We start from the raw sequence: 55,844 nt of genomic DNA, 5'->3' as shown, positions 1-55,844 counted from the left end.
GGAGGCACCACGGGGTAGGGAGCCGCCTATGAAGACGCTCGGCCACTGGCTCACCTCCCCGCGGCGGCGCTCGGCCGTCGCCGCGGTCGCGGGCGCCCTGCCCGTCCTGGCCTTTCCCGCCCCGTCCCTGTGGTGGTGGGCCTACGCCGCCCTGGTCCCCTGGATCCTGCTGATCCGCGCCGCGCCGACCGGCAAACGGGCGGCGTACGACGGCTGGTGGGGCGGGGCCGGCTTCATGCTGGCGATGCACCACTGGCTGCTGCCGAACCTGCACGTGTTCACGTTCGTCATCGCCGCGCTGCTGGGTGCGCTGTGGGCGCCGTGGGGCTGGCTGGTGCGCCGGCTGCTGGGCGGCCTGCCCTCCCGGGGCCGGGTCGCGGCCGCGCTGGTGGTGTTGCCGTCGGGCTGGCTGGCGGTGGAGCTGGTGCGCTCCTGGCAGGGCCTCGGCGGCCCGTGGGGCGTGCTCGGCGCGAGCCAGTGGCAGGTCGGCCCGGCGCTGCGGCTGGCCTCGGTGGGCGGGGTGTGGCTGATCAGCTTCCTGGTGGTGGCCGTCAATGCCGTACTCGCCGTGCTCGTGGCCCTTCCGCGGGCCCGTGTCCCCGCCGTGGCCGGGCTGCTCGCCACCGCCGCCCTGACGTCGGCGGCATGGGTGTGGTCACCGCGCCCGGAGACCGACGGACGGGTCCGGATCGCCGTCGTGCAACCCGGCGTGATCGAGGGAGAGGACAGCGGCGGCCGCCGCTTCGCCCGCGAGGAACAGCTCACCCGGCGGCTCGCCGGGCAGGACGTGGACCTGATCGTCTGGGGCGAGAGCAGTGTCGGCTTCGACCTCACCGCCCGGCCCGACCTGGCGAAGCGGCTCGCGGCGCTGGCGCGCGGGACGGGCGCCGACGTCCTGGTCAACGTCGACGCCCGGCGCTCGGACAAGCCCGGCATCTACAAGAGTTCGATCCTGGTCGGCCCCGACGGCCTGACGGGCGACCGCTACGACAAGATGCGGCTGGTGCCGTTCGGCGAGTACATCCCGGCCCGTTCCCTGCTCGGCTGGGCGACCTCGGTCGGCGAGGCGGCGGCCGAGGACCGCAGGCGCGGCTCCGCACAGAAGGTGATGGACGTGGGGAACGGGCTGCGCATCGGCCCCATGGTGTGCTTCGAGACGGCCTTCCCGGACATGACCCGTCACCTGACCAGGGACGGGGCCGACGTCCTGGTCGGCCAGTCGTCGACGTCGTCGTTCCAGCAGAGCTGGGCGCCTGAGCAGCACGCCTCGCTCGCCGCGCTGCGCGCCGCCGAGACCGGCCGCCCGATGGTGCACGCGACCCTGACCGGCGTCTCGGCGGTCTACGGGCCCGGCGGGCAGCGGATCGGCCCGTGGCTCGGCACCGACGCGAGCACCACGCACGTGTTCGAGGTCCCGCTCGCGCACGGCACCACGCCGTACGTCCGCTTCGGCGACTGGACGCCGCACGCGGCGCTGCTGGTCCTCGCCGCCTGGGCCGTCGCCGAGGCCGTACGGACACTGCGGCTCAAGCGGCCCGCTCCTGAACCGCTCGTACCACCCGCTCGCACAGCTCATGGGTCGCCAGCGCGTCCCGGGCGCTGAGCACCCTGCCCGCCCGCACCGCGTCCAGGAAGGCCAGGACCGCCTGCTCGATGCCGCGCTGCCGGGCCACCGGCACCCAGTCCCCGCGCCGCCGCACGGTCGGCTGCCCCTTGTGGTCGATCACCTCGGCGAGGTTGACCACCTGCCGCTTGGTGTCCTGCCCGGACACCTCGAGGATCTCCTCGGCGGAGCCGCTGAGCCGGTTCATCACCCCGAGCGCGGTGAAGTCCGCCCCGGCGAGCTGGAGCACCACGTGATGCAGCAGGCCGCCCTCGGTCCGGGCCCGCACGGTGACGTCGTCGATCGGCCCGGGCACCAGGAAGCGCAGCGTGTCGACGACGTGGATGAAGTCGTCGAGGATCATCGTGCGGGGCTCCTCCGGCAGCCCGATCCGGTTCTTCTGCATCAGGATCAGCTCGCGCGGATGGTCGGCGCACTGGACGTACCCGGGGGCGTGGCGCCGGTTGAAGCCGACGGCGAGGCTCACGCCCCGCTGCTCGGCGAGCTCCACCAGCCGCTCGGAGTCGGCGAGTGCGTAGGCGAGCGGCTTGTCGACGTACGTCGGCACGCCCGCCTGAAGCAGCCGGGTCACGATCTGCGGGTGCGCGGTCGTCGGCGCGTGCACGAAGGCCGCGTCGAGGTCCTGCGCGAGCAGGGCGTCCAGCGTGGTGTGCCGCCGGTCGTCCGCCAGGTGCAGGCTGTCGGCGACCTGGGTGAGTGTGGCCGGGGTGCGGGTGTGCAGGTGCAGTTCCACCCCGGGCTGGAAGGCGAGGACCGGGAGGTAGGCCTTCCGCGCGATGTCGCCGAGTCCGATGCAGCCGACCTTCACGGGGTTTTCTCCTCTACGGATTTGCCTGCCGGGGTGTGCCGGGAAGCATACGGCGGCTGCGGCGGCCGCCAGTCGGCGATCCCGTCGAAGCTCCGCAGGAACAGCGCGGGCCCGGCCTTCGACAGGGCGGCGAGCACGGCGTCGCGTACGACGGTTCCCGCCCGGCCGGTCATGAGGTTGAGCCGGGCGACCTTCACGGACTGGCGGGCCACGGCGGTCGTCCGGGGCAGCCGGGCGGCGGTGTAGGCGGGGAGGTCGTCGCAGTGGTGGGCGAGGACGATCGCGTCCTCGACGGCCTGGTTGCCGCCCTGCCCCAGGGTCGGCGGCATGGCGTGCGCGGCGTCGCCGAGCAGGGCGACCCTGCCGTGGTGGAAGGCGGGCAGGGGCGTGGCGATGTGGTGGACGTCGTGCCGCAGGACGTCGCCGGGGCGCGCGGCGGCCAGGACGGCGGGGATCGGTGCGTGCCAGTCCCCGAAGCGGCGCAGCAGCTCGGCCCGTTCGTCGTCGGGCGCGCGCTCGCCGGCGGGCCCGACGGCGGCGGCGTACGCGTAGACCCGGCCGTCCCCGAGCGGGTGTGTGCCCCAGATGCGGCCCTGCCCCCACGTCTCGTGGGACGCGAACGTGACGCCGGGCAGCGGAAGCACCACCCGCCATGTGGTGAAGCCCGCGTAGACGGCTCCGGGGTGGTCCGGGAACAGCACCGGGCGTACGGCGGAGTGGATGCCGTCGGCGGCCACCACCAGGTCGGCCTCCCACGCGTCGTCGCGGGTGGTCACGCGGGCGGGCCGGCGGGCGTCGCCGGGGTCGTCGAGCCTCGCGTCGGCGGCGGTGCGGACCGTGCCCGCGGGGAGCCGGTCGGCCAGGATGCGGATGAGCGTGGCCCGGTGGAGCAGGACGAGGGGCCCGCCGAAGCGTTCGGCGGCTGCGGCGGCGTTGGAGCGGGAGAGCCAGCGTCCGCCCGGGGTGCGCAGTCCGCCGTCGCCCTGCCAGGCGGCGAGCTGCCGGATCTCGTCGCCGAGGCCGATGACGTCCAGCGCCCGCAGGGAGTTGGGCGCGAGGGCGATACCGGCGCCGACCGGCTCCAGTGAGCGGGCCCGTTCCAGCACGGTGACCTGGCAGCCGCGCTGGTGCAGGGCGACCGCCGCGGTCAGGCCTCCGATCCCGCCGCCGACCACGACCACCCGCCTGGACTGTGCCATGACTCCCCCTCCATGTCGACTACGCCTGTAGTGCTTCTCGACCCTACTACAGCTGTAGTCCGGAGGATAGGTTGGACGCCATGTCCGTACGCACCTCAGGCGCCTCCCGCGCCGACCTCGTCGCCGACACCGCCCTAGCCCTGCTCGCCGAGCGCGGGATGCGCGGGCTCACCCACCGGGCGGTGGACGAGGCGGCGGGGCTGCCGCAGGGCTCCACCTCCAACCTGGCGCGGACCCGGCAGGCACTGCTGGAGCTGGCGGTGCGGCGGCTGGCCGACCGGGAGGCGCGGGTTCTCGCGCTGCACGAGATGCCGGACCCGCGGGCCGGGCTCGGGCCCCTCGTGGACGCGCTGGCCCTGGCGACGCACCGGGCCCTGACCCGCCACCGGGACCTGACGCTGGCCCGCTACGAGTTGGCCCTGGAGGCGACGCGCCGCCCGGAGCTGCGGGCCTACTTCGACGCGGCGGGCGCCCGCTTCCGCGAGCAGTTGGCCGGGCTGGTCACCGCGATGGGCTCCACCGCCCCCGACCGGCACGTGCTGTCCCTGGTGGCCTGGGCGGACGGGCTGATGTTCTCCTGCGTGGCCGGGGGGTTCAGCACACGGACGCCGGGCCTGGAGGACATCCGGGCGAGTCTGCGGGAGCTGCTGGAGGGGATGCGCGGCCGGGGAAAAACTCCTGGTGCCGCCGGGATCACGGGGAAAGGATGACGGTATGACGATCGAACGCCGTAGGCCCGACCCGACCGCCGACGAACGCACCATGCTGGAGGGGTGGCTGGAGTTCCACCGGCAGACCTTGGCGTGGAAGTGCGAGGGGCTGAGCGACGAGCAGCTCAGGACCGCCTCCGCGGAGCCCTCCGACCTGTCCCTGATGGGGCTCGTCCGGCACATGGCGGACGTGGAACGCAGCTGGTTCCGCCGGGTGCTCGCGGGCGAGGACGCACCGCCGCTCTTCTACGGTGAGGAGGACCTGGACGGCGAGTTCCACCTCACCGGGAAGGACACCTGGCAGGAGGCGCACACCACCTGGCAGGCCGAGATCGAGGCCGCCCGGAGCATCGCGGCCCGCTTCGGCCTGGACGACATCTCGAAGGGCCGGCACCGGCACACCGGCGAGCGCTACAACCTGCGCTGGATCTACACCCACATGATCGAGGAGTACGCCCGGCACAACGGCCACGCCGACCTGATCCGCGAGCGCATCGACGGCGCCACCGGCGAGTGACGTCAGCCCCGGCCCCGTCAGGCCCCTCGTACGGGGCCGGAGATCACCCGTGCGGGGCATTCCGCGCCCGTCCGCCGCGCTGCCCGGACCGGGAGCCAGCAGAGTGGCGCGGGTGCATCGAACGACGACCACAGCAACACTCCTCGTGACCGTGGCGGTCTCGGCCCTCGCGGGCTGTACGACGGTGCCGCGTCCCGCCGCTCCCGGCCCGTCGGCGGCGCCGTCCCAGCCGCCCGCCCCGCGCACGGACGGCCGGCGGGAGACGCGCGTCGTGCAGGCCCCGGCCCGGGAGGCCCTGGCACGCATCGGCCCGCCCCGGCCCTCCGAGCCGACCGCGCCCACCCCCGGCCGCACCCCTCGGGCGGAGCCCGCACCGACGTGGCACCGGCCGTCGCAACACCAGGGCCGCGGCCCCCGGACAGCACACCCGACACCCCGCACACCCGACGCCGGGCGCACGCACCCGAGGCAGCCGCGGGCCCAGATCCCCGCCGTCCCGGAACCGGTACGCCGCGATGTCCAGCGCCACCTCCCCGAGCACGCGGACGTGTGCGCCCTGGGCAGGAAGTACGGAGGGTGGCGCCCCGACAGCCCCGAAGCGAGGATCTGCCGGCAGACGTACGGCCGGTGAGCGCAGCACACTGCGGTGACGAGGTCTGACGGAGGCCTGTTGCGGGCGGGGCGGGCGTCGAACGCGGCCCGCCCCCGCCCGGCCTCCCTACGGCCGTTGCCTCGGTGGCCCCCACGTGCCTCTGCCCCTGTACTCGCCCCCGCCCCCGCCCGCGTCCAACCGCCGCTCCAGCTCCTGGATCGCGGCCCGTACGCCCTGCCCGTACCGGTCGTCGGGCAGTGCGCCGGCCGTCGCGCGGGCCCGGCGCACATGGGCGCGGGCGGCGTCGCGGCGGCCGAGTCCGGCGTAGTCCGCCGCCAGGTTCAGGTGCAGGGACGGGTACAGCGCGCGCACGGCGGGCGAGGCCCCGACCCGCGGCCGGTCGCCGCCGGCCTCCTCCGCGGCCGCCAACGCCCGCAGGTCCCACGCCAGTGCGTCGCCCGGGTCGTCCTGTGTGCCGGCCAGGTAGTGGGCCAGCGTGCACCGGTGCAGGGGATCGCCGTGCTCACCGATCTCCGCCCACAGGTCCAGGAAGCGGCGCCGGGCCTCCTCCCGGTCCCCGGCGTGATGCAGCAGCACGACCTGCCCGATCCGCGTCAGCACGGCATCCGGCGCCGCCTGCTCCTGTCGCTCCGCCACCGCACCCTCCGTACCCTCCGTGCACCGCACGCGCGCGGACCGTCGGTCCCGACGCTAACGGCAGGCACCGGCCAACCGGCTCAGGCGGCGCCGGGCCGGGCCGGTGCAACGCGGTGCGGGATCGGCCCGGCGGTGGTTCAGCCCAGGTTCGGGATGGTCCAGTCGATCGGCGTGTGCCCCTGCCGGGCCACCGCCTCGTTGATCTGCGTGAACGGCCGGGAGCCGAAGAACTTCTTCGCCGACAGCGGCGAGGGGTGCGCGCCCTTGACGACCGCGTGCCGTGTCTCGTCGATCAGCGGCAGCTTCTTCTGCGCGTAGTTGCCCCACAGCACGAACACCGCCGGGTCGGGCCGCTCGGCCACCGCGCGGATCACCGCGTCGGTGAACTTCTCCCAGCCCCGGCCCTTGTGCGAGTTCGCCTCGCCGCCCCGGACCGTGAGCACCGCGTTGAGCAGCAGCACGCCCTGCCGGGCCCACGGCATCAGATAACCGTTGTCGGGGATGGGCGTGCCCAGCTCCTCGTGCATCTCCTTGTAGATGTTCCGCAGGGACGGCGGGATCTTCACCCCGGGCCGCACCGAGAAGCACAGGCCGTGGCCCTGACCCTCGCCGTGGTAGGGGTCCTGGCCGAGAATCAGGACCTTGACCTGCTCGTACGGCGTCGCCTCCAGGGCCGCGAAGACCTCCTCGCGCGGCGGGTAGACGGGACCCTTCGCCCGCTCCTCCTCGACGAACTCGGTCAGCTCCTTGAAGTAGGGCTGCTGCAGCTCGTCGCCCAGAACCCCGCGCCAGGACTCGGGCAGCATGGCGATGTCGGTCACGTCAACGTCCTCACGTGTGTGGTCACTTCCGGGCCACAGAACCTACAGGCGACCACTGACAACCGGCCCGGCGGCCGGTGCCGCCCGGCCTACCAGCTGGTCTTCCGGGACAGCTGCCACATCATCATGATGGTCGAGGGGTCCAGCGCCTGCTCCGCGCCCGAGATGTCCCGGCTGGCGGCCACGTACTGCCGGCCCTGCCACAGGGGCAGCAGCCGTGCGTCGTCCACCAGGATCCGCTGGGCCTGCTCGAACTCCTTCACCACGTTCCCGCGGTCGCTCTCACGGCGCGAGCGGGGCAGCAGGTCGCCGGTGATCTGCGGTGCCGGGTAGGGCGTGCCGAGGGCGTTCTGCTCGCCGACGAACGGGGCGATGAAGTTGTCGGCGTCGGGGAAGTCCGGGAACCAGCCGCGGCCGAACACCGGGTACTCGCCCTTCTGGTAGCCGGCCACGTACGTCTTCCAGGGGCGGCTCTTGAGGGTCACGCGGAACAGGCCCGACTGCTCGAGCTGGCGCTTCAGCTCCTGGAACTCCAGGGCGGTCTCCGAGCCGTAGCGGTCGGTGGTGTACCAGAGGGTGAGCGGGACGCGCTGGGTGATGCCGGCGTCGGCGAGGATCTTGCGGGCCTTGGAGACGCTGGGGTTGCCGTAGTCGTCGAAGAAGCCCGTGGTGTGTCCCGTCAGGCCCTTGGGGACCATCGAGTACAGCGGGTCCACGGTGTCCTTGTAGACCTTGTGGGCGATCGCCGCGCGGTCGACGACCTGGGCGATGGCCTGGCGCACCGCCTTCTTGCCCGCCCACGGGTCCTTCGGGTTGAACACCAGGTAGTTGATGTCGGTGCCGGTGCCCTCGACGAGCTGGATCTCCTCGTCCTTGGACCGCTTGCCCTGGAGGCCGATGACGTCCTCCGCGGCCAGACCGCGGTAGGTCAGGTCGATCTCCTTGTCCCGCAGGGCCCTGACCATCGCGGCGGAGTCGTGGAAGTAGCGGACGGTCACCGCGGTGTTCTTGAGCTCCGCGTCGCCCTTGTAGCGGTCGTTCTTGACGAGTTCGGCCTTCTCGCCTTCCTCGTACGACTTCAGCGTGTACGGGCCCGAGCCGACGATGCCGTCGCCCTCGCGGACCGCGTCCGCCGGGTAGGAGCCCGGGTTCACGATCGACATGGCGGGCGTGGCGAGCACGAAGGGGAAGGTGGCGTCCGGCTTGTTCAGGCGGAAGACGACCTCGTGCTCGCTGGGTGCCTGGACCCGTTCGAGGCTGCCCAGGAGACCGGCCGGACCGCCGTTGACGTTGATCTTCCGGATCCGGTCGATGGAGTACTTGACCGCCTGCGCGTCGAGCTTGTCGCCGTTGGAGAACGTCAGGCCCTCGCGCAGCTCACAGCGGTAGACCTGGTTCGAGCTGTCGGAGAAGCCGCACTGCTCGGCGGCGTCGGGCTGGGGCGTGGTCGCCCCGACCGGGTAGCTCAGCAGCGTCTGGTAGATGTTGCGGAACAACTCCCAGGAGCTGTCCCAGGAGGCGGCAGGATCCAGCGTGCTCGGGGCACTGGTGGTGCCCAGGACGATCGGCCCCTCGTCGTCCGAGGCGTCGGACGACAGGACGCCGCACCCGGCGACCAGGGACGATATGGACGCGATGGCCGCCACCCGCCGCAGGCATCGGTTCCGGTTGAACACGCGCACGCTCCTCGATCTGCCATACCAAGGGTCGGCAGACCATACCGCAGCGTCCCGCCCTACGGTCCTCCCCGTACGTTTCTTGAGACCGGGCACACGCTGACGACGTTGTCAGCCCTTCCCGAGCGCCCTCGCGCGGCGCCCGCGCGGCGGACACCCGACACACACGGCCCGGGCTCGCCCACGCCCGTCACGACCGCCACCGAGTACGTCGCCCCCCGCCGCACGGCGGCTTCCAGGCAGACAAGGCGGCACCACGTCCGTCCCACCCGGCCCGGGCCAGCCCCCCGACTGCCGGGCCGCAGCCGGGCCGCGCCCGTACCGCGGACGATCCGGCCGGCAGGCCCGCCCGCCGTCACCGCCGCAACCGAGGAGAAGCCGGCCCAGCAGGCCGGACGGCAGCACCCGAACCCGGCGCCCGGCCCGTACGGCGGTAGCCGGACAGGCGAGGCAGCACCACCGGTCGTCAGGCCCGGGCCCACACGCCGCACACGCCCGGCCCAGCCGCCCCCGCGTCACCCCCGGGACGCCTCGCGCCCCACCATCCCCGCCGGCGGCGCGCACCCGACACACGCGGACCAGGCCCGCCCCAACTGCCGGGCCGGAGCCGGGCCGCCCCGTACTGCGGACGATCCGGCCGGCAGGCCCGCCCGCCGCGAACGCCACCGAGTACGTCGTGGACCACCGCGCTGGGCGACAGCACCCGAACCCGGCGCCCGGCCCGTACGGCGGTAGCCGGACAGGCGAGGCGGCGCCACCGGTCGTCGCGCCCGGCCCAGCCGCGCCGCACACGCCGTCCGGGACACCCCCGCGCGTCAGCCCACGCCGGCGTTGAGGAAGATGCCCCCGTCGACCACCAGCGTCTGCCCGGTGACCCAGTCGGACTGCTCCGACGTGAGGAACGCGGCGGCGCCGCCGATGTCGGCGGGTACGCCGAGGCGGCCCAGGGGGTAGGCCGCGGCGGCCTCCGCCTCCCGGCCCTCGTACAGGGCCTGGGCGAACTTGGTCTTCACCACCGCCGGCGCGATCGCGTTGACCCGCACCCTGGGCGCGAACTCGTGGGCGAGCTGCACCGTGAGGTTGATCATCGCGGCCTTGCTGATGCCGTACGCGCCGATGAACGGCGAGGCCGACAGCCCTGCCACGGAGGCGATGTTGACGATCGCGCCGCCGTGGTCCTTCTGCCAGGCGTGCCAGGTCTTCTGGGCGAAGCCGAGGGCCGAGACCACGTTGGTCTCGAACACCTTGCGCGCCACGTCCAGGTCGAGGTCCGCGATCGGCCCGAACACCGGGTTCGTGCCCGCGTTGTTGACCAGGAAGTCGACGCGGCCGAAGGCCTCCATCGTGCGTTCGACGGCGAGGGCCTGATGCGCCTCGTCGTGGGCCTTGCCCGCGACGTAGACGGCCCGGTCGGCGCCGAGCCTCTCGACGGCCTCCTTCAGGGCGTCCTCGCCCCGGCCGGTGAGGCACACCCGGTCGCCCCGCGCCACGAGGGCCTCGGCGACGCCGTAGCCGATGCCGCGGCTGGCGCCGGTGATCAGGGCGACCTTGCCCGACAGCTCGGGTCGTGCGCTGGAAGTCATGTCCGTGCCCCCTAGTCGAGCGGTCCGCCGGCGACGTACAGCACCTGGCCGGAGACGAACCCGGCCGCGTCACCCGTGAAGAAGGCGATGGCGTTCGCGATGTCGTCCGGCTCCCCCACGCGCTGCACCGGGATCTGCGTCGCGGCCGCGGCCTTGAAGTCCTCGAAGCCCATGCCGACGCGCTCGGCGGTGGCCTTGGTCATCTCGGTGACGATGAAGCCGGGCGCCACCGCGTTGGCGGTGATGCCGAACTTGCCGAGTTCCTTGGCGAGGGTCTTGGTGAAGCCCTGCAGGCCCGCCTTGGCGGCCGAGTAGTTGGCCTGGCCGCGGTTGCCCAGCGCGGAGGACGAGGACAGGTTGACGATCCGCCCGAAGCCCGCGTCGACCATGTGCTTCTGGCAGGCCCGCGACATCAGGAAGGCGCCGCGCAGGTGCACGTTCATGACGGTGTCCCAGTCGGAGACGCTCATCTTGAACAGCAGGTTGTCGCGCAGCACGCCCGCGTTGTTCACGAGGATGGTGGGCGCGCCGAGCTCCTCGGCGATGCGCGCGACGGCCGCCTCGACCTGCGCCTCGTCGGAGACGTCGCAGCCGACCGCGATGGCCCGGCCACCGGCGGAGGTGATCTTCTCGACGGTGTCCTTGCAGGCGGTCTCGTCGAGGTCGATCACCGCGACGGCCCGGCCCTCGGCGGCCAGGCGTACGGCGGTGGCGGCGCCGATGCCGCGCGCGGCACCGGTGACGACGGCGACCCGCTGCTCAGTGGTGGACATGGCTGCTTCTCCTCGCCCTTGGGATGCGGCTCCACGGCCCGCTCATCGGTGAGCGACCGCTTAGTACCTTCAGCAGACGTGACGCTAGAAGCCCTGGCACGCGGTGTCAACGGCCCACCGTGGTGTGTGATCCATTCCCCGCGCGACCGGTCCTCGAGCATGCCGCCTCCGCCGGCCGCCGTCCCGCTCCGGCGCCTGCGTACGGCACCCGATCGGCCTACGGCCGCGCGCCGCCGCGGCGCGCGGCCCCTAGCGTCGAAGCGCGGGCCATCGAGGGCCGGCACGTCCGGGAAGGAGGCGCTCCATGCGCTGTCGCACCGCTGCCGCCGGAACGCTGTTCGCGATCGCCGCTGCCGTGCCGTTGGCCGCCCCCGCTCACGCCCAGGACCTCGACTGCCGCGACTTCACCTTCCAGGAGGACGCGCAGGCCGTCTTCGACGCGGACCGCTCGGACCCCAACCGGCTCGACGAGGACCAGGGCCCCGACGACGGCGTCGCCTGCGAGGCACTGCCGCGTCGCGGCGGCGACATCTCCTTCACCATGCGTCCCACCCGCACCCCGACGCCGACCACCGCGCCTACCGCGACGCCCACCACCGCCCCCACCGCCACGCGCACCACCACCCCTGCCGTCACCGTCACGCCGGCCCGGGGCGTACGGGGCGGGCTCGGCGGCGCGTCGGCCACCGGGCCGGCCGACTGGGACATCGCCATCGGCCTGGCCTTCGTCACGGGCGCCGTCCTGACGACCGGCTACCTGGTGAAACGCCGCGGGCGCCGCAGGAGCTGACGTACCGCCGCCGCGGGGCGCCTCACCGCACCAGCAGGTCCACCAGCCGCTCCAGCTCGGCCGCCGGGTCGGCGGTGAGACCGGTGTGCACGGGTCCGGGCTGGACGACGGTGGAGCGGGGCGCGATCAGCCAGCGGAAGCGCCGCCCGGCGTCGTCCCGCGCGGCCTGCCCGGCCGCGTCCCCGCCCTGGCACACCCCTTCGACGGCGCGCAGCGCGGCCCGTACCCCGGCCACGTCCGCGTCCGGGTCGAGGGCGAGCAGCCGGCCTTCGTCGAGATGGGTGCGCGCGCCGACGTAGGCCTGGGCACGGCAGTACACGAGCACCCCGGCGTTGATGCACTCGCCCCGCTCGATGCGAGGGACGACCCGCAGCAGCGCGTACTCGAAGAGGTCGCGGCCGCCGCCCTGCCCGGCCCTGATGATGTGGCGCTCGGTCACCTGACCCCCTGGATGCGTTCGTGGATGACGGCGGCGCGGGCCAGCAGGGGGCGCGCGTAGGCCCGCCGGAGGTCGTCCGGCGTGGCGAAGCCGGGTTCGCCGGTGAGCCAGGCGTCGGGTACCGCGGCGGTGACCTCGGCCAGCAGTTCCTCGGTGACCAGCGGTGCGAGAGCCTCCGCGGCCGCGGCGACGTCCGGTGCGAACGGCTGGAGGGCGTGGTCGGAGGCGTCGTACGGGCGCGCGGCGGAGGCCGGGGCGCCCGGCCAGTTGTGGTGCCAGATCATGGTGGCCCCGTGGTCGATCAGCCACACCTCGCCCCGCCGCACCAGCAGGTTGGGGTTGCGCCAGGAGCGGTCGACGTTGTTCACCAGGGCGTCGAACCAGACGATCCGCCCGGCCTCCTCGGGCCCCACCTCGAAGGCGAGGGGATCGAAGCCGAGCGCCCCGGAGAGGAAGTCCATGCCGAGGTTGGTGCCGCCGCTGGACTTCAGCAGCTCCTGCACCTCCTGGTCGGGCTCGCCCAGCCCCAGCACCGGGTCCAGCTCGATCGTGACCAGCCTCGGCACCCGCAGGCCCAGCCGGCGGGCCAGTTCCCCGCAGACGACCTCGGCGACGAGCGTCTTGCGGCCCTGCCCGGCGCCGCTGAACTTCAGGACGTACGTGCCGTACGTTCCGCCGTCGTCGGCCTCGACGAGTCCCGGCAGCGAGCCGCCCTCGCGCAGCGGCGCGATGTAGCGGGTCGCGATGACTTCCTTGAGCATCGCCCCAGGTTACTGACGTGGGCGGAGGTGCCGGAGGCGGCCCCGCGGGCGGTGCGCGGCGCCGACAGCGAACCGACAGCTGTGTTTTACCCGCCTCTCACCGCGCAGGGGCGAGGATTTCGGGACCGTCTGAACAGGCGGCTCGCCGGGACCGTACCTCCCGGCAGATCACGTCACCTCCCGAAGGGAACGTCAGCATGACCAGCGCATCGATCCAGCCCGAGTCCGGACCGGCCCGTCGCACCGTCATGGCGGCAGCCGGAGCGGCGGGGCTCGCCATCGCGCTGACCGCGTGCGGCGGCTCGGACGACAACGCGGGTTCGTCCGCCTCCGCCGGCTCCTCCGGCAGCCCGCAGGGCGGCGGCAGCACGGGCGGCGACGCGGCGGGCGGCGGCGCCGCGTCCGGTGCGGCGCTGGCGAAGACGGCCGACATCCCCGAGGGCGGCGGGAAGGTGTTCGCCGACCAGAAGGTGGTCGTCACCCAGCCGACGGCCGGTGAGTTCAAGGCCTTCTCGGCCATCTGCACCCACCAGGGCTGCCCGGTGAAGAGCATCGAGAACGGCGTCATCAACTGCCCTTGTCACAACAGCAACTTCTCCATCACGGACGGCAGTGTGAAGAGCGGTCCGGCGACCAAGCCGCTGCCCGCCCGGCAGATCACCGTCAGCGGGGACTCGATCACGCTCGCCTGAGCGCACGGCGCCGTCCCCGGACGGGCGCCGGTGCGGGTGCCGGACAGTTCTGACAGCAGGTCAGGGGTCTTTCCTCTGGCGCGAGGTGGGAGCACGCATGACCGTGGCAGAGGGGGACCGTATGACCGTCACGTCGCAGCGCCGTGGCCGGCGGATCATGATGACACCGGGTGAGCTGGACGCGTTCCTCACCGCCCAGCGCACCTGCCGGGTCGCCACGGTGTCCGGGGACGGCGCGCCGCACGTGAGCGCGCTGTGGTTCGCCTGGGACGGCACCTCGATGTGGCTGTACTCCGTGGTGCGCAGCAAGCGGTGGGCCGACCTGCGGCGCGATCCGCGCGTGGCGATCGTGGTGGACAGCGGCGAGGAGTACGACCAGTTGCGCGGGGTCGAGCTGTCCGGCCGGGCGGAGTTCGTCGGGGAGATCCCCCGGACCGGCGAACTGAGGGCCGAACTGGACGTCCCCGAGATGCTGTTCGCCCGTAAGTACTTCGGCCTGGAGGAGCTGCCGCACGACGGCCGGCACGCCTGGCTGCGGCTCACCCCGGAGAAGATCGTCTCCTGGGACTTCCGCAAGCTGGGGTCCGCCTAGCGCCCTGCCCCAGGCGCCTGGTCCCCTGCCCCGGGCGCCTGGGCGCGGGGCGGGGCGGGTGCGCCGATCTGCTCGCCGGCCTCGCGCAGCGCCCGCACCGCCGCGCGGATCGAGGGACGGCGGTCGGCGTCCGCGCGCCACACGACGTACACGTGCCGCCGCACCCGCTGCTTGAGCGGGACGGTCACGACCCCGGCCGGCACGGGATGGCGGCCGAGCAGCGGGGCGATGCACACGCCGAGGCCCGCGGCGACCAGGTTGAGCTGGGTGTGGGTCTCAGCGGCGCGGTGGCCGACGTTCGGCTCGATGCCCTTGGAGCGCAGGGTGAACATCAGCCACTCGTGGCAGAACTCCCCCTCCCCCCAGGTGATCCACTCGTCGTCGGCGAACTCGGCGAGGTCGACCTCGTCGCGCCCGGCGAGCCGGTGCCCGGCCGGCATGGCCACATCGGCGGGGTCGTCCAGGACGGCCGCCTTGACCAGGCCGTCGGGCAGCGGCATCGGCTTGTTGTACCAGTCGAGTACGACCGCCAGGTCGAGGTCGCCGCGCACCACCGCGGCGATGCCGCGCTCCGGTTCCAGCTCGCAGGAGCGCACGCGCAGCCCGGGATGCCGCTCGCGCAGGGTGGACAGGACGGTGGGGAACAGTCCGCGCGCCGCGGTCGGGAAGGCCGACATCCGCAGCTCTCCGACGACCTGCCCGCGCTGCGCCTCCAGGTCGGACTGGGCGAGCTCGACCTGGGACAGGATGCGTGCGGCGTGCTCGGAGAGCAGTTTCCCGGCGTCCGTGAGCCGCACACCCCGGCCGTTCTTGGCGAGGAGCTGCTGGCCGACCTCCCGTTCCAGCTTCGACATCTGCTGCGAGACCGCCGAGGTCGTGATGTGCAGCGCCTCGGCCGCCCCGCTGACCGAGCCGTGCCGGGCGAGGGCGTCGAGGGTGCGTAGGCGCTCCAGGTTCAACATGTAAGTGATGCTACGAGATGCCGCGTGCGAAATCTCGCTTGTACTAAGAGATCGTCTTGAGCATCGTGGGGTGCATGACCACGACCGCCCACGCCGCCGTCACCACTCCCACCCCCACCCCGGACCGCGCCCGCACCGCCGTCCGCCCCCGCCTGGACTGGCGCCTGCGCTTCGGTGTCCTGTCCCTGATCTGGGGGTTCAGCTTCCTGCTCATCAAGGTCGGCACCCAGGGATACGCGCCCTTCCAGGTCACGCTGGGCCGGCTGGTGTTCGGGACGGCGGTGCTCGCGGCCGCGATGGCGGTGAAGCGGGAGCGGCTGCCGCGCGGCGCACGCACCTGGGCGCACCTGACCGTCGCCGCGTTCCTGCTCAACGCCCTGCCGTTCTCGCTGTTCGCGTACGCCGAGCTGACCGTCCCCTCCACGCTGGCGGGCATCTGCAACGCGACCTCCCCGCTGTGGGGCATGGCGCTGTCGCTGGTGGCGCTGTCCGAGGACCGCCCGACCCGGCTGCGGGTCGCCGGGCTGGGCATCGGCTTTCTGGGGGTGCTGACGGTGCTGGGCGCCTGGCAGGGCTTCCACGGCCTGGACGCCACGGGCACGGCGATGGCCCTGCTGGCCTCGTTCAGCTACCCGGTCGGCTGGATCTACGTCCGCCGCACCCTGGCCGGCACCGGCCACTCGAACCTGTCGATGACGGGCGCGCAGCTGCTGATCGCCACGGCGCAACTGGCCGTCGTCACCCCGGTGTTCACCACGCTGCCGGCCTCGTTCCCCGTCCTGCCGCTGCTGGCGGTCGCCGCGCTGGGCGCGCTGGGGACCGGCCTGGCCGTCCTCGTCCAGTACGGCCTGGTCGCCGAGGTCGGCCCGACCACGGCCCAGATGGTCACGTACTTCATCCCCGTCATCGCCACGGCCGCGGGCGTGGCGATCCTCGGCGAGTCGCTGACCTGGTCCACCCCGGTCGGCGCGGTGATCGTCCTGGCGGGCGCGGCCCTGACCCAGGCCAGGACGCGGCGCTGACCGCAGCCCCGGGCCCCGATGCGACACCCGGGCCGCTCCACGGGGTCACCCCAGCGGCGTCCCGACCCGCAGCCGGTTGCCGTCGGGGTCGCGGAGCTCGGTCTCCCGCGCCCAGGGCTTGTTCTCCACGGGCACCGCGAACTCGGCGGCCACGGCGTCCACATCGGCCACCCGCAGGTAGACCAGCGTGTCCGGCCGGGCGTCCCCGGTGTGCTCGGACAGGAACAGCCGTACCCGCCCGCGTGCCACCTCCACGAAGGCCGGCAGCCCCGGCTCGAAGCGGTGTTCCCACTGCTGGACGAAGCCCAGCCTCCCGTACCACCGCACGGCCACGGCGGCGTCGGCCACCCGCAGCAGCGGGATCGCTTCCTCAACCATGGCGGAATGCTCCCCGCACCGCCCCCTCCTCAGACATAGGCCCGCGCCGGCGCCGGCCCGACCGCCGCGGCGATGGCGTCCGCCAAGGGACCGATCTCGTCCTGCGTCAGCGACGAGACGGTGACCCGGATGCCCGGGGGCGCGCTCATCCGGAAGCGGGCCCCGGGCGCGACGGCCCAGCCGGCGTGCAGCAGCCGGGCGACCGCGCCCGTCTCGTCCGGCACGGGCACCCACACGTTCATGCCGCTGCGCCCGTGCGCCGCGATCCCGCGCCGCGCGAGCGCGCCGATCAGCGCCTCCCGGCGCCGCCCGTACGCGGCCGCCACCGCCCGGCCGTCCACAGCGTGGTCGGCCCACAGCCGTACCACGGCCCGCTGGGTCAGCCGGCTCACCCAGCCGGGCCCGAGGCGCTGCCGGCCGCGGACCCGGTCGACGGTGACGGCGTCCCCGGTGAGCACGGCGAGCCGCAGGTCCGGGCCGTAGGCCTTGGCCACCGAGCGGACGAACGCCCAGTGGCGGGTGGCTCCGGCGAGGGGGTGCAGGGGCAGCTCGACGATGCCGTGGCCGTGGTCGTCCTCGATGAGGAGGGTCCCGGGGTACTCCGCGAGCACGGACCGCAGCGCCCGCGCGCGCGGGGCGCTCAGCACCGCGCCGGTGGGGTTCTGCGCCCGGTCCGTGACGATCAGGGCGCGGGCGCCCCGCGCCAGGGCCTCGCGCACCTCACCGGCGAGCGGACCCTCGTCGTCGACGCCCACCGGGACGGTGCGCAGTCCGAGCGCCGGGACGAGGTCGAAGGTCCTGCCCCAGCCGGGGTCCTCCACGGCGACGGTGTCTCCGGGTTTCAGGTGAGCCGCGAGCACCCGCTCGACACCGTCCAGCGCCCCCGAGACCACCGCGAGTGGTCCGTCCGGTACGCCGTCGGCCTCCAGCCCGGCCCGGGCCATCCGGGCGAGCTCCGGCTCCACGGGGGTGTCCCCGTACAGCACCGGGTCGCGGTCGCCCGCTTCGGCCGCGGCGGCGAAGGCGGGGGCCAGCGGCGGCAGCAGGGCGGGGTCGGGATTGCCGTGGGAGACGTCCCGCACGCCCTCGGGCACGTCCACGCGGATGTGGTCCCGCCCGGTCGTGGCCGGCGCGGGCCGCACCCGGCTCCCTCGCCGCCCCGCCGTCTCGATGACCCCGCGCTCGCGCAGCGTCCGGTACGCGGCCGCGACGGTGTTCGGGTTCACACCGAGCCGTGCCGCCAACTCCCGCATGGGAGGCAGCAGTTGGCCCGGCTTGAGTGCGCCTGCACCCACCGCCCGCTCGATGCTCGCGGAAATGTCCGCTGCGCGCCGCCCCTGGATCGGATACTCTCCTAGCACAAACCCAATTATGCACTAGTGCAATGGAGAGCGCCATGCAGGGGACCACGCAGCCGCCGTCACAGCCCGCCACCGCCTACGCCCCGACGGACCGCACCGTCCCCACGCGCTCCCCCCACCGCGCCTCGTACGACAAGGAACTGGTGCACGCGATACTCGACGAGGGCTACGTCTGCCACCTCGGCTTCGTCCGCGACGGCGCGCCCGTGGTGCTGCCCACCCTGTACGGGCGGGTCGGCGAGCGGCTCTACGTGCACGGCTCGACCGGCTCGCGCCCGCTGCGCGCGGCGGGCCAGGCCGATCCGGGCCTGCCGGTCTGCCTCACGGTCACCCACGTCGACGCGCTGGTCCTGGCCCGCTCCGCCTTCCACCACTCCATCAACTACCGCTCCGTGGTGGTGCACGGCATCGCCCGCCAGGTCACCGACGAGCAGGAGAAGCGGCAGGCCCTGGACGCCCTGGTCGACCACGTCGTCCCCGGCCGCGCCGCCGACTCCCGCCCGGCCGACAAGAAGGAGCTCGCCGCCACCGCCGTGCTCCGTCTCGACCTGGAGGAGGTCTCCGCCAAGGTCCGCACCGGCGGCGTCAACGACGAACCCGAGGACCTGGCCCTGCCCCACTGGGCCGGACTCGTCCCGCTGCAGAGGGTCTACGGCACCCCGGTCCCCGACCCCGCCCTGGCGCCCGGTACGGAGGTACCCGGCTACCTGGCGGCCCTGTGATGCTGGTCCACCCCTGGGACGCGCCCCGCGACGACACCGAGTGGCAACGGTGGCTGGCGACCCGCGACTTCGGGCAGCTGGCCGTCAACGGCCCGCCCGGCGAGCCGCCGTTCGTCCAGCCGCTGCACTTCGCCCACGACGCCGAACGCGGCGAGGTCATCACCCACCTGGCCCGCCCCAACCCGCTGTGGCCCGCCCTGGAGGCGGACCCGCAGGTGCTGCTGAGCGTGGTGGACGACTACGTGTACGTGCCGGGCCCCTGGCAGGCCCCGCCGGACGGCCCGCCCAAGCACGGCACCCCGACGAGCCTGTACGCGGCGGTGCAGCTGCGCTGCCGGGCCCATGTCGTGGACGACCCGGCCGAGAAGGCCGCGCTGCTGAACCGCCAGGTCGGCCACTTCCAGCCGGAGGGCGGCTCCGCCCGCGTCGCGGTGGGCGAGCAGCCGTACGGCAGGCTGCTGCCCGGCATCCGCGGGCTGCGGCTCGAAGTGACCGGCGTCCGGGCCAAGTTCAAGTACGCCGGCCGCAAGCCCGGCGCGGTCCAGGACCGGATCGCCGCCGGGCTGGCCGACCGGGGCGGCCCGCGCGACGCCGCGGCGCGGGAACACCTGCTGCGCCGCCGCGGGGCCTGACGGAGCGCCGGAGCACCGTCAGGCGAGCACCGGTTCCTCCGTGCCGCGCCGGGCACCGCGCGCCTCCGCCACCGCGAGTCCGGTGACCGAGCCGAGCATCAGCAGGGTGCCGGTCACGGTGGCCGCCGTCAGGTGCTCACCGAGCAGGACGACGGCGAGCACGGCCGCGCTCACCGGCTCCAGCAGCATGATCACGGACACGGTGGCGGACCGTACGACGGCCGCGCCCGCGAAGTACAGGCCGTACGCCAGCGCCGTGGGGATCGCGGCGACGTAGGCCAGCAGCCACAGGACCCGGACCGGTTCGGCGGTGTGCGGCAGCAGCCCCTCGGCCACGGCGAACGGCAGCAGGCACAGGCTGGTGACGGCGAACGCCCCGACGGTCGCCCCGGCGGCGTCCGTCCCGCCGCCCCGGCCCCAGCGGCGGGTGAGCAGGGTCATCAGGCTGTACCCGGCCGCCGACAGCAGCGCGAGGACGACTCCCCACGGCCGTACGGTCGCCTCGCCGCCGCCCAGGACGAGCACGGCGAGCCCGGCCAGCGCCCCGGCCACGGCGGCGGCCCCGCCGCGGCCGAGCCGCTCCCCGAGGGTGAGCCGGGCCCCCAGGGCGATGAGCACCGGACCGGCGCCCAGGGTGACGACCGTGGCCACGGCGAGGCCGGTGGCCTGCACCGCGGCGAAGTAGGCGGTCTGGAAGACGGCGAGGCCGAGACCGGTGACACCGGCCCGCACGGCCCGGCGGCGCCACGGTTCCCGCGCGCCGCTCCGGCCGCGCGGAGCCGTCAGGCGGGCGGCGAGCAGCAGCACCAGCCCGGCCGCGCAGCGCCAGAAGGACAGGGCGACGGGCCCCATGTCACTGGCCCGGTAGACCAGCGAGGCGGCCGCGCCCGCGGTGCCCCAGGCGGCACCGGCGACGATCAGATAGAGCAGGCCCCGCCCGACGGGCAGGCCCAAGGCAGCATGCGACACGTGATTCTCTCCGCAGACGCGCGACACCCACGGGTGTGTCCGGGGGTGCGCAGAAGTTCGGGAAGGAGCCCCGGCTCGGCGGGGTCCGTGGACTTCTTCTGCGGGCAGCACCGTTCGGCCCGGCGACGTGCCGGGCGGGGTGTCCGGAGGCCCGCCTCAGGCGGCCGGCGGCGGAAGAACGCGTGCGTCCGAATGCATGATCAGCACCCTATGCGGCCGTTTCGGGCGCGGGCAACTCCCTTTCCGGCCCGCCGCTCGCCACCGGCGTGCCGGAACCCTTGGCGGGCGCCGTGGACTGCGCGATGAACGCTCCGGCCAGGACGACCACACCGCCCGCGATCTGCGGCGCGGACAGGTGCTCGCCGAGCAGCACCCAGGCCAGGACGGTCGCGATGACCGCCTCCAGGCAGGCCACCACACCGGCGACCTGCGGCGAGAGCCGGCGCACCGAGAGCACGCCGGTGACGTACGCGAGGACCGTGGCCACCAGCACGATCCAGCCCAGCAGGAGGCCGGCGGCGACCGGTGTGCCGTCCAGAGAGGCGGTGTCCGCGAGCACGGACCACTCCATGGACCAGGGCCGGGCGACGACGGTCAGGACGGCGGCACCGGCCAGCAGGCCGTAGGCGATGACACCGAGCGGGTCGGGTGCCTCGTCCCCGCCGTCGCCGCCCCGGTCGGACAGGACGAAGTAGCCGACCTGGCAGCAGGCCGCGCCGAGCGCCAGCAGGAGCCCGAGGGCGTCGAAACCGAGGCCGGACCACACCTCGACCACGCAGGCGAGTCCGCCCACCGCGAGGACCACGCCGACGGCGGCGGCGCGGGTCACCGGCCGGCGCTGCACGAACCGCACCCAGCCGAGGACCAGCGCGGGCGCCAGGTACTCCACGAGCAGCGCGACACCGACCGGGATGCGGGAGATCGCGGCGAAGTAGCACGCCTGCACCCCGGCCACGGCCAGCAGCCCGAACCCGGCGAGCAGGCCGGGGCGGCGGCGCAGCAGCGCGCGGTGCCGTACGGCCCACGGCAGCATCACCAGCGCCGCGCCCGCCACCCGCAGCCACACCACGTCCAGCGGGTCCAGGCCCGCCTCGATCAGCGGCTTGGCCGCCACACCGGATCCGCCGAAGGCGACCGCGGAGGCGAGGGCGAGTCCGAGCCCCGCGCCCCTCGCGCGGCCGCTCCGGCCGCTGTCTGACGTACGCACCGGCACATGATGACAGGCGACGACAGGAGCGTCACCCTCTATGGCACCTGTCTCACGAGGTGAACAGCCCGGCTGGTCAGGACCGGCCGTCACCGCCCGCGACGCACTCCCGCGACCGGTCCGCGCACCGCTCGAGCACCGCGCGGGCGTCCACCCCGGCACGGCCGAGCACCTCGACGGCCCGGGCCTGCGGTTCGGCGACGATCGCGGCGAGCAGATCGACTCCCCGGGCCGGCCCGGGGCCCCGCCGCGCGGCACGCGCGCAGGCGTCCGCCATGCAGGCCGCGGCCAGCGGCGAGAGGCCGGCGCCCTCCGTCACGACGGGGACGGATCCGGAGTCCTCGACGCCGCTCTGCCAGCGCAGGCCGTAGCCGATGCTGCGCTGGACGAGGTAGCCCAGCAGCCGGGCGATCTGCGCGGCCTCGCCGAGTGCGGCACGCACCTCGGGGTCCGACTCCAGCAGCGAGTGCAGCAGATGGGCGGTGTCGATCTGCCGGTCGCCGTCCCGTACCGCCCTGCGCCGGGCACCGGCGACCACCGCCGCCAGCTCGGCGCTGAGCCGGGCGTCGTTCTGCGCGCGGCGGACGCCCTGTTCGCGGGCCGGCTGCCGGGGGACGTGGGGATGCACACCCCCTACCCCATCAGCCTCGCGGGCCCGGGTCATCGACGGTGCGGAGCATTTCCGCGTCCCACGGAGAGTGGACGCGGACGGCCCGGCCCTCCTCCTTACGGAGGAGAACCGGGCTCGCCGCCGCGGGTCAGTCCTCGTCGGCGAGGATCAGGTACAGCTTCTTGCGGGCCTCGTTGATGACGGCGAGCGCCTTCTCCCGCTGCTCCTTGCTGCCGGTCTTCCAGACCTGCCCGAAGGCCTCCATCAGCCCGAGCCCGGCTTGGCGGATCTCGCTCAGGGCCTCCCAGTCGACCCCCCGCGAGGCCTCCTCCCAGGGCGCCTCGGGGCCCTCCTCGGCCGCGGCGCGGCCGGCCTCGCTGAGCGAGAACAGCTTCTTGCCGCCCTCGGTCTCACTGGTGATCAGCCCCTCGTCCTCCAGCAGCTGGAGGGTCGGGTACACGGAGCCGGGGCTGGGCTTCCACGCCCCGCCGCTGCGCTCGGCGATCTCCTGGATCATCTCGTAGCCGTGCATGGGCCGGTCCTTGAGCAGGGCCAGGATCGAAGCCCGTACGTCCCCGCGCCGGGCCCTGCCCCTCGGCCCGCCCCGCCCCCGGCCGCCCCAGGGCCCCGGCCCGAAGCCGGGACCGAATCCGGGACCACCCGGCCCGAAGGGCCCGAAGGCCGCACGCAGCCCCTCAAAACCACCGCGCCCCTGCCAGGGGCCGCCCTGCCGATGTCCACGCTCGAATCCGTGGGGATGCATCGCCACCACTCTCCATTCCATCGTTGACCTTTCGCGATACGTCAACGATATATCGGAATCATCGCTATGGCAATCCCCGCTTCATGCGTCGCTGTTCGATCCGAACGTGGTGGGATCGGCTCGCAGCCGTTCACTCATGACCGCAACGTCTGACTCCGCCACCGCCTCTGGAGCTGGTGTACTCCACGTCCGCAACGGACTGATCACGCGAGTCCGCGACTACATGGACGGCTCACGAGTCGCCGGCGCCAGGGCCTGACTCAGCCCGTTGGACCCCTGCCCCGAGGTTTGTCTCAACGAACCAAGTCCCTAGGGTGGCCTGATGACATCGATCAAGCAGTTCCAGGTCACCTTCGACTGCGCCGAACCCGAGCGCCTGGCTCGTTTCTGGTGCGAGGTGCTGGGGTACGTCGTACCGCCGCCGCCGGAGGGATTCGCCACCTGGGACGACTTCCAGCGCGCGCAGCCGCCCGAGGAGCGGGATGCGTGGTTCGCCTGTGTCGATCCCTCAGGTGTCGGACCGCGCCTGTACTTCCAGCGCGTGCCCGAAGGCAAGGCCGCCAAGAACCGCGTGCACCTCGATGTGCGGGTCGGCACCGGGCTGCGGGGCCCGGAGCGCCTCGCCGCACTCGAGGCCGAATGCGCCCGGCTGGTCCCGCTCGGCGCGGTCCACGTGCAGACGCTGTACGACGGCGACGACGCGTGCATCCCGATGCTGGACATCGAGGGCAACGAGTTCTGTCTCGACTGAAGCCGGAGGCGACGGTGACAGCCCTGGCCGGCCGGGCCGGCCACGGCCCCCTACGGTCCTCCGCATGACCGAGCCCTCCTACCTCACCGCGGTCCGGGAGTCGTACGACACCGTCGCCGCCGAGTACCTGCGCCGCGTCACACGCCCGGCGGAGCTCGATCCACTGACGCGGGCGATGCTGGGCGCCTTCGCCGAGACCGTGCGGGCGGCCGGCCGGGGGCCGGTCGCCGACCTGGGCTGCGGGCCCGGACTGGTCACGGCGCACCTGGCGGAGCTGGGGGTGCCCGTGCTCGGCGTCGACGTGTCGCCGAAGATGATCGAGCTGGCCCGGTAGGCCTTTCCCCACCTGCGCTTCACCGTGGGGTCCATGACCGCCCTCGCCCTCCCCGACGACCGCCTCGGCGGCATCCTGGCCTACTACTCCACCCACCACACACCGCCCGAGCTGCTGCCCGCCGTGTACGCCGAGTTCCACCGCACCCTGGCCCCCGGCGGCCTGCTGATGCTGGCCGGCCACGTGGGGCAGGGCGAGCGGGTCCGCCCGGGCCAGGCGTACGGCGGCCATCCGGTGAGCTACGAGTCCCATCTGCTGCCGGTGGACCGGATCGCCGAGCTGCTCAGCCGCGCCGGACTCGTCGTCACCGCCCGCCTGGTGCAGGAGCCGGACCCGGGCGCGCGGCGCAGGTACGCCACCGTCCTGGCGTACAAACCCGGCAGCCCGTGACGGCGAGCGGGCCCTGCGCCCCCGGAGCGGGCGCAGGCCGAGGGACCGCGACGGCAGCCGCGAAACCAGTCCAGCAGGACCGTATTGGCCTTGGCCCACGCCTTCGCCGGGCCTCTACCGTCGGGCCATGCGGATTCGAATCGTCGACGCCTTCACCGACCGCCCCTTCGCCGGCAACCCGGCCGGCGTCCTGCTGCTGAACGACGCGGACGCCTTCCCGGACGACACCTGGCTGCAGAACGTGGCCCTGGAGGTGAACCACGCCGAGACCGCGTTCGCCCACCCCCTGCCCCAGGGCGGCGAGGCGGACTGGGCGCTGCGCTGGTTCACCCCCGCCACGGAGGTCGCGATGTGCGGCCACGCCACCCTCGCCACCGCCCACGTGCTGCACACCACCGGCGCCCACCGCGGCCCGGTGCGGTTCGCCACCCGCAGCGGCGTCCTCACCGCGACACCGGCCGAGGACGGCTCGTTCACGCTGGACTTCCCGACCGCCCCGCTCACCCCCGTCGCTCTCCCGGACGGGCTCGCCGAGGCCCTGGGCACCGAGCCGCGCGCCGTCTTCGACACCGGCCCGGCCATCGGCGATCTGCTCCTGGAGGTCACCGACGAGAAGACGGTGCACGGCCTGGCCCCCGACATCAGGGCCCTGGCCGCCCACTCGCGGCGCGGCGTCATCGCAACCGCCCGTGCCGAGGACCCGGCCCGGGGCTACGACTACGTCTCGCGCTGTTTCTTCCCGAACGTCGGCATCGACGAGGACCCGGTCACCGGCAGCGCCCACACCGCACTCGCCCCCTACTGGTCCGAACGCCTCGGCCGCCCGGACCTCACCGGCCTGCAGGCCTCCTCCCGCTCGGGACGGGTCCGCACCCGGCTGCGCGGCGACCGCACCCTGCTGGGCGGCCGGGCCGTGACCGTCATCGACGGCGAGCTGCTCGCCTGAGACACCGCAAGGGGGCGTACGGCACGGTCGTACGCCCCCTTCCGCGGCCCGTCACGCCGTCGGCAGCCAGCCCACCTTGCCCGCCAGCAGGGCGTATCCGACAAACGCCCCGATGTCGAGCAGCGCGTGGGCGACCACCAGGGGGCCGACCCGGCCCCAGCGCCGGTACAGGTACACGAACACCACGCCCATGACCATGTTCCCGACGAAGCCGCCGATGCCCTGGTAGAGGTGGTACGAGCCGCGCAGCACCGCACTGGCGACCAGCGCGGTGCCCGGCGTCCAGCCCAGCTGCCCGAGCCGGCGCAGCAGGTAGCCGACGACGATCACTTCCTCCAGGACCGCGTTCTGGATCGCCGACATGACCAGTACGGGGTACTTCCACCACACGCCGGGCAGCGCCTCGGGCACCACCGTGAGGTTGAAGCCGAGGCCGCGGGCGGCCAGGTAGAAGGCGATGCCGGTGCTGCCGATGACGGCCGCGATCGCCGCGCCGCGGGCCAGGTCCGGCCCGGGCCGGGCGCGGTCGAAGCCGAGGGTGCGCAGGCTCGCTCGCTCCCGCAGCAGGAAGTGCGCCACCAGCGCGACGGGCACCAGCGCCGTGGCGATGCCGAAGAGCTGCCAGGCGAGGTCCAGCCAGGGGCGGCCCGGCGCGGCGGAGGCGTTCATGGTGGCCGCCTGGTCCTTGAGACCGCCCGGCTTGGTGACCGACCCGATGAAGCTGATCAGGGCGGAGACACCGCTCGCGCCGAGCGACAGCCCGAGCACGAGCAGCGTCTCGTCGCGGAGCACGCGCCGCGAGAGCCGCTGCTGGGGGGAAGATTCGGGAACCGACTGCGCTCCCGGGCCCGTCTCCGCCTGCACACCTGCCTCCACTTCACCGACGCTGTCGGATCAGTATGGGGGCAGCGGGATACGGCCGGGGCGGCGCCCTCAGCTCAGCTCCACCGGCTCCGGCAGCCCCACGGGCCAGGTGTGCACCGGGTCGCCCTTCTGCATGAGCTCGCGGTAGCGCCGGGTGGTGGCGGCCAGGGCGTCCTGGCGTGAGAGTCCCTTCTCCGTGGCCTGGTGGAAGGTCGCCGCCTGCCAGGTGGCCCCGTTCACGCGGCGCCGGCAGCGCTCCTCGATCACGCCGAGGTACAGGTCCCGGTCGACGGGCTCCACGCCCCACGCGTCCAGGCCCGCCTCCGCGAGCGGCAGCAGCTCGTCGCGGACCAGGCTGACGGCGTCCACCTCGGTCGTGCCGCCGCGGCCTCGCTTGGGCCAGGTGAAGCGGGCGTCGATGCCGTGCTTGCACGCGGCGTCGAAGTTGGCGGCGGCCGCCTCGAACGGCATGCGGGTCCACACCGGCCGGGCGTCCTCGGCGAGGGCGCGCACGACGCCGTAGTAGAAGGCCGCGTTGGCGACGACGTCGATGACGGTCGGCCCGGCGGGCAGCACACGGTTCTCGACGCGCAGGTGCGGCACACCGTCCGCGATGTCGTAGACCGGGCGGTTCCAGCGGTAGACCGTGCCGTTGTGCAGGACGAGTTCGGCGAGCTTGGGGATGCCGCCCTGGTCCAGCACCTCGAGCGGGTCCTCGTCGTCGCAGATCGGCAGCAGGGCCGGGAAGTAGCGCAGGTTCTCCTCGAACAGGTCGTACGCGGAGCTGATCCACCGCTCGCCGAACCAGGTGCGCGGCCGCACCCCCTGTGCCTGGAGCTCGGGCGGGCGGGTGTCGGTGGACTGCTGGAACAGCGGGGGCCGGGACTCGCGCCACAGCTCGCGGCCGAACAGGAACGGCGAGTTGGCGCCGACGGCGATCTGCGCGGCGGCCACGGTCTGCGCCGCGTTCCACACGTCGGCGAAGCGGGCCGGGGTGACCTGCAGGTGCAGCTGCACGGAGGTGCAGGCGGCCTCGGGCGCGATCGACTTCGACGTGCAGCGCAGGTGCTCCACGCCGTCGATGTCGAGCGCGAAGTCCTCCCCGCGCGCGGCCACGATCTGGTCGTTGAGCAGGGTGTACCGGTCGACGTCGGAGAGGTTGGAGGAGACCAGGTCGTCGCGGTCCAGCGTCGGCAGAATGCCGATCATCACGATTCCCGCGTCGACCTCGGCGGCCTTCCGGTCGGCATAGGCGAGGGACGTGCGCAGTTCCTCCGCGAGCCGGTCGAATACCCGCCCGCCCAGCCGGTGGGGGGCTATGTTGACTTCCAGGTTGAACATGGCGAGTTCTGTTTGGAAATCCCGACTGGCGATGCGTTCCAGGACTTGCGCATTCAACATTTTCGGCATGCCGTCGGCGCCTGTGAGATTCAGCTCGATCTCCAGCCCCATGAGGTTCCTGGGGCGGTCGAACCGCTTCTGCGCCAGCAGCCGCTCCAGGCCCGTCAGGCACCGGCGGAGCTTGTCGCGGTAGAGCTGGCGATCGGACAGGTCGAAGTGACCTGCCACGACCTTCTCCCCCATCGCAGCGTCCCTCCTCGGTTGGGCGGGCCGGCGATCCGGCCGCCGGCGTCATGGTCAGGTGGGATGATGCCCAGCCGAAGCGATCGATAACGTCCTCGCGCGGTCCCGCCGCACGCTACGCTGGTCGATCGTGACCGGTGGCACATTCACCGGGCATGGCGCACAGCGCAGTTTCGGTCGCCCGAGCACTCGTGAAAAACGCCGACAAGAACCGGCCGACCGCTCCGCGGGCATTTCCCGAGGTCACCGCCGCGCACCCTGCCGGGAATGGGGATGTATCCCGCATATCACCGACCGAATGTACTCTTGTTCTACTCACCGGAAACGGCTAGACGAAACACAGTCTGAACACGTGTCGTATAAACTCCGCGAACAAGGCAGAAGGTTGGCGCCCCGGTCAGGATCCTGCCGGCGAGGTGTCGTGCGGCACATCTCACCCTCACCTCTCGTTCTCCGACCCCGGCCCCTGCCTCTCTGACCTCTTCGCGAGCAGACAGCGCCGTCCGCCACGCCCTCGCGCCACCGTGCCTTCGAATGAGAGGCGACCCACCATGCCGCTGCATGTCCCTCCGGCTCCCGCGCCCGCCCTGCGTTCCGTCCTGACCGCGCTCTCCTCGCCCACCGCGGTCCGCGAGGCCCGAACTCCCGCCCTGCTCGCCGCCCAGGGGCCCGCCACACCAGAGCTCCCGCTGCCCGTCCACGTCCTCGACCGGGTCACCCCCGAGGGCGTTCCCGCCACCCGTCTGACCGGCTGGCGCTTCCTGATCCGTTGCGGCGACCGCGCGGTGGCCGCGGCCGAGACGCGGCTGACCCCTGACGGGTGGGCCTTCTCCCACTTCTTCGAGGGCCCCTACATCGCCTCGACGGAGCGCGCGCTCCGGCAGGCCGAGTCGGTGGCGCAGCCGTACCAGCCGCGCCTGCTGTCGGTGCCCGGCCTGTACATGCTGACGCTGTGGCTGCACGGCGACTGCGCCGCGGACGCGGCCACCGGCCACCCCGCCGCCACCGATCTGCTGGTCCCGCTGGCACCCGCACCCCCCGGCATCGCGGCCCACCGGCCCCACCGGGTCGCGGACCTGCTCCCGGTGCTGACCCACCGCACGATCCCGCCCACCCCGCCGCTGCTCGGCTCTCCCGCCTGACCCACCGGCCGGCCAACCCCGCGTACCCCGTCGCCTGCCTTTTCCGGGCGGCGGGGTACGTCTTTGCATTCGAGCCGACAAGTGCTCGTACGAGCCCTGAAGTCGCTCTTACGAGCCGTAATTCGCTCGGACGAGCCGCCCAGGACCTGTGCCCCGGCCGGACTAGCCCCATCCGGCCCCCCGAACCCCCCGAAGGGACAGGGCAGTTGGGATGAACCAGCCGGGCGGGTGAGGCGTCATCAATCTGTGAAGAAGCGGTGCCGTGAAATGCCTGCGGAATGACGCCCGTGGGGCAACACTGGGTTCCGACCGACTTATCTTGACGGGGGGCGGCCATGAACGAGAATTCAAGCCGCGCAACAGACACGACAGTCACCTCACCCATCACGACAGAGCGAAAGATCCCACCCATGTGCCTGCACCAGCCACCGTGCCCCTCAGCCGACTCCGCCGACCGGGAGTCCGCCCGACTCGTGGCGCACCACCCGGAACAGGGCTGGAGTCTGCTGTGCAACGGCGTGGTCCTCTTCGAGGACACCGGTGAGCTCCTGCCGGACGGCCGGATCATCGCCCCGCACCGTCCGCTGGACGCCGACCGGGTGATGACCGCCGCCTGAGCACCGCCGGGCGGAGCGACACCCCGCCCGGAGACATGAGGGGCCGGCCCGCAGCGCTCCTGCGCTCCGGCCCCGACGCGTGTCCGGCCGCGGTCACTCACCGTGCCCGCCCGTACGAGCCCCGTGCCGCTTCCGTGGGCGCCCGTTTTCCGGAAGACTCCTGGACGTTTCGTCGGGCCCGTCGACGGAGGTGGGGGGGAAGTGGCAGGACGCGAGGCCGGCGCAGCGGCGGCTTCCGGGGACCGGGGCCGCATCACGATCACCGAGATCGCCCGGCAGGCGGGAGTCTCGGTACCGACCGTGTCGCGGGTCGTCAACGGCCGCTCCGACGTGTCCCCGGCCACCCGGGCGCGCGTCGAGGATCTGCTGCTGCGGCACGGCTACCGCAAACGCCCCGCCCCCTCCACCACCCGTGCCCAGGGCGCCGCCCTGCTCGACCTTGTCTTCCACGACCTCGACAGCCCCTGGGCCGTGGAGATCATCCGGGGTGTGGAAGAGGTGGCGCACGCGGCCGGGGTGGGCACCGTGGTGTCGGCGATCCACGGGCGCTCGGGCGACGCCCGGGAGTGGATGCGGAACCTGCGCTCCCGGGCCTCCGACGGCGTCATCCTCGTCACCTCGGCCCTGGAGCCGGTGCTCCACGAGGAACTGCGTGTCCTCGGCGTGCCCTTGGTGGTCGTCGACCCGGCGGGCTCGCCGGCCCTGGACGTGCCCACCATCGGCGCCGCCAACTGGTCGGGAGGCCTGGCGGCCACCGAGCACCTGCTCTCCCTCGGCCACCGCCGGATCGGCCTGATCGCCGGGCCGCCCCGGCTGCTGTGCTCCCGGGCCCGCCTCGACGGCTACCGCGCGGCCCTGGACGGCGCGGGCATCACCCCGGACGACTCCCTGATCGTCCCCGGCGACTTCCGCCCCGACTCCGGCTTCACCGGCTGCACCGCGCTGCTGGGCCTGCCCGAGCCGCCCACCGCGGTGTTCGCGACCAGCGACCAGATGGCGCTCGGCGCGATCGAGGCGCTGCGCCGACGGGGGCTCCGCGTGCCGCAGGAGATGAGCGTGGTCGGTTTCGACGACCTTCCGGAAGTGCGCTGGTCGGCCCCGCCGTTGACCACCGTGCGCCAGCCGCTGGCCGACATGGGCAGGCTCGCCGTCCGCACGGTGCTGCACCTGGCCCGCGACGAGCAGCCGGACGCGCCGCGGGTGGAGCTGGGGACCGAACTGGTGGTGCGGTCGAGCACCGCACCACCAGCGGCCCGGTGAGGCCCTATTCCCGGCGACCGTGCGGGGGCGTCGGTTACGACAACGCCTCGCGGATCGCGTAGTACGCCGGCTTGGGCCGCAGTTGCTCGTCCCACGGCAGTGCCGCGCCCTCACCGGGGAAGAACGCCGGGATCCACGAGTACTTGTCGGTGTAGTCCCAGATGGTGATGCCGACGCACCGGCGCACGGCCAGGCACGCCTCGGTCAGCTCCCGGTACCACTCGGCCTGCTGGGCGAGCTTCTCCTCCGTCGCGGGCAGTTGCATGCGCACGTCGACCTCGGTGAGGGAGGTGTCCAGCCCCAGCCTCGAGAAGCGGCGCAGGTTGTCCTCCAGGGTGTCCGGATAGCCGTACTGGAGGGCGAGATGGGCCTGGAAGCCGATGCCGTGCAGGGGGACGCCCTTGGCCTTCAGCTCCTTGGCCAGCTGGTAGTAGGCGTCGCTCTTCGGGCCGATCGCCTCGATGTTGTAGTCGTTGAGGTACAGCTTGACGCGGGGGTCGGCCTGGTGGGCCCAGCGCAGCGCGTCCGCGATGTAGCCGGGGCCGAGCGTCTTGTAGAAGACCGTCTCCCGGTAGGTGCCGTCCTCGTTGAACGCCTCGTTGACGACGTCCCAGGCGAACACCTTGCCCCGGTAGTGCCGTACCTCCGTCTGGATGTGTTTCTTCAGTACGGCCCTGAGCTCGGCGGCCGTCCAGTCGCGGCTGGTGAGCCAGTCCGGCAGCTGGCTGTGCCAGACCAGGGTGTGGCCGCGCACCTTCTGGCGGTGGGCGCGGGCGAGGTTCACGATCTCGTCGCCCTGGGTGAAGTCGAACACGCCCTGCTGCGGCTCGGTGGCGTACCACTTCATGCCGTTGCCGGGGGTGATCTGGCCGAACTCGCTGCCGAGCAGGGCAGTGTAGGGCTCGTCGGTGAGCTCCGGGTTGTCGGTGGCGCTGCCGAAGTAGCGGCCGTGGCGCTGGGCGAGCTCGGCGAGGGTGGGCGGGGCCTGTCCGGCCTGCGCGGCCGGGCCGGTGGCGACACCGGCGGCGACCAGGACGGTGGCGAGGGCCCCGGCGAGTCTGAGGCGGGTACGGGCCGTGCGCATAGTGCTACTCCTCACGGTGCGGTGGGGGTGAGCCGTACGTCCGCGGGCGCGGGTCATCCCTTCGTGGCGCCGGCGGTGAGGCCGCCGACGAGCTGGCGCTCGGCGACCGAGTAGAAGGCGAGGGCGGGGACCATGGCCAGGACGAGGTAGGCGAAGACGCGCGCGTACTCCGTGGCGTACTGGCCCTGGAACTGCTGGACACCGATGGGGATGGTCCACCAGGTGTCCTCGGTGAACACCAGCAGCGGCAGGAAGAAGTTGTTCCAGCTGGTGACGACCGCGAGCACGGAGACCGTGCCGAGCGCGGGACGGGCCATGGGCAGCAGCACCCGCCAGAAGAAGGCGACCGGCCCGCAGCCGTCGAGGGTGGCCGCCTCCTCCAGTTCCCCGGGGATCTCCCGGAAGAAGCCGCGCAGGATGATGATGGTCATCGGCAGCCCGAACGCGGCCTGAGGGAGGATCACGCCCAGCGGGTTGTCCAGCAGGCCCATCGAGCGCAGCAGCAGGAACAGCGGCAGGGCGGCCACCGCGAAGGGGAACATCAGTCCCATCGTGAACAGCGTGAAGAGCAACTCCCGTCCGCGGAAGGCGAACCGCGCGAAGGAGAACGCGGCCAGCGCGGACACCGCCACCACGATGACGGTGGTCGCCACCGCGATCAGCGTGCTGTTGCCGACCATCCGCCAGAAGCTCCCCGAGCCCAGGATGTCGCCGTAGTTGGAGAACACCCACGGGTCGGGCAGCCCGACCGTGTTGCGGGAGAGCTGGTCGGTGGACTTGAAGCCGGACAGCACGGCGTACAGCAGCGGTGCGGCCATCGCTGCGCCGACGGCGACGAGGATCACGTGCAGCGGCAGTGTCTTGGCGCGCGGCTTGGCCGTCACTTGGCGTCTCCCCTCATCGTCGTGGTGGCCCCTTCGAGGTCGCGGCGGAGCACGAACCGCTGGTAGGCGAGGGCGAAGACGAGGCTGATGCCGAACATGACCACGCTGATCGCGCTGGCGTAGCCGACCTGGTAGCGCTTGAAGCCGTACTGGAACATGGTCACGGCCATGGTCTCCGAGTGGTGGTCGGGCCCGCCCTGGGTGACCACCCACACCAGGTCGAACAGCTGGATCGCCCCGATGACGGACAGGAACACGCTGATGCGCAGGGTGGGCGCGAGCAGCGGCAGGGTGACGCTGCGGAAGCGCTGCCAGGGCCCGGCGCCGTCGACGATCGCGGCCTCGGTCAACTCCCGGGGAATGGACTGGAGTCCGGCCAGGTACAGCATCATGTGGAAGCCGAAGTACTTCCAGGTCATGACGAGGAAGAGGGTCGCCATCACCGTGGACGGGTCGGCGAACCACTCCCCGCCCACCCCGTCCAGGCCGACCTTGCCGAGGATCTGGTCGGCCAGGCCGTCGTCGGGGGCGAAGATCATGCCGAACAGCACGCCGGTGATGGCCTCGGACAGCACGTACGGCGCGAAGAACAGCATCCGGTACACGGCCCGGCCGCGGATCTTCTGGTTGAGCAGGACGGCCATGGCCAGCGCGAACGGCAGCTGGATCACGAGGGAGAGCACGACCAGGACGAGGCAGCGCCACAGGTCGCCGAGGAACACCGGGTCCTTGAACAGGCGGGTGAAGTTGTCGGCGCCGACGTAGTCGGAGGGCATGCCGAAGCCGCCCCAGCGGAAGAACGCGGCGTACAGGGCGAACAGGATCGGCAGCAGCACCAGCACGCCGAACAGCGCCAGGGCGGGGAGCTGGAAGCCGACCGCGGTGAGCCAGTGCAGGGTGCGCCGGCGCCGGCGTCCCCGGGCCCGCTCGGCGGCGGACGGATGCGGCGGGCCGAGGTCGGGGCCGGTCCGCTTGTCCGGCAGGAACGTGGAGGTCATCGCCGGCTACTGCTCTTCCTTCGCGGTCTTCGTGATCGACTCGGTGACCTGTTCGGGCGACTTGGACCCGGCGATGAGCGCGGCGACGCTGTCGTTGACCTCCTGGCCGACGGCGGGCGCGTACGCCTGGTCGAGGTAGAGCTGGAAGCCGGTGGCGGCCTTCAACTGGGCTTGTACGGCCTTGAGGTTGGGGTCGGTGAGCGCGCTCTCGGCGGCCGGGACGACCGGCAGGACACCGGTCTTCTTGACCAGTTCGGTGTCGGTGGTCGCGGAGGCGAAGAACTTCAGGAAGTCCACGGCGGCCTGCGGGGCGCCCCGGCGCAGGGCGTGGCCGCCGCCTCCGCCGAACACCTCGGTGAGGGCGCCCTTCCCGCCCTCGACCGCGGGGAAGGGGAAGAAGCCCAGGTCCTTGCCGAGGCCCTTGCCCGCGTCGGCCTGGACGACCGGCGCCCACTGGCCCATGAGTTCCATAGCGGCCTTGCCGTTGCCGACGGTGGCGGCCTGGCCGGTGGGCGTGGAATAGGCGGCGCCGAGGAAACCCTTCTGGAACGGCTGGAGCGCGACGAGCTCCTTCAGGTGCCGCCCGGCCTCCACGAAGGCCGCGTCCGTGAAGTCCTTGGCGTCGTACGCCTTCTGCAGCGCCCCGGCTCCGGCGGTGCGCATCGCGAGGTAGGCCCAGTAGTACATGCCGGGCCACTTCTCCTTGCCGGCCAGGGCGAGCGGGGTGATGCCGGCGGACTTCAGCTTGCGTACGGCGTCGAGGAAGCCGCTCCAGGTGGTCGGGGGTGCGCTGATCCCGGCCTTCTTGAAGAGCGCCTTGTTGTACCAGAAGCCGATCATGCCGATGTCGAACGGGATGCCGTACACCTGCTTCTCGACGAGGTACGGCTGCTTGGCGACCGGCAGCAGACCCTCGGCGAAGTCCTTGGTGCGGTCCGTGAGGTCCTCGACGAGCCCGGCGTCGACCTGCTGCCTGAGCACGCCGCCGCCCCAGGTGTGGAAGATGTCCGGCAGTTTCCCGGAGGCCGTCAGGGCCGTCATCTTCGACTTGTAGGCGTCGTTCTCCAGCTGGACGATCTTTATCTTGACCTTGGGGTTCTGCGCCTCGAACTTGCGGGCGAGGGCCGCCCAGACGGTCTTGGCGGGCTCGGTGGTCGAGATGTTCCACCACTCGATCGTGGTCGTCCCCGACGACCCTCCGTCCGAGTCTCCGCCGCAACCGCTCAGTGCCGTCATGCTCAGACCGGCCGCGGCGGAGGCCGCCAGGAAGCCGCGGCGGGACAGTGCCGGGTCGCCCATCATGCGCTCCTTGGGTACGGGACGGGCGTGCATGCCTCGTCCGCTGCTTCGAAACTTTCGATTCTGATCCAGAAAGCTGCGCTGCTGCCGCACCCTAGAGACAGCCGCCAAAGTGTGGCAACCCCTTGAACGCAGTGAATCTGCCACCAACCCGAGCACAGCGCCGGGCACCTGACGCCTGGACAGGTGGGTGGTGCCGGTTCTGACGGGCATCACACCGTCGGCCAAGACACCCGAAGGCGAAACTTTCGGCTCAATAAGCGAACGTTACGGGCGTGCGGGAGCGGCCCCGGACACGGGCACAAGGCGGCGTTCCCGCACCGGGAGCGCGCCACCACACCGTCCGGGCGAGCCGGGGGCGTGACACAGGGTGTCCGGCTCCCTCAGGGGAGCAAGGCGCGCCGCCGACCGGTCGACATCACCTCCGAGACCGCTGCCACCTGGCCTTTTACCGGTCCCTGACCGGGACTTGACGCTCGCCGACCCCGAACCTCCGAGTCTTAACGCAAGCTTGACGCCGCCCGACCCCCTCATCCATGGGCCTGTGCATCACTCTCTGTTTACGCTGGTCCCGCCGTCCGTGTGAGGGGCGAGCACCTCGCGCCGAGCCGCACCGTTGGAGAACACGTCCATGACCGTCACCGAACAACCGCCCAGTCGTCTGCGGAGCTGGATGCTGGAGGGCCTGTCGGACATGGGCAGGGCGGGCGGCCACACCGGGCCGCACTCCGAACCCGAACCGCCGCACAAAGGCCAGCCCTGGTACCGGGTGATGTGCCTGACCGGCGTCGACTACTTCTCCACCCTGGGCTACCAGCCCGGCATCGCCGCCCTGGCGGCCGGAGCGCTCTCCCCCGTCGCCACCATCGTGCTGGTGCTCGTCACCCTGGCCGGGGCGCTGCCCGTCTACCGCCGGGTCGCCGAGGAGAGCCCGCACGGCGAGGGCTCGATCTCGATGCTGGAGCGGCTGCTGTCCTTCTGGCAGGGCAAGCTGTTCGTGCTGACCCTGCTCGGCTTCGCCGCCACCGACTTCCTGATCACCATCACGTTGTCGGCCGCCGACGCCTCCACCCACCTGGTGGAGAACCCGCACCTGAACAGTGTCCTGCACCACCAGCGGATGCTGATCACGCTGGTGCTGGTCGCCCTGCTCGGCGCGGTGTTCCTCAAGGGCTTCCTCGAGGCCATCGGTGTGGCGGTGGTGCTGGTGGGCCTCTACCTCGGGCTGAACCTGGTCGTGGTCGTCGTCGGCCTGTGGCACGTGATGACCGCCGGCCATGTCGTCACCGACTGGACCAGCGCCCTGACCGCACAGCACGGCGACGTCCTGACCATGGTGGGGGTGGCCCTGCTGGTCTTCCCCAAGCTCGCGCTCGGTCTGTCCGGGTTCGAGACGGGGGTCGCCGTCATGCCGCACGTGAAGGGCGACGACAGCGACACGGAGGAGAACCCGGCGGGCCGGATCCGGGACACCAAGAAGCTGCTGACGGCTGCCGCGCTCATCATGAGCGGCTTCCTGATCACGACCAGCTTCATCACGACCCTGCTCATCCCGGAGCGGGAGTTCCAGGACGGGGGCCAGGCCAACGGCCGCGCCCTGGCCTACCTGGCGCACGCCTACCTGGGCAACACCTTCGGCACCGTCTACGACGTCTCCACCATCGCCATCCTCTGGTTCGCCGGTGCCTCCGCGATGGCCGGGCTGCTCAACCTGATGCCCCGCTACCTGCCCCGCTACGGCATGGCCCCGCACTGGGCCCGTGCCGTGCGGCCCATGGTCATCGTCTTCACCCTGATCGGCTTCCTGGTCACCTGGATCTTCGACGCCGACGTCGACGCCCAGGGCGGTGCCTACGCCACCGGTGTGCTGGTCCTGATCAGCTCGGCCGCCATCGCCGTGACCATCGCCGCCCGCAAGGCCGGCCAGCGCGGCTGGACCATCGCCTTCGCGGTCATCTCCGCGGTGTTCCTCTACACGACCGTCGCCAACGTCATCGAGCGCCCGGACGGTGTGAAGATCGGCGCCTGCTTCATCGCGGGCATCATCCTGCTCTCCCTCGTCTCCCGGCTGGCCCGCGCCTTCGAGCTGCGCGTCACGAGCGTCACCCTGGACCCGATGGCGGAGCGCTTCGTCCGCGACATGGCCCACCGCACGATCCGCTTCATCGCCAACGAGCCCGACCGGCGTGACAAGGCCGAGTACCGCGACAAGATCGAGCAGATACGCCAGGACAACGACGTGGCTCTCCTGGAGGACTTCGTCTTCGTCGAGGTCACCGTCACCGACCCGTCGGAGTTCGAGGCCGGCCTGACGGTGCGCGGCGAGGTCCTGCACGACCGCTACCGCGTCCTGACCCTGGAGTCGTCCTCCATCCCCAACGCCCTGGCCGCGCTCCTCCTGCACGTCCGCGACACCACCGGCCGCCTCCCCCACATCTACTTCGAGTGGACGGAGGGCGGTCCCTTCGCCAACTTCCTGCGCTTCTTCCTCTTCGGCCAGGGGGAGGTCGCCCCCGTCACCCGGGAGGTGCTGCGGGAAGCCGAGCCCGACCGGCAGCGGCGGCCGAGGGTCCACGTGGGCTGACCCCCCGCCTTGCGGTCCACGGGTCATGGGGTGGTCAGCGGCCGGCCCTCCTGCCGAACCTCCGGCGCGGGGGACGCACCACGACCTGCCCGTAGCGGATCTCCCCCGCTATCTCCACCCTCAGCACCACGGGCCCCTCGGTGACGGCCGAGCGCGGTGTCTTGATCTGGGAGTAGTGGGTGACCAGGGCGTCGGTGTCCACGACGATGCCCGGCCGGGTCACCAGCTTCAGGGCGCCGGCGTGCAGGCCGAGGTCGATGCGGAGGGTGTCCCGTGTGATCACCGCCCGGGTGAAGTCGAGCGTCACCTCGCCCCACTCCGAGCGGATCTCCATGGCCGCCGGCACCACCCAGCCCTCGCCGCGCCGCGTGGAGGCACCGACCTGCTCGATCCGGGCGACGTCCTTGGCCTCGGCGGCGCTCCCGGCCGGCAGGTCGGCCGTGAGCGCCGCCAGCTCGCCCAGGGTGCGGGCCGACAGCGCCGCCCCCACCCGCTCGTCGAGCTCCTCGGCCGTGAGCCTGCCGTCCCCGGCGGCGACGGTCAGCACGTCGACGACCCGGTCCCGCTCCGCATGGGAGGCGCGCAGCCCGGCTGCCTCCCCGACCAACACTTCCCCCGACAAGGACCTCACCCCGATCTCGTCCGGGCACGGCATGGACGCCCCACCCGCTCGACCCCAAAAAACGCTATATCGCGTTATACCCCGGGGTCCGGCCCGCTGTCCACCGTTCCACCGGCCCGGCTCCACCACCCCCTGCCCCGCCGCCCTATCGTGACCGGCATGCAGTCCTACACGATCGGCCAGGCAGCACGGCTGCTCGGCGTCAGCCCGGACACCGCCCGCCGCTGGGCCGACGCGGGCCGGATCGCCACCCACCGCGACGCACACGGGCGGCGCCTCATCGACGGCCGCGACCTGGCCGCCTTCTCGGTGGAGCTGGCCAGGGCCGGCGCCGCGGAGGAGGACACGCCCTACACCTCGGCCCGCAACGCCTTCCCGGGCATCGTCACCGGGATCAAGCTGGGCGACGTGGCCGCCCAGGTCGAGATCCAGGCGGGCCCGCACCGGCTCGTCTCCCTGCTGACCCGGGAGGCCGTCGAGGAACTCGGCCTCGAGGTGGGCATGGAGGCCACCGCGCGCGTGAAGTCGACAAATGTCCACATCGACCGCACCTGAACGGACCGGCCGCGCCCCAGATCAGCACGGCAGAGGAACGCACATACCCACCCCGCCACCCCCTCGCACCCGCTGATGCGATGCCGTCAAGGCCTTCCACCTCGCATCTGCGCCGATATGATCGACGTATCGGAGGGGTTCTGAGGGGCCCTTCCCCGCGTCACACAGGGAGTGGCCCCAGATGACCAGTACCGCGCACCGGAGACACCCCGTCCCGCAGGCCGCCGGTGTCTGCGCCGCCGCGCTGCTGCTCCTGGGCGCCTGCTCCTCGTCCGCCTCGGACGCGGACCCGGGCACAGGTTCCCCGGCGAAGCCCTCCGGCACGGTCACCGTCTTCGCCGCCGCCTCGCTCCAGGAGAGCTTCACAGCCCTCGGCAAGCGGTTCGAGAAGGAGCACCCGGGCACCGAGGTCAGCTTCAGCTTCGGCGGCAGCGACAGCCTCGCCGCCGGGATCACGGGCGGTGCCCCGGCCGACGTCTTCGCCGCCGCCAGCCCCAGGACCATGAAGGTGGTGACGGACAAGGGGGACGCGGTGGGCACACCCGTCACCTTCGTCCGCAACCAGCTGGAGATCGCCACCCTGCCGGGCAACCCGGACCGGATCACCTCGCTGAAGGACCTGACCCGGCCGGGCGTGAAGGTCGTCCTGTGCGCCAAAGAGGTGCCGTGCGGCGCCGCCGCCCAGAAGGCCCTCCACTCCGGCGGCCTCACCCTCACTCCCGTCTCCTACGAGCAGGACGTCAAGGGAGCCCTGACGAAGGTCGAGCTGAAGGAGGCCGACGCCGCCGTCGTGTACAGGACCGACGTGAAGGCGGCGGGTGCCAAGGTGGAGGGCGTCGAGTTCCCCGAGTCGGCCAAGGCCGTCAACGACTACCCGATCGCCCTCCTGAGGAACGCGTCCAACCCCACGGCGGCGAAGGCGTTCATCGCCCTGGTGCGCTCCGCGCAGGGTCAGAAGGTGCTCGCCGAGGCGGGGTTCCTCAAGCCGTGACGCGCCCCGCCGGTACCGGGACCAGGACGGACGGCCCGCGGCCCACCCGCCCTGGCAGGGCGACCCGCCGCCCCGTCCCGGTCGTCCTGCTGCTGCCCGCCCTGGTCGGCCTGGCGTTCCTGCTCCTGCCCCTGATCGCCCTGCTCGTGCGGACGCCCTGGAGCAGCCTGCCCCAGCAGCTGTCCAGCACCGAGGTGTGGCAGGCGCTGCGCCTGTCGCTCGTGTGCGCCACGGCGGCGACGGCGCTGAGCCTGGTCATCGGGGTTCCCCTGGCCTGGCTGCTGGCCCGCACGGACTTCCCCGGCCGCGGCCTCGTCCGCGCCCTGGTGACCCTGCCCCTGGTGCTGCCCCCGGTGGTGGGCGGCGTGGCCCTGCTGCTCGCCCTCGGCCGCAACGGCGTCGTCGGGCGGTGGCTGGACGCCTGGTTCGGCATCACGCTGCCGTTCACCACGTGGGGCGTCGTCCTCGCCGAGACGTTCGTGGCGATGCCGTTCCTCGTGATCAGCGTGGAGGGCACCCTGCGGGCCGCCGACCCCCGCTACGAGGAGGCCGCCACGACCCTGGGCGCCTCCCGCCTCACCGCCTTCCGCCGGGTCACGCTGCCCCTGATCGCCCCGGGCGTCGCGGCCGGCGCGGTCCTGGCCTGGGCCCGGGCCCTCGGCGAGTTCGGCGCGACGATCACCTTCGCGGGCAACTTCCCGGGCCGTACGCAGACCATGCCGCTGGCGGTCTACCTGGCCCTGCAGAACGACCCGGCGGCGGCGATCGCCCTCAGCCTGGTCCTGCTCACCGTGTCGATCGTGGTCCTGGCAGGCCTGCGCGACCGCTGGCTGACGCCCTCATGAAGCCGCCCCCCATCCCCTCACGAGGACACGCTCCCCTGATGACCACCCCCGGCACCCCACCCGAGCACGAGGGCCTCGACGCCCACCTGGTGGTCGACCGAGGAACCTTCCACCTGGACATCACCCTCACCGCGGCCCCCGGCGACGTGCTGGCCCTGCTCGGCCCCAACGGCGCCGGCAAGACCACCGCCCTGCGCGCCCTCGCGGGCCTGACCCCCCTCACCGCGGGCCACCTGCGCCTGGACGGCAGGAACCTCGACCGCACCCCGCCCGAGTCCCGCCCGGTCGGCGTCGTCTTCCAGGACTACCTGCTCTTCCCCCACCTGACCGCCCTCGACAACGTCGCCTTCGGCCCCAGGTGCCGGGGCGCCACCAAGGCCGAGGCCCGCGCCCGGGCCGCCGAATGGCTCGCCCGCATGGGCCTCGCCGACCACACCGCCGCCAAGCCCCGCCACCTCTCCGGCGGCCAGGCGCAGCGTGTCGCCCTGGCCCGCGCCCTGGCCATCGGCCCCCGCCTGCTGCTCCTCGACGAGCCGCTGGCCGCCCTGGACGCCCGTACCCGTCTGGACGTACGGGCCCAGCTCCGCCGTCACCTGGCCGGCTTCGAGGCGGTCGCCGTCCTGGTCACGCACGACCCGCTGGACGCCATGGTGCTGGCCGACCGCCTGGTCGTCATCGAGCACGGCCAGGTCGTGCAGGAGGGCACCCCCTCCGACATCGCCCGCCACCCGCGCACCGACTACATCGCCCAACTGGTCGGCCTGAACCTCTACCGCGGCACGGCCGACGGCCACACGGTCCGGCTCGCCACCGGTCCCGCCATCACGACCACCGAAGACCTCACGGGCCCGGCCTTCGTGGCGTTCCCGCCCAGCGCCGTGACCCTGTACCGCGACCGGCCCACCGGCTCCAGCGCCCGCAACCTGTGGCGCTGCGAGGTCGCGGGCCTTCAGACACACGGCGACCAGATCCGCGCCGACCTCGCCGGCGAACTCCCGCTGACCGCCGACCTGACCACGGTCGCCGCCGCCGAACTCGGCCTGCACCCGGGTGCGACCGTCTGGGCCACGGTCAAGGCGGCCCAGACCCACGCCTACCCGGCGTGAGGGGCTCCGCCGCGGCGGAGCCCCGGCGGGCCCGGCCGCTCAGTCCTCGTACGCGTCCAGCGGCGGGCAGGAGCACACCAGGTTCCGGTCACCGAAGGCCTGGTCGATCCGGCGCACCGGCGGCCAGTACTTGTCGGCGGCCGACACCCCGCCCGGGAAGACGGCCTCCTCGCGGCTGTACGGGTGCTGCCACTCCCCGCCGAGCACCCGAGCCGTGTGCGGGGCGTTGCGCAGCGGGTTGTCGTCCGCGGGCCACTGGCCGGAGCCGACCTTCTCGATCTCCGCGCGGATGGCGATCATCGCCTCGCAGAACCGGTCCAGCTCGGTCAGGTCCTCCGACTCGGTCGGCTCGATCATCAGCGTCCCCGCCACCGGGAACGACATCGTCGGCGCGTGGAACCCGTAGTCGATCAGCCGCTTGGCGACGTCGTCCACGGTCACACCGGTCGCCTTGGTGATCGGGCGCAGGTCGATGATGCACTCGTGTGCCACCAGCCCGCCGGGACCGGTGTAGAGGACCGGGTAGTGCGGCTCCAGCCGCTTGGCGATGTAGTTGGCGCTCAGCACCGCCACCTGCGTGGCCCGCCGGAGCCCCTCGCCGCCCATCAGACGGACGTACGCCCACGAGATGGGCAGGATGCCCGCCGACCCCCACGGCGCGGCCGAGATCGGCCCCACGCCCGTCTCAGGCCCGGCCTCGGGCTGCAGCGGGTGGTTCGGCAGGTACGGCGCGAGGTGCTCGCGCACCGCCACCGGCCCGACGCCCGGGCCGCCGCCGCCGTGCGGGATGCAGAAGGTCTTGTGCAGGTTCAGGTGGGAGACGTCACCGCCGAAGTGCCCCGGCTTGGCGAGCCCCACCAGGGCGTTGAGGTTCGCCCCGTCGACGTAGACCTGTCCGCCGGCCTCGTGCACCTGCGCGCAGATCTCGGAGACGTGCTCCTCGAACACACCGTGGGTGGACGGGTAGGTGATCATCAGTACCGCGAGCTCGTCGCCGTACTGCTCGATCTTCGCCCGCAGGTCGTCCACGTCGATCTCGCCGTCCTCGGCGGTCTTCACGACGACGACCCTCATGCCCGCCATCGCGGCGCTGGCGGCGTTCGTGCCGTGCGCGGAGGACGGGATCAGGCACACGGTGCGCTGCTCGTCCCCGTTGGCCCGGTGGTACCCGCGTACGGCGAGCAGCCCGGCCAGCTCGCCCTGCGACCCGGCGTTGGGCTGGAGGGACACCTTGTCGTACCCGGTGACCTCGGCGAGACGTTCCTCCAGCTCGCGGATGAGCGTGAGGTACCCCTGCGCCTGCTCGCCGGGCGCAAACGGGTGCAGCTGCCCGAACTCGGGCCAGGTGACCGGCTCCATCTCGGTCGTCGCGTTGAGCTTCATGGTGCACGAGCCCAGCGGGATCATGCCCCGGTCCAGCGCGTAGTCGCGGTCGGCCAGCCGGCGCAGGTAGCGCAGCATCGCGGTCTCGGAGCGGTGCTGGTGGAAGACGGGGTGCGTCAGGATCGCGTCACTGCGCAGCAGAGCCCCCGGCAGCGTGTCCTGCGCCGCCGCGTCCAGCTGGTCGATGTCGCCCTCGACCCCGAACGCGTTCCACACGGCCCGCAGCTGGGCCCGGCCGGTGGTCTCGTCGCAGGCGATCGAGACGTGGTCGGCGTCGACGAGCCGCAGGTTGACCCCGTTCTCCCGCGCCGCGGCGACGACCTCGCCGGCCCGTCCCGCCACGCGCACGGTGAGGGTGTCGAAGAAGGCCCGGTGCACGACCTCCACACCGCCCGCCGCCAGCCCGGCGGCGAGGACGGTGGCGTACCGGTGGGTCCGGCGCGCGATGCCCTTCAGGCCCTCCGGCCCGTGGTAGACGGCGTACATCCCCGCCATGACGGCGAGCAGCACCTGCGCGGTGCAGATGTTGCTGGTCGCCTTCTCACGGCGGATGTGCTGCTCACGCGTCTGCAGCGCGAGCCGGTAGGCCTTGTGCCCGTCGGCGTCCACCGACACGCCCACCAGCCGCCCCGGCAGGCTGCGCGCGAACTTCTCGTGCACCGCCATGTAGCCGGCGTGCGGCCCGCCGAACCCCATCGGCACACCGAACCGCTGCGTCGTCCCGACCGCGATGTCGGCCCCCAGCTCACCCGGCGACTTCAGCAGCGTCAGCGCGAGCAGGTCGGCGGCGACGGTGACGAGCGCGCCCAGCTCGTGCGCCTGGTCGATCACCGGCTTGATGTCCCGTACGGCACCGGAGGCACCGGGGTACTGGATCAGCACGCCGTTGATCTCCCGCTCGGCGACCTCGGCCGGGATGCCGTCGCCGAGGTCGGCGACGACGACCTCGACCCCGGTCGGTTCGGCACGGGTCTGGATCACGGCGATGGTCTGCGGGAGCGCGTCCGCGTCGACCAGGAACAGCCCCTTCTTGTTCCGGCCCATGCGCCGCGACAGCGCCATGGCCTCGGCGGCCGCGGTGCCCTCGTCGAGCAGCGAGGCACCGGAGGTCGGCAGCCCGGTCAGGTCGGCGACCATGGTCTGGAAGTTCAGCAGCGCCTCGAGCCGCCCCTGCGAGATCTCCGGCTGGTACGGCGTGTAGGCGGTGTACCAGGCGGGATTCTCCATGACGTTGCGCAGGATCACGGGCGGGGTGAAGGTCCCGTAGTACCCGAGGCCGATCATCGAGGTGAGGACCTGGTTGCGGTCGGCCAGCGACCGCAGCTCGGCGAGCACCTCGGCCTCGCTGCGCGCGCCCGGCAGGTCCAGCCGGTCCGCGTTCTTGATCACGTCCGGGACCGCGGCGGCGGTGAGCTCGTCGAGCGAGCCGTAGCCGACCTGCGCGAGCATCTTGGCCCGCGCCTCCTGGTCGGGCCCGATGTGGCGCTGTTCGAAGGGGATTCCCTGCTCGAGCTCGGAGAGCGGGGTGCGATGGGCGGTCATTGCGGAGGCCTCCTGGTCTGACGCGACCTTCGAGGGGCACCACGGCACGGGTGCCCCGACGGCCTCCCCCTCTGTCATCTCGACCTGAGAGCTTCACCGGATCGCCCGAAGGCCTCCGGCTTTCACCGTCGGTGAGAGCGGAAGCCGTCGACACCCGCTCTGCTTTCCAGAGTGACCTCGTCCGTGCGGTACGTGGGCCTGAGAGATTCCGGGGAGGATTTGCTCCTTCGGCGCCTCCGATGGTGTCTGGAGGACTCTCCCGCACGGGGTCAGCAGCCGTCTGCCAGCCTACCAGCGGGGTCAACGCCGGGACCTTCGAGTGGCCGGGTCCTCGATTGTGCCGTTGTGTAGTGCTTACGGATGTTTGCGACCATGTGGAGGGCCCGTGCGTACCGACATCGACCCACGCAACCTGATCGGCCGCAAGGCGTTCGACCGCAACGGCACCAGGATCGGCACGATCGACGAGGTCTACCTCGACGACGCCACCGGCGTCCCCGAGTGGGCGGCCATACGCACCGGCCTGTTCAGCAGGGACGCCTTCGTCCCCCTGGAGCCGAGCGAGCTGATCGACGGCGCCCTCCACGTCCCCTTCGACCGCGCCCTGATCAAGGAGGCCCCCGACTTCGGCGTCGGCCGCCACCTCTCCCCCGAGCAGGAACTCCAGCTGTACCACCACTACGGCCTCGACGTGGCAGCCCCTCCCCCGCCGGCCGACCACCGCTTCGGCACACTGGCCGACACGGACGAGACACCGGCCTGAGAACCCTGCCCGGGTCTTCGCGCCACCAGCGGCAACGGATCCGCCGGCTCCAGCTGAGGGTCGTCCACACGGAAGGTCCGCACCCGCCCCGGCTCCGAGTCGGGCGTCTCGAACCGCACGGTGACCCGCCCGAGACCACTGCCCTGCACCCACCCGTGCCCGTACACGGCGTGCCGTACGTCGTGCCCGGCCGGCCAGCGCCGCTCCACAGGCGCCTGCTGCTCGTGGGCGGGCACGGCTTCCGGCTCCTCCACCGGGGCCTGAGGACGCTCCCCCGCCGCCTGCGCGAAGAGGTCCTCCTGCGTGTAGTCGGCGAGCCCGCTGACCCCGACGCCGAGCAGCCGCACGCCGCCTGTCGTGTCGACGGAGCCCAGCAGCCGGGCCGCCGCCTCCCGGATCACCGCCGGATCGTCCGTGGGCCCCCGCAGCGTCTCCGACCGGGTCAGCGTGGAGAAGTCGTACCGCCGCACCTTCAGTACGATCGTCCGCCCCGACAGCCCGGCCCCGCGCAGCCGCCGCACACACCGGTCGGCGAGCCGCTGCACCTCCAGCCCGACGCGCACCCGGTCATGGATGTCCACGTCGTAGGTGTCCTCCACCGACACCGACTTCGCCTCCCGCTCGGCCACCACGGGCCGGTCGTCCCGTGCCAGCGCCATGGCGTACAGCGCGTGCCCGTGCGCCTTGCCCAGCAGGCGCACGAGCTCGTCCTCGCCCGCCTCGGCGAGTTCACCGACGGTGTGGATCCCGGCGCGCCGCAGATGGTCACCGGTGGCCGGGCCGACGCCCGGCAGCGTCCGCACCGGCATCGGCTCGAGCAGTGCCCGCTCGGTCCCCGGCTCGATCAGCACCAGTCCGTCCGGCTTGGCCTGCTCGGAGGCAATCTTCGCGAGCATCTTGGAGGCGGCCAGGCCCACCGACCCCGTGAGCCCGGTGACGGCCCGGATGTCCGCGCGCAGCTTCGCCCCGGCCAGCCGTGCCGACCGCTCGTCCCAGGCCGCCGCGCCGGCCTCCAGATCCACGAACGCCTCGTCCAGGCTGAGCGGCTCCACCAGGGGCGACAAGGCGCGCAGCAGCTCCATCACCTGCTCGCTGATCGACCGGTAGAACGCGAACCTGGGCACCAGGTACGCGGCGTTCGGAGCGAGCCGCCGGGCCTGCGCCATGGGCATCGCGGAGTGCACGCCGAACACCCGGGCCTCGTACGACGCCGTGGCCACCACCCCGCGCGGGCCGAGTCCGCCGACGATCACGGCCTTCCCGCGCAGGCTCGGCTTGGACGCCTGCTCCACCGAGGCGAAGAAGGCATCCATGTCGAGATGCAGGATCGTGGGCGCGGTTCTCACATCTCCGATGCTGCCTCACGCCACTGACAACGGCCGGGGGGCACGGCCCCTCCCGGCTCTGGGTCACGGCCCCGGGCCGGCGACGGCTCAGACGGCCCGGTTGCGCCGCCGCGCGAGCTCGTCCGCCGGGTTGTGGCCGACCAGGGTCTCCCCCGTGTCGACCCGCTCGCCGTGCAGCTGGGAAAGCGCGTTCTCGACGTCACGCCACACCACGCCGACGGCGATCCCGAAGATCCCCTGACCGCCCTGGAGCAGGGCGTGGACCTCGTCGGGCGACGTGCACTCGTAGACCGTGGCGCCGTCGCTCATCAGCGTCATGCGCTCCAGGTCACGGAAACCGCGTTCCCTCAGGTGCTGCACCGCGGTGCGGATGTTCTGCAGCGACACCCCGGTGTCCAGGAACCGCTTGACGATCTTCAGGACGACGACGTCCCGGAAGCTGTACAGCCGCTGCGTCCCGGACCCGTAGGCGGGCCGCACGCTCGGCTCGACGAGCCCGGTGCGGGCCCAGTAGTCCAACTGCCGGTAGGTGATCCCCGCGGCGGCGCAGGCCGTGGGGCCGCGATAGCCGATCTGCTCGGACGCCATGGACGTCGTCCCTCCGCTGCTCGGCACGGCCGTCGGCCGCTGGGGCGGGTGGTCGGCCGCGCTGATGTGCTGGGGATACCCCCTGCTCGAGCGGAGCCGAGAGCTGGTGGGAGGGTACGGGCCGTTCACCCCGAGACTGCGTCCGGGGGCACCCCCAGCCGTACCGTCGCCGCTGCTTCTCACGCCGACCTCCGTCCTTGACCTGCCTTCTCGACGGTAGGCAGCCACCAGGGGTGCGTCAACGACCGCCACACTCGGCACGCCGAGTGATAATCACCCTGAGAGTGGTTTCCCGTGCCCCACCGCGGGGAAAGGCTAGCCGAATGCCCTCGGCACGGACCGTGTGAGGCTCTCACAGGCCACTGGCACATGCGGGCATGTCGCCTTCCGCGGCACGCGAAGGACCTGCGCACACGCCGTGGGCGGCCCCCCACGGACCGCTTCGTCCGCCGGGCCGCCCACCCACCTCACCGACTCCTGGGTGCCGTCGCCGGCCACCGCACCGGAGGCTCACTGACTGCTGGTGCCGAAGTCCTCCGGCGAGATCTGGTCGAGGAACTCGCGGAACTTCTCCACCTCGTCCTCCTGCTCGTCCGGGATCGCGATACCGGCGTCGTCGAGCACCGTGTCGCTGCCGTAGATGGGCGTCCCGGTGCGCAGGGCGAGCGCTATGGCGTCGGACGGGCGGGCGCTCACCTCGACTCCGCTCGCGAACACCAGCTCCGCGTAGAAGACGCCCTCACGCAGGTCCGTGATGCGCACTTCCGTGAGCTCCTGGCCGACGGCCTCCAGCACGTCCTTGAACAGGTCGTGGGTCAGCGGCCGTGCGGGAGCCATGCCCTGCTGGGCGAAGGCGATCGCCGTCGCCTCCCCCGGTCCGATCCAGATGGGAAGGTAACGGTCGCCTCCCACTTCACGCAGCAGCACGATCGGTTGGTTGGAGGGCATTTCGACCCGGACACCTACGACATCGAGCTCGTTCACACAGCAACCCTAGGCGGTGCTCGGGATGTTTGGGTAGTCGAGCAGACGACAGGCGACCGATCCGGCCCGCCGGTCCGCCCCGGTTCAGGGCAGCCGCACTCCCAGAGCGATCTGCACGAGCGCCGCGTGCAATCTCACGGCCAGCCCCGCCAGCTCCTTCGTACGGGCTTCGGCATGCGCTCTGGTCTGCGGATTCCTGTGACGCTTCAGCGGAGCGACGACCTGGTCCACCAGCCCGGCCTCCCGGTCGGCTGCGGCCTTCATCACCCGCAGATGCCGCGGCTCGATCCCGAAGCGCCCCAGCTCGGCCACGAGCGAGGCCACGGTGACCGCCTCGGCGTCGTAGGCCCCGTCCTCCAGCGGAGCGATGAGCCCGTACGACTCCCACTCCTTCAGGTCCTGCTCGTCGATGCCGGCGGCGGCGAGCAGCTCGGCCCGCCCGATCCGCGCCGCTGTGGGCCCCTCCAGCGGCTCCGGCTCGGCCTCGCCGTCCCGCTGACGCCCCAGGGACGGCAGCTGCACGGCCTCGCCGCGCTCCCTCGCCTCCAGGTGCTCGCGGATCACCTTGAGCGGCAGATAGTGGTCCCGCTGCATCCTCAGGACGAGGCCGAGGCGCTCGACGTCCTCGGCGCTGAACTTGCGGTACCCGGAGGGGGTCCGCTGCGGCTCGACGAGGCCCTCCGACTCCAGGAAACGGATCTTGGAGATCGTGATGTCGGGGAACTCGTCGCGCAGCACGTTCAGCACCGTGCCGATGCTCATCAGCCCACTGTCCGTGGCGGCGGTACCGTGCCCGGCACCGCCGCTCGGTGTTCGCAGCATGGACCTTCCCTGGGGGTCCCCCCGGACGGTGTCCGGGGGCGGGTCAGTAGCCCCGCTGGCTCGCGTAGAAGACCAGCCGGTACTTGCCGATCTGCACCTCGTCGCCGTTGTTCAGGGCGACCTGGTCGATCCGCTCCCGGTTGACGTAGGTGCCGTTCAGGCTGCCGACGTCGGCCACCGTGAACGAGCCGTCCGGGCTGCGACGGAACTCCACGTGGCGCCGCGAGACCGTCACGTCGTCCAGGAAGATGTCGCTCTGCGGATGGCGCCCGGCCGTGGTCAGGTCGCTGTCCAGCAGGAAGCGGCTGCCCGCGTTGGGCCCGCGGCGCACCACCAGCAGCGCGGAGCCCTGCGGCAGCGCCTCCACCGCGGCCTGGGCCTCGGGAGACAGCATCGGCAGAGGGGTCTGGCCGGTGGTTTCCCCGTCGTAGGCCTCCAGGCCCGAGATCGAGATCGTGGAGGTCGTCTCGGACGAACGCTCGGGCGCGACCCCGGGCCGCAGCGGCGCGCCGCAGTTCGAGCAGAAGCGGCTGTTCTCCCCGTTGCGGTTACCGCACCTCGTACACACCAGGGCCGACATGGATGAATCCTCCTGCGGCGACTGCCCCGCCGGGGCGTTGGCGTACGGGCCGGACGAGAATCCTCCACCCGCACCTGAGGTCGACGGCTGTCCGAAACCTATGCCGCCGGACTGCGCAGGGTCAACCGACGACGCGCCCTGGCCGGCCGCGGCACCGGGCACCTGGTCCCGGAACAGCGGACGCTGGCCTTCCGCCTCAGGCTGTGCGCGATGACGAGCGGTCGCGTTGTCGCTGCCCTCTCGCGCGCTCTTGCCGAACCACTTCGCAAACAACTTCACGGGCGATTCCCCTTGACCGAAACAGACCCGCCCGTGGGGCAGGACGAACCCTGACTGAACACTCTGGCCGACCCGGACATCCTCACAACGTCCGTCTCCACCAGACAGTTTCCACCACGCACCACCCAATCGGTGCGCCGACCCCCCGCAACCTCATGCCCTTGCCTGATGAGCCCCATGCACCCCCGGTTCACCGGGAGGACGACCGAGCGTAGTCAGGCCGCTTCGCCGCTCGCAAGGCGTCCACAACGATCTTGTTCGACCGCTCCACAGCGACGGTGGCCTGTTCCTTCTCGAGAGTCTGCACCACGCCTCCGGGGATGTTGAGCGCCGGCTCGAGGTCCTGCGGTTTGCCGATGACCTTGAAACGATAGGGCGCTTTGATCTTGTTCCCGTCGACGCTCACACCATTGCCGGCGTCCGACAGATAGGTGTTGGCGACGACCCGTACCCCGTTCACCTGGATCGCCTCCGCGCCCGCCGCGCGCAGCTCCTGGACCGCGTCGAGCAACATGTCCGCCTCGACCGTCCCCTTCGTGTCCTGGATCGTCATCGTGATGCCGGGCCCCTGCGCGGCCACCGTGCCCGCCAGGATGCCGAGCTGCCTCTCCTTCTCGACCGTCTGCTTACGGGCCTCCTCGGCCTGGTCGGAGCTGTTCTCCAGCTCGTCGCGCTGCTTTTCGAGGCCCTGCTTCTCGTCTTCAAGACGCTGCGTACGGTCGTCCAGTTCATCGAGGATGCGGACAAGATCTTCCTGCCGTGCTCCGCGCAGCGCGCTGTCGCTGTCGCTGTTCGAGGCGACCTGGACCGCCAGCCCGAACCCGAGGCCGAACAACAGCACTGCGACGATGAGTTGGGCCCGCGTGAAGCGCGGCGGCCACAGCCCCTTCATCAGCCGCTGCCGGCCGGTCGGCCCCGGCTCGGGCTCCTGCTCCGGGCTCGCCGCCGCGGGCGGCGGCGCGGGCGCCTCTTCGGGCAGTTCCTTGCGCAGCCTGTTCGCGGGCTCCGGCTTCTCGTCGTCCCGTTGTCCGGGTCGCTCGTCGTGCTCGCTCATCGGCCTCACGCCCGGAACACGTGGCGGCGGATGGCCGCGGCGTTGGAGAAGATGCGGATGCCGAGCACGACCACCACACCGGTGGACAGCTGCGCGCCCACGCCCAGCTTGTCGCCCAGGAACACGATCAGCGCGGCCACGACGACGTTCGACAGGAACGACACCACGAAGACCTTGTCGTCGAAGATGCCGTCGAGCATGGCCCGCAGACCGCCGAAGACGGCGTCGAGCGCCGCCACGACAGCGATGGGCAGGTAAGGCTCGACGGCCGCCGGAACCTCGGGCCGGACCAACAGTCCGGCCACGACTCCCAGGACAAGGCCCAGTACGGCGATCACGATGGTGCCCTTCTCAGTTCTTCTCGGTGCTGTGCTTGTCGGTCTTCGGCTGTGCGGTCCGCACGATCACACTCGGTGCCGCGGGCAACTGGAGGTCGTCCTCCACGGAGATGCCGGTGCGGATGCCGTAGTTCTCCTGGAGGGCATGCAGATACAGCCCGTCGGCACTGTCCTGGAACCTGGTGCTGAGCCGCTCGCCGTCCCCCACCGCGAGCACCGTGTACGGCGGCACCAGCGGCCTGTTGTCCACCAGTATCGCGTCGCCGGCCGCCCGGATCGCGGACAGGGCCGTCAGCCGCTGCCCGTTGATGGAGATCGCCTCGGCGCCCGACTCCCACAGCCCGTTCACCACACGCTGCATGTCGCGGTCCCGCACCCGGCCGGTGTCGGAGAACCCGGACGCGTCGCGCGGGTCGCCGCCTGCGCCGGTACCGGCCTCCTTGGCGTCGTTCACCACGAGCTTCACACCAGGCCCGTGGACCGCTGCGGCACCCGACAGGATGCCCATCAGCTCGAACCGCTCGCTGCCGCCGCTCTGCTCCAGCGCCTCACGCTGCCGCGCACCCACGTCCTCGCGCAGCTTGTCGACGCTGCCCTCCAGTTTGTCGGCGGTCTCGGTCTGCCGGTCGATGCGGTCGATCAGCTCCTGGCGCTCCTTGGCCACGGTGGGGGCCGCGACCCGCGCCTGTGCCGCTCCGACGGTCACGACGAGGCCGGCGAGCACCAGCCCGGCGGCGAAACCCAGCTTCGCCCTGAGGGTCTTCGGCAGGCCGCCCTCACCCGCGGCCTTCTTCCGGGCCGCCGCCTCGGCGTATCCGTCGTCGAGGCTGTGGTCCATGACGTTGGTGAGCAACGACATGGACGCATCCGGGCGCGGGGGCCGCGCAGGAGTGCTCCGAACGGGGGGTTGCTGCGGCATGCCGCACATCGTCGCACGTCGCGCCGAGTACCGCCGAACGGCCCCACCGGCGTGCCGGACAGGCCCCCTTGGGGACACTTGTCCGGCACGCACGCGTGCTGCGCGTTTTACCGACCCGCGCTGTCCACGACCGCCGCCCACTCGTCGAGCAGGGCCTGCGCGGAGGCGTCGTCCGGCCCCTCGGCCCACAGATGGGTGACCGCTTCGGCCGGGTCGGGCAGCACCATCACCCAGCGCCCGTCGGCCTCGACCACACGCACACCGTCGGTGGTGTCCACGTGGCGGTCTCCGGCCGCCTCGACGACCCGCCGCATGACCAGGCCCTTGACGGCCCACGGAGTCGCCAGGTCCCGCTTGAGGACGTGCGCACGCGGGATCCGCGCGTCGATCTGGCTGAGCGTGAGCTGCGTACGCGCCACCAGCCCGATGAGCCGTACGAAGGCCGCGGTGCCGTCGTAGACGCTGCTGAACTCGGGGACGATGAAGCCGCCCTTGCCGTCGCCGCCGAAGATCGTCCCTTCCTCGCCGCCGACCCGCGTGAGGTCGTCGGGAGAGGTGGTCGTCCACTCGACCTGGGTGCCGTGGTACGCCGCGACCTGCTCGGCGATCCGCGTCGTGGTCACCGGCAGGGCGACCCGGCCGCTGCGCCGCTCCGCCGCCACCAGGTCGAGCATGACGAGCAGCGCCCGGTCGTCCTCGATGATCCGGCCCTTCTCGTCGACCAGGGAGATCCGCTCACCGACGGGGTCGAACCGCACGCCGAAGGCGGCCCCCGACGACGCCACGATCTCACCGAGCCGCATCAGCCCCGACCGCCGCATGTCGGCCGTCTCGGTGGGCCTGGACTCGTCGAGACCGGGGTTGATGGTCAGCGAGTCGACGCCGAGCTTGCCGAGCAGGCTCGGCAGCACGAGGCCGGCACTGCCGTTGGACGCGTCCACGACGACCTTCAGCCCGGACTCGGCGATCCCTGTCGTGTCGACGTTGCGCAGCAGCGACCCGGTGTACGAGTCGAAGACACTGGCCGGGAAGTGCAGGTCACCGATCTCACCCGGGAACGCGCGCCGGTACTCCTGCCGCGCGAACACCCGGTCCAGCTTGCGCTGGCTGGCCTGCGACAGGTCGGCGCCCTGCCCGTCGAAGAACATGATGTCCACGGAGTCCGGCACCCCGGGCGTGGTCCGGATCATGATGCCGCCGGCACTGCCCCGCGCGGTCTGCTGCCGCGCCACGGGCAGCGGTACGTTCTCCAGGTCCCGGACGTCGATCGCGCTGGCCTGCAGCGCCGAGATGACCGCACGCTTCAGCGCGCGCGCACCACGCGAGTGGTCACGGGCCGTCGTGACGGTCGAGCCCTTCTTGAGGGTCGTCGCGTAGGCGCCGGCGAGACGCACCGCGAGCTCCGGTGTGATCTCCACGTTGAGGATGCCGGACACACCGCGGGCACCGAAAAGATGCGCCTGCCCCCGGGATTCCCAGATGACCGACGTGTTGACGAAGGCACCGGCCTCGATCGTCTTGAACGGGTACACCCGCACATTGCCCTGCACGATCGATTCTTCACCGATCAGGCATTCGTCACCGATGACCGCGCCGTCCTCGATCCGGGCCGCGCGCATGATGTCGGTGTTCTTTCCGACGACGCAGCCGCGCAGATTGCTGTGAGGCCCGACGTAGACGTTGTCGTGGACGACGGCCTTGTGCAGGAAGGCGCCGCTCTTCACGACCACGTTGGACCCGACAACCGTGTGCTCCCGGATCTCGGCGCCGGCCTCCACCTTGGCGTAGTCGCCGATGTAGACGGGGCCACGGAGAACGGCGTCGGGGTGTACTTCGGCGCCCTCCGCCACCCAGACACCCGGGGAGATCTCGAAGCCGTCGATCTCGACGTCGACCTTGCCCTCGAGGACGTCGGCCTGGGCCTTCACATAGCTCTCGTGGGTGCCGACGTCCTCCCAGTAGCCCTCGGCGACATAGCCGTAGATCGGCTTGCCTTCCTTCATCAGCTGCGGGAAGACGTCACCGGACCAGTCGACGGGCACATCGGGCTCGACGTAGTCGAAGACCTCGGGCTCCATCACGTAGATGCCGGTGTTGACGGTGTCCGAGAACACCTGCCCCCAGGTCGGCTTCTCGAGGAACCGCTCGACCTTGCCTTCCTCGTCCACGATGGTGATGCCGAACTCCAGCGGATTGGGCACACGCGTCAGACAGACGGTGACCAGCGCGCCCTTTTCCTTGTGGAAGTTGATCAGCTCAGTGAGGTCGAAGTCGGTCAGGGCATCACCGGAGATGACGAGGAAGGCATCGTCCTTCAACGCCTCTTCGGCGTTCTTGACGCTTCCGGCGGTACCGAGTGGCTTCTCCTCGTTGGCATAGGTGAGCTCCATTCCGAGCTCTTCACCGTCACCGAAGTAGTTCTTGACGAGCGACGCAAGGAACTGCACAGTGACGACTGTTTCATTGAGCCCATGCCTTTTGAGCAGCCGCAGCACGTGCTCCATGATCGGGCGGTTCGCCACGGGCAGGAGCGGCTTGGGCATGCTCGAGGTCATGGGACGAAGGCGTGTGCCTTCGCCTCCGGCCATCACGACGGCCTTCATGTCGGAAGCGTCCTCCTCTAAGAGACGACGGTCTGACCGACTTCACACGCCGAGATTGTCCCGCACTTTTCCAGCACGGGCCATCGGGCCGTTACGGCCGCACAATCAGCGAGTTCAATCGGCCATGGCGTCCGCACGGACCAGGCGGCGGACTTGGACCACATAGAGGACTCCTGCCCACCAGTACAGCGTTGTACCCCATCCGGCGAACGCCCATCCGAAAATAGCAGCGAGTGACGAGATCCAGCTACTTCCGTCACTGAGCAGCAGCAGGGGGAAGGCATACATCAAGTTGAAGGTGGCCGCCTTCCCCAGGAAGTTGACCTGCGGCGGCGGATACCCGTGGCGCCGGAGAATGCCCACCATCACCAGCAGTACCAGCTCTCGCGCCAGTAGTACGGCCGTCAACCAGATGGGCAGGATCTCGCGCCAGGTGAGGCCGACCAGAGTCGAGAGAATGTAGAGCCGGTCGGCCGCGGGGTCCAGGAGCCGGCCGAGGCTGCTGATCTGGTTCCAGCGCCGGGCGAGCTTGCCGTCCAGGTAGTCGCTGACGCCGCTGAACGCCAGGACCAGCAGCGCCCAGCCGTCGCTCTTGGGGCCGCCGAACTCGGGCCTGAGGATCAACCACAGGAAGAGCGGCACCCCGACGAGCCGCGCCATGCTGAGGATGTTCGGGATGGTGAGGACACGGTCCGTCTGGACACGAGTCTCCTGGACCTCCACCCGGGGGCCTCCTGTGGGATACGTACCAACGATGCTCCCTGACCTTACCTCAACGCAAAAAAGCTCTGGCTCTCGGGCGGTGTGCCCAAGAGCCAGAGCTCTAAGAGGAGTTCGGCGGCGTCCTACTCTCCCACAGGGTCCCCCCTGCAGTACCATCGGCGCTGTAAGGCTTAGCTTCCGGGTTCGGAATGTAACCGGGCGTTT

The 55,844-nt window shown here is 72.1% G+C and carries 54 protein-coding genes, 1 rRNA gene, 1 pseudogene and 1 riboswitch; of the genes and pseudogenes, 21 read left to right on the top strand and 35 right to left on the bottom strand.

Annotation, left to right across the window (positions count from 1 at the left end):
* The first annotated feature begins 28 nt into the window (after window positions 1-28).
* Window positions 29-1,603 carry an apolipoprotein N-acyltransferase gene (lnt, locus tag AB0K80_RS27880; RefSeq protein WP_365674259.1) on the top strand — a complete coding sequence of 525 codons (1,575 nt, stop codon included), beginning with the start codon at window positions 29-31 and terminating at the stop codon, window positions 1,601-1,603.
* On the opposite strand, the gene AB0K80_RS27875 is transcribed toward lnt, so the two are convergent.
* Together AB0K80_RS27875 and AB0K80_RS27870 are read right to left on the bottom strand one after the other, a co-directional pair.
* Window positions 1,527-2,432 (bottom strand): Gfo/Idh/MocA family oxidoreductase, encoded by a 906-nt coding sequence (locus tag AB0K80_RS27875; protein WP_365674257.1) that lies wholly within the window; start codon window positions 2,430-2,432, stop codon window positions 1,527-1,529. The genes lnt and AB0K80_RS27875 overlap by 77 nt on opposite strands.
* The gene (locus AB0K80_RS27870) at window positions 2,429-3,631 is read right to left on the bottom strand and encodes an FAD-dependent monooxygenase (protein WP_365674256.1); all 1,203 of its coding nucleotides are present in this window, start codon (window positions 3,629-3,631) and stop codon (window positions 2,429-2,431) included. Before AB0K80_RS27870 ends, AB0K80_RS27875 begins: the two co-directional genes overlap by 4 nt.
* Window positions 3,632-3,711: 80 nt before the next feature.
* Between AB0K80_RS27870 and AB0K80_RS27865 the strand changes: the two genes are divergently transcribed.
* Window positions 3,712-4,341 (top strand): TetR/AcrR family transcriptional regulator, encoded by a 630-nt coding sequence (locus AB0K80_RS27865; RefSeq protein WP_365674254.1) that lies wholly within the window; start codon window positions 3,712-3,714, stop codon window positions 4,339-4,341.
* A gap of 4 nt (window positions 4,342-4,345) precedes the next feature.
* Window positions 4,346-4,858, top strand: a complete 513-nt coding sequence (locus AB0K80_RS27860; protein ID WP_365674253.1) for a DinB family protein — start codon at window positions 4,346-4,348, stop codon at window positions 4,856-4,858.
* A 718-nt stretch (window positions 4,859-5,576) separates the two neighbouring features.
* Here AB0K80_RS27860 and AB0K80_RS27855 read toward each other — a convergent pair.
* From AB0K80_RS27855 to fabG, 5 genes are all read right to left on the bottom strand, one after another.
* Window positions 5,577-6,107: a hypothetical protein gene (locus AB0K80_RS27855; protein ID WP_365674250.1), complete on the bottom strand. Its 531-nt coding sequence runs from the start codon at window positions 6,105-6,107 to the stop codon at window positions 5,577-5,579.
* 137 nt (window positions 6,108-6,244) lie between these two features.
* Entirely contained in the window at window positions 6,245-6,928 is a 684-nt protein-coding gene (ung, locus tag AB0K80_RS27850) for a uracil-DNA glycosylase (protein WP_365674248.1), read from the bottom strand.
* A gap of 89 nt (window positions 6,929-7,017) precedes the next feature.
* Window positions 7,018-8,604, bottom strand: a complete 1,587-nt coding sequence (locus AB0K80_RS27845; RefSeq protein ID WP_365674246.1) for an ABC transporter substrate-binding protein — start codon at window positions 8,602-8,604, stop codon at window positions 7,018-7,020.
* Window positions 8,605-9,419: 815 nt separating this feature from the next.
* Entirely contained in the window at window positions 9,420-10,187 is a 768-nt protein-coding gene (locus AB0K80_RS27840) for an SDR family oxidoreductase (protein ID WP_365674244.1), read from the bottom strand.
* Between the two features lie 11 nt (window positions 10,188-10,198).
* Window positions 10,199-10,960, bottom strand: a complete 762-nt coding sequence (gene fabG, locus AB0K80_RS27835) for a 3-oxoacyl-ACP reductase FabG (RefSeq protein WP_365674242.1) — start codon at window positions 10,958-10,960, stop codon at window positions 10,199-10,201.
* Between the two features lie 304 nt (window positions 10,961-11,264).
* Here fabG and AB0K80_RS27830 point away from each other — a divergent pair, with 304 nt between their 5' ends.
* Window positions 11,265-11,750: an excalibur calcium-binding protein gene (locus AB0K80_RS27830; RefSeq protein WP_365674241.1), complete on the top strand. Its 486-nt coding sequence runs from the start codon at window positions 11,265-11,267 to the stop codon at window positions 11,748-11,750.
* A gap of 22 nt (window positions 11,751-11,772) precedes the next feature.
* Here the strand turns inward: AB0K80_RS27830 and AB0K80_RS27825 are convergent, their stop codons facing one another.
* Both AB0K80_RS27825 and AB0K80_RS27820 read right to left on the bottom strand, forming a co-directional pair.
* Entirely contained in the window at window positions 11,773-12,189 is a 417-nt protein-coding gene (locus AB0K80_RS27825) for a DUF3037 domain-containing protein (RefSeq protein ID WP_365674238.1), read from the bottom strand.
* Window positions 12,186-12,950, bottom strand: coding sequence for a HipA family kinase (locus tag AB0K80_RS27820; RefSeq protein WP_365674236.1), 765 nt, complete (start codon window positions 12,948-12,950; stop codon window positions 12,186-12,188). Before AB0K80_RS27820 ends, AB0K80_RS27825 begins: the two co-directional genes overlap by 4 nt.
* A gap of 197 nt (window positions 12,951-13,147) precedes the next feature.
* Here AB0K80_RS27820 and AB0K80_RS27815 point away from each other — a divergent pair, with 197 nt between their 5' ends.
* Both AB0K80_RS27815 and AB0K80_RS27810 read left to right on the top strand, forming a co-directional pair.
* Window positions 13,148-13,642 (top strand): Rieske (2Fe-2S) protein, encoded by a 495-nt coding sequence (locus AB0K80_RS27815; protein WP_365674234.1) that lies wholly within the window; start codon window positions 13,148-13,150, stop codon window positions 13,640-13,642.
* A gap of 121 nt (window positions 13,643-13,763) precedes the next feature.
* Entirely contained in the window at window positions 13,764-14,234 is a 471-nt protein-coding gene (locus AB0K80_RS27810) for a pyridoxamine 5'-phosphate oxidase family protein (RefSeq protein ID WP_365674394.1), read from the top strand.
* On the opposite strand, the gene AB0K80_RS27805 is transcribed toward AB0K80_RS27810, so the two are convergent.
* The gene (locus tag AB0K80_RS27805) at window positions 14,231-15,196 is read right to left on the bottom strand and encodes a LysR family transcriptional regulator (RefSeq protein ID WP_365674232.1); all 966 of its coding nucleotides are present in this window, start codon (window positions 15,194-15,196) and stop codon (window positions 14,231-14,233) included. The two genes, AB0K80_RS27810 and AB0K80_RS27805, sit on opposite strands and share 4 nt — an antisense overlap.
* A 74-nt stretch (window positions 15,197-15,270) precedes the next feature.
* Between AB0K80_RS27805 and AB0K80_RS27800 the strand changes: the two genes are divergently transcribed.
* Complete coding sequence (locus AB0K80_RS27800; RefSeq protein ID WP_365674230.1) at window positions 15,271-16,218, top strand: DMT family transporter; 948 nt, start codon at window positions 15,271-15,273, stop codon at window positions 16,216-16,218.
* 45 nt (window positions 16,219-16,263) lie between these two features.
* Here AB0K80_RS27800 and AB0K80_RS27795 read toward each other — a convergent pair whose 3' ends face one another.
* Together AB0K80_RS27795 and AB0K80_RS27790 are read right to left on the bottom strand one after the other, a co-directional pair.
* The gene (locus AB0K80_RS27795; protein WP_365674228.1) at window positions 16,264-16,596 is read right to left on the bottom strand and encodes a glyoxalase superfamily protein; all 333 of its coding nucleotides are present in this window, start codon (window positions 16,594-16,596) and stop codon (window positions 16,264-16,266) included.
* Window positions 16,597-16,625: 29 nt separating this feature from the next.
* Window positions 16,626-17,957, bottom strand: coding sequence for an aminotransferase class I/II-fold pyridoxal phosphate-dependent enzyme (locus AB0K80_RS27790; protein WP_365674226.1), 1,332 nt, complete (start codon window positions 17,955-17,957; stop codon window positions 16,626-16,628).
* 35 nt (window positions 17,958-17,992) lie between these two features.
* Here AB0K80_RS27790 and AB0K80_RS27785 point away from each other — a divergent pair, with 35 nt between their 5' ends.
* Complete coding sequence (locus AB0K80_RS27785) at window positions 17,993-18,679, top strand: pyridoxamine 5'-phosphate oxidase family protein (RefSeq protein ID WP_365674225.1); 687 nt, start codon at window positions 17,993-17,995, stop codon at window positions 18,677-18,679.
* Window positions 18,679-19,311: an FMN-binding negative transcriptional regulator gene (locus AB0K80_RS27780; RefSeq protein ID WP_365674222.1), complete on the top strand. Its 633-nt coding sequence runs from the start codon at window positions 18,679-18,681 to the stop codon at window positions 19,309-19,311. The genes AB0K80_RS27785 and AB0K80_RS27780 overlap by 1 nt, the downstream gene beginning before the upstream one ends.
* Before the next feature lie 18 nt (window positions 19,312-19,329).
* Here the strand turns inward: AB0K80_RS27780 and AB0K80_RS27775 are convergent, their stop codons facing one another.
* The 4 genes from AB0K80_RS27775 to AB0K80_RS27760 all read right to left on the bottom strand — a co-directional run bounded on the left by AB0K80_RS27775 (window position 19,330) and on the right by AB0K80_RS27760 (window position 22,860).
* Window positions 19,330-20,280: an EamA family transporter gene (locus tag AB0K80_RS27775; RefSeq protein WP_365674220.1), complete on the bottom strand. Its 951-nt coding sequence runs from the start codon at window positions 20,278-20,280 to the stop codon at window positions 19,330-19,332.
* A 208-nt stretch (window positions 20,281-20,488) separates the two neighbouring features.
* Complete coding sequence (locus AB0K80_RS27770; RefSeq protein WP_365674218.1) at window positions 20,489-21,493, bottom strand: EamA family transporter; 1,005 nt, start codon at window positions 21,491-21,493, stop codon at window positions 20,489-20,491.
* 70 nt (window positions 21,494-21,563) lie between these two features.
* Window positions 21,564-22,115, bottom strand: coding sequence for a Clp protease N-terminal domain-containing protein (locus AB0K80_RS27765; RefSeq protein ID WP_365674216.1), 552 nt, complete (start codon window positions 22,113-22,115; stop codon window positions 21,564-21,566).
* Between the two features lie 130 nt (window positions 22,116-22,245).
* Window positions 22,246-22,860, bottom strand: a complete 615-nt coding sequence (locus AB0K80_RS27760) for a PadR family transcriptional regulator (RefSeq protein ID WP_365674213.1) — start codon at window positions 22,858-22,860, stop codon at window positions 22,246-22,248.
* Between the two features lie 322 nt (window positions 22,861-23,182).
* On the opposite strand from AB0K80_RS27760, the gene AB0K80_RS27755 reads away from it, so the two are divergent.
* The 3 genes and pseudogenes from AB0K80_RS27755 to AB0K80_RS27745 all read left to right on the top strand — a co-directional run bounded on the left by AB0K80_RS27755 (window position 23,183) and on the right by AB0K80_RS27745 (window position 25,281).
* Window positions 23,183-23,611: a VOC family protein gene (locus tag AB0K80_RS27755; RefSeq protein WP_365674211.1), complete on the top strand. Its 429-nt coding sequence runs from the start codon at window positions 23,183-23,185 to the stop codon at window positions 23,609-23,611.
* 64 nt (window positions 23,612-23,675) lie between these two features.
* Window positions 23,676-24,335, top strand: a pseudogene (locus tag AB0K80_RS27750) (methyltransferase domain-containing protein).
* Window positions 24,336-24,462: 127 nt separating this feature from the next.
* A complete protein-coding gene (locus AB0K80_RS27745; protein ID WP_365674209.1) occupies window positions 24,463-25,281 on the top strand; it encodes a PhzF family phenazine biosynthesis protein in 819 nt (272 codons plus the stop codon).
* Window positions 25,282-25,332: 51 nt separating this feature from the next.
* Here AB0K80_RS27745 and AB0K80_RS27740 read toward each other — a convergent pair whose 3' ends face one another.
* Together AB0K80_RS27740 and AB0K80_RS27735 are read right to left on the bottom strand one after the other, a co-directional pair.
* Entirely contained in the window at window positions 25,333-26,145 is an 813-nt protein-coding gene (locus AB0K80_RS27740; protein ID WP_365674207.1) for a type II CAAX endopeptidase family protein, read from the bottom strand.
* A gap of 69 nt (window positions 26,146-26,214) precedes the next feature.
* Window positions 26,215-27,729 (bottom strand): glutamate--cysteine ligase, encoded by a 1,515-nt coding sequence (locus tag AB0K80_RS27735; protein WP_365674205.1) that lies wholly within the window; start codon window positions 27,727-27,729, stop codon window positions 26,215-26,217.
* A gap of 551 nt (window positions 27,730-28,280) precedes the next feature.
* Here AB0K80_RS27735 and AB0K80_RS27730 point away from each other — a divergent pair.
* The 3 genes from AB0K80_RS27730 to AB0K80_RS27720 all read left to right on the top strand — a co-directional run bounded on the left by AB0K80_RS27730 (window position 28,281) and on the right by AB0K80_RS27720 (window position 30,748).
* Window positions 28,281-28,871, top strand: coding sequence for a hypothetical protein (locus tag AB0K80_RS27730; protein ID WP_365674203.1), 591 nt, complete (start codon window positions 28,281-28,283; stop codon window positions 28,869-28,871).
* Window positions 28,872-29,281: 410 nt separating this feature from the next.
* A complete protein-coding gene (locus AB0K80_RS27725; RefSeq protein ID WP_365674201.1) occupies window positions 29,282-29,488 on the top strand; it encodes a DUF5999 family protein in 207 nt (68 codons plus the stop codon).
* Between the two features lie 201 nt (window positions 29,489-29,689).
* On the top strand, window positions 29,690-30,748 hold the full coding sequence (locus AB0K80_RS27720) for a LacI family DNA-binding transcriptional regulator (RefSeq protein ID WP_365674199.1): 1,059 nt from the start codon (window positions 29,690-29,692) through the stop codon (window positions 30,746-30,748).
* Window positions 30,749-30,782: 34 nt separating this feature from the next.
* On the opposite strand, the gene AB0K80_RS27715 is transcribed toward AB0K80_RS27720, so the two are convergent.
* The 4 genes from AB0K80_RS27715 to AB0K80_RS27700 form a co-directional block, all read right to left on the bottom strand.
* Window positions 30,783-31,832: an endo-1,4-beta-xylanase gene (locus tag AB0K80_RS27715; RefSeq protein WP_365674197.1), complete on the bottom strand. Its 1,050-nt coding sequence runs from the start codon at window positions 31,830-31,832 to the stop codon at window positions 30,783-30,785.
* Window positions 31,833-31,885: 53 nt separating this feature from the next.
* On the bottom strand, window positions 31,886-32,650 hold the full coding sequence (locus AB0K80_RS27710) for a carbohydrate ABC transporter permease (protein ID WP_365674392.1): 765 nt from the start codon (window positions 32,648-32,650) through the stop codon (window positions 31,886-31,888).
* A 62-nt stretch (window positions 32,651-32,712) separates the two neighbouring features.
* Window positions 32,713-33,714, bottom strand: coding sequence for a sugar ABC transporter permease (locus AB0K80_RS27705; protein WP_365674195.1), 1,002 nt, complete (start codon window positions 33,712-33,714; stop codon window positions 32,713-32,715).
* 6 nt (window positions 33,715-33,720) lie between these two features.
* Entirely contained in the window at window positions 33,721-35,013 is a 1,293-nt protein-coding gene (locus AB0K80_RS27700) for an extracellular solute-binding protein (RefSeq protein ID WP_365674390.1), read from the bottom strand.
* A 631-nt stretch (window positions 35,014-35,644) separates the two neighbouring features.
* On the opposite strand from AB0K80_RS27700, the gene AB0K80_RS27695 reads away from it, so the two are divergent.
* On the top strand, window positions 35,645-37,597 hold the full coding sequence (locus AB0K80_RS27695; RefSeq protein ID WP_365674193.1) for an amino acid transporter: 1,953 nt from the start codon (window positions 35,645-35,647) through the stop codon (window positions 37,595-37,597).
* 34 nt (window positions 37,598-37,631) lie between these two features.
* Here the strand turns inward: AB0K80_RS27695 and AB0K80_RS27690 are convergent, their stop codons facing one another.
* Window positions 37,632-38,219, bottom strand: a complete 588-nt coding sequence (locus AB0K80_RS27690; protein WP_365674192.1) for a DUF1707 domain-containing protein — start codon at window positions 38,217-38,219, stop codon at window positions 37,632-37,634.
* Between the two features lie 159 nt (window positions 38,220-38,378).
* Here AB0K80_RS27690 and AB0K80_RS27685 point away from each other — a divergent pair, with 159 nt between their 5' ends.
* The 4 genes from AB0K80_RS27685 to AB0K80_RS27670 all read left to right on the top strand — a co-directional run bounded on the left by AB0K80_RS27685 (window position 38,379) and on the right by AB0K80_RS27670 (window position 41,716).
* Window positions 38,379-38,774 (top strand): helix-turn-helix transcriptional regulator, encoded by a 396-nt coding sequence (locus tag AB0K80_RS27685; RefSeq protein ID WP_365674190.1) that lies wholly within the window; start codon window positions 38,379-38,381, stop codon window positions 38,772-38,774.
* 181 nt (window positions 38,775-38,955) lie between these two features.
* Window positions 38,956-39,765 carry a molybdate ABC transporter substrate-binding protein gene (modA, locus tag AB0K80_RS27680; RefSeq protein ID WP_365674188.1) on the top strand — a complete coding sequence of 270 codons (810 nt, stop codon included), beginning with the start codon at window positions 38,956-38,958 and terminating at the stop codon, window positions 39,763-39,765.
* Entirely contained in the window at window positions 39,762-40,610 is an 849-nt protein-coding gene (locus AB0K80_RS27675) for an ABC transporter permease (RefSeq protein WP_365674186.1), read from the top strand. The genes modA and AB0K80_RS27675 overlap by 4 nt, the downstream gene beginning before the upstream one ends.
* A 38-nt stretch (window positions 40,611-40,648) precedes the next feature.
* Complete coding sequence (locus AB0K80_RS27670) at window positions 40,649-41,716, top strand: ABC transporter ATP-binding protein (RefSeq protein WP_365674184.1); 1,068 nt, start codon at window positions 40,649-40,651, stop codon at window positions 41,714-41,716.
* Window positions 41,717-41,755: 39 nt separating this feature from the next.
* Here the strand turns inward: AB0K80_RS27670 and gcvP are convergent, their stop codons facing one another.
* A complete protein-coding gene (gene gcvP, locus AB0K80_RS27665) occupies window positions 41,756-44,641 on the bottom strand; it encodes an aminomethyl-transferring glycine dehydrogenase (RefSeq protein ID WP_365674182.1) in 2,886 nt (961 codons plus the stop codon).
* A 176-nt stretch (window positions 44,642-44,817) separates the two neighbouring features.
* Window positions 44,818-44,913, bottom strand: a riboswitch (glycine riboswitch).
* A gap of 113 nt (window positions 44,914-45,026) precedes the next feature.
* Between gcvP and AB0K80_RS27660 the strand changes: the two genes are divergently transcribed.
* Window positions 45,027-45,404 (top strand): PRC-barrel domain-containing protein, encoded by a 378-nt coding sequence (locus AB0K80_RS27660; RefSeq protein ID WP_365674179.1) that lies wholly within the window; start codon window positions 45,027-45,029, stop codon window positions 45,402-45,404.
* On the opposite strand, the gene AB0K80_RS27655 is transcribed toward AB0K80_RS27660, so the two are convergent.
* From AB0K80_RS27655 to rrf, 11 genes are all read right to left on the bottom strand, one after another.
* Complete coding sequence (locus AB0K80_RS27655; protein ID WP_365674177.1) at window positions 45,320-46,750, bottom strand: DNA polymerase IV; 1,431 nt, start codon at window positions 46,748-46,750, stop codon at window positions 45,320-45,322. The two genes, AB0K80_RS27660 and AB0K80_RS27655, sit on opposite strands and share 85 nt — an antisense overlap.
* A gap of 87 nt (window positions 46,751-46,837) precedes the next feature.
* Window positions 46,838-47,521, bottom strand: coding sequence for a MerR family transcriptional regulator (locus AB0K80_RS27650; RefSeq protein WP_365674176.1), 684 nt, complete (start codon window positions 47,519-47,521; stop codon window positions 46,838-46,840).
* 327 nt (window positions 47,522-47,848) lie between these two features.
* A complete protein-coding gene (locus AB0K80_RS27645; RefSeq protein WP_026253112.1) occupies window positions 47,849-48,322 on the bottom strand; it encodes a bifunctional nuclease family protein in 474 nt (157 codons plus the stop codon).
* An 84-nt stretch (window positions 48,323-48,406) separates the two neighbouring features.
* Window positions 48,407-49,144: a MerR family transcriptional regulator gene (locus AB0K80_RS27640; RefSeq protein WP_365674174.1), complete on the bottom strand. Its 738-nt coding sequence runs from the start codon at window positions 49,142-49,144 to the stop codon at window positions 48,407-48,409.
* 43 nt (window positions 49,145-49,187) lie between these two features.
* Window positions 49,188-50,132, bottom strand: coding sequence for an FHA domain-containing protein (locus AB0K80_RS27635; RefSeq protein WP_365674172.1), 945 nt, complete (start codon window positions 50,130-50,132; stop codon window positions 49,188-49,190).
* A 61-nt stretch (window positions 50,133-50,193) separates the two neighbouring features.
* Window positions 50,194-51,057: a DUF881 domain-containing protein gene (locus AB0K80_RS27630; RefSeq protein ID WP_365674170.1), complete on the bottom strand. Its 864-nt coding sequence runs from the start codon at window positions 51,055-51,057 to the stop codon at window positions 50,194-50,196.
* Between the two features lie 5 nt (window positions 51,058-51,062).
* Window positions 51,063-51,395 (bottom strand): small basic family protein, encoded by a 333-nt coding sequence (locus AB0K80_RS27625; RefSeq protein WP_029384100.1) that lies wholly within the window; start codon window positions 51,393-51,395, stop codon window positions 51,063-51,065.
* Window positions 51,396-51,408: 13 nt separating this feature from the next.
* A complete protein-coding gene (locus tag AB0K80_RS27620; RefSeq protein WP_365674168.1) occupies window positions 51,409-52,323 on the bottom strand; it encodes a DUF881 domain-containing protein in 915 nt (304 codons plus the stop codon).
* 98 nt (window positions 52,324-52,421) lie between these two features.
* A complete protein-coding gene (locus tag AB0K80_RS27615) occupies window positions 52,422-54,917 on the bottom strand; it encodes a mannose-1-phosphate guanyltransferase (RefSeq protein ID WP_365674166.1) in 2,496 nt (831 codons plus the stop codon).
* 114 nt (window positions 54,918-55,031) lie between these two features.
* Window positions 55,032-55,640, bottom strand: a complete 609-nt coding sequence (locus AB0K80_RS27610; protein ID WP_365674164.1) for a CDP-alcohol phosphatidyltransferase family protein — start codon at window positions 55,638-55,640, stop codon at window positions 55,032-55,034.
* A 109-nt stretch (window positions 55,641-55,749) separates the two neighbouring features.
* Window positions 55,750-55,844: ribosomal RNA gene (rrf, locus tag AB0K80_RS27605) — 5S ribosomal RNA — on the bottom strand; the annotation flags it as partial.

The organism is Streptomyces sp. NPDC052682 (assembly GCF_040678435.1).
Lineage (GTDB): Bacteria > Actinomycetota > Actinomycetes > Streptomycetales > Streptomycetaceae > Streptomyces.
This window is presented reverse-complemented; position numbering and strand designations above follow the sequence as displayed.

Coding starts and splice junctions, on each gene's coding strand:
- AB0K80_RS27830 (WP_365674241.1), top strand. CDS start 11,265: ATGCGCTGTCGCACCGCTGCCGCCGGAACGCTGTTCGCGATCGCCGCT.
- AB0K80_RS27840 (WP_365674244.1), bottom strand. CDS start 10,187: ATGACTTCCAGCGCACGACCCGAGCTGTCGGGCAAGGTCGCCCTGATC.
- modA (WP_365674188.1), top strand. CDS start 38,956: ATGACCAGTACCGCGCACCGGAGACACCCCGTCCCGCAGGCCGCCGGT.
- AB0K80_RS27715 (WP_365674197.1), bottom strand. CDS start 31,832: ATGCGCACGGCCCGTACCCGCCTCAGACTCGCCGGGGCCCTCGCCACC.
- AB0K80_RS27705 (WP_365674195.1), bottom strand. CDS start 33,714: ATGACCTCCACGTTCCTGCCGGACAAGCGGACCGGCCCCGACCTCGGC.
- AB0K80_RS27630 (WP_365674170.1), bottom strand. CDS start 51,057: ATGAGCGAGCACGACGAGCGACCCGGACAACGGGACGACGAGAAGCCG.
- AB0K80_RS27710 (WP_365674392.1), bottom strand. CDS start 32,650: ATGGCCGCACCGCTGCTGTACGCCGTGCTGTCCGGCTTCAAGTCCACC.
- AB0K80_RS27620 (WP_365674168.1), bottom strand. CDS start 52,323: ATGTGCGGCATGCCGCAGCAACCCCCCGTTCGGAGCACTCCTGCGCGG.
- AB0K80_RS27785 (WP_365674225.1), top strand. CDS start 17,993: ATGCAGGGGACCACGCAGCCGCCGTCACAGCCCGCCACCGCCTACGCC.
- AB0K80_RS27760 (WP_365674213.1), bottom strand. CDS start 22,860: ATGCATCCCCACGGATTCGAGCGTGGACATCGGCAGGGCGGCCCCTGG.
- AB0K80_RS27755 (WP_365674211.1), top strand. CDS start 23,183: ATGACATCGATCAAGCAGTTCCAGGTCACCTTCGACTGCGCCGAACCC.
- AB0K80_RS27800 (WP_365674230.1), top strand. CDS start 15,271: ATGACCACGACCGCCCACGCCGCCGTCACCACTCCCACCCCCACCCCG.
- lnt (WP_365674259.1), top strand. CDS start 29: ATGAAGACGCTCGGCCACTGGCTCACCTCCCCGCGGCGGCGCTCGGCC.
- AB0K80_RS27810 (WP_365674394.1), top strand. CDS start 13,764: ATGACCGTCACGTCGCAGCGCCGTGGCCGGCGGATCATGATGACACCG.
- AB0K80_RS27870 (WP_365674256.1), bottom strand. CDS start 3,631: ATGGCACAGTCCAGGCGGGTGGTCGTGGTCGGCGGCGGGATCGGAGGC.
- AB0K80_RS27745 (WP_365674209.1), top strand. CDS start 24,463: ATGCGGATTCGAATCGTCGACGCCTTCACCGACCGCCCCTTCGCCGGC.
- AB0K80_RS27865 (WP_365674254.1), top strand. CDS start 3,712: ATGTCCGTACGCACCTCAGGCGCCTCCCGCGCCGACCTCGTCGCCGAC.
- AB0K80_RS27700 (WP_365674390.1), bottom strand. CDS start 35,013: ATGGGCGACCCGGCACTGTCCCGCCGCGGCTTCCTGGCGGCCTCCGCC.
- gcvP (WP_365674182.1), bottom strand. CDS start 44,641: ATGACCGCCCATCGCACCCCGCTCTCCGAGCTCGAGCAGGGAATCCCC.
- AB0K80_RS27795 (WP_365674228.1), bottom strand. CDS start 16,596: ATGGTTGAGGAAGCGATCCCGCTGCTGCGGGTGGCCGACGCCGCCGTG.
- AB0K80_RS27685 (WP_365674190.1), top strand. CDS start 38,379: ATGCAGTCCTACACGATCGGCCAGGCAGCACGGCTGCTCGGCGTCAGC.
- AB0K80_RS27805 (WP_365674232.1), bottom strand. CDS start 15,196: ATGTTGAACCTGGAGCGCCTACGCACCCTCGACGCCCTCGCCCGGCAC.
- AB0K80_RS27780 (WP_365674222.1), top strand. CDS start 18,679: ATGCTGGTCCACCCCTGGGACGCGCCCCGCGACGACACCGAGTGGCAA.
- AB0K80_RS27670 (WP_365674184.1), top strand. CDS start 40,649: ATGACCACCCCCGGCACCCCACCCGAGCACGAGGGCCTCGACGCCCAC.
- fabG (WP_365674242.1), bottom strand. CDS start 10,960: ATGTCCACCACTGAGCAGCGGGTCGCCGTCGTCACCGGTGCCGCGCGC.
- AB0K80_RS27640 (WP_365674174.1), bottom strand. CDS start 49,144: ATGCTGCGAACACCGAGCGGCGGTGCCGGGCACGGTACCGCCGCCACG.
- AB0K80_RS27860 (WP_365674253.1), top strand. CDS start 4,346: ATGACGATCGAACGCCGTAGGCCCGACCCGACCGCCGACGAACGCACC.
- AB0K80_RS27615 (WP_365674166.1), bottom strand. CDS start 54,917: ATGAAGGCCGTCGTGATGGCCGGAGGCGAAGGCACACGCCTTCGTCCC.
- AB0K80_RS27735 (WP_365674205.1), bottom strand. CDS start 27,729: ATGGGGGAGAAGGTCGTGGCAGGTCACTTCGACCTGTCCGATCGCCAG.
- AB0K80_RS27815 (WP_365674234.1), top strand. CDS start 13,148: ATGACCAGCGCATCGATCCAGCCCGAGTCCGGACCGGCCCGTCGCACC.
- AB0K80_RS27695 (WP_365674193.1), top strand. CDS start 35,645: ATGACCGTCACCGAACAACCGCCCAGTCGTCTGCGGAGCTGGATGCTG.
- AB0K80_RS27820 (WP_365674236.1), bottom strand. CDS start 12,950: ATGCTCAAGGAAGTCATCGCGACCCGCTACATCGCGCCGCTGCGCGAG.
- AB0K80_RS27725 (WP_365674201.1), top strand. CDS start 29,282: ATGTGCCTGCACCAGCCACCGTGCCCCTCAGCCGACTCCGCCGACCGG.
- AB0K80_RS27730 (WP_365674203.1), top strand. CDS start 28,281: ATGCCGCTGCATGTCCCTCCGGCTCCCGCGCCCGCCCTGCGTTCCGTC.